A 56,336-nucleotide genomic window follows, 5' to 3' on the forward strand; every position below is an offset into this window, starting at 1 on the left:
TGGTATGCCCGGATATCACAGAATGGAAAAAATATGTAAAAGCACCGGATATCAATTACACAGCAGAAGACTGGAAAGCATGCCAGGAGACCATTGCCGGAATTGATAGGAATGAAACAATGGTTGCCACACTGATCGCACCGGGAGTTTTTGAGATGTGCCATTATCTCTGTGAAATTCAGAATACTATGATGAATTTTTACGAAGAACCGGAAGCCATGCATGAACTGATCGAATATATTACAGAGTGGGAACTGAAATGGGCAGAGCAGATCTGTACCTATATGAAACCGGATGTTGTATTCCATCATGATGACTGGGGAACACAGAAATCTACATTTATCAGTGTGGACATGTTCCGTGAATTCTTTATGGATTCCTACAAACGTATTTATGGCTATTACCATGATCACGGGGTAGAACTGATCATTCATCATAATGACAGTTACAGTGCAACACTGGTTCCAACAATGATCGAGATGGGAATTGATGTATGGCAGGGATGTATGTCAGTCAATGATCTTCCAAAACTGATAAAAGAATATGGAAAAGATATCACATTTATGGGCGGTATCGATAATGGTAAAGTAGATCGTTTTGACTGGAATCAGGAAATGATTGAAGAAGCAACCGATCAGCTTTGCAGAGACTGTGGTAAACTTCATTTTATTCCATGTACCACTCATGGCCTGAATTTTTCCTGCATCCCAGGTGTTTATGAGGCAGTAGATCAGGAAATCGATAAAATGACGAAAGAAATGTTTTGATCGAATTCAGATTGGCCTATATAACTATATAATAGGAAGAAAATAAAATAAATAAAGGTCGGAAAAGCCTGCAAAACTCAGCAGAAAAGCGCTTTCCCGGCCTTTTTTCTGTGAAATTTTGGAAAAAATAAATTTGTAAAGCAAAAACCCTTGACAGGCATGCCGGAATCGTGTATGATAGCCAAGGTGATTACAGATGGAGAAATTTGTAGAGCAGACTTTTTTATTTGATTTTTATGGAGAGCTTCTGACAGAGAGGCAGCGGCAGGTGTACACCAGTGTGGTATTTGAGGATTATTCCTTAAGTGAAGTTGCTGAGGAACTTGGCATCAGCAGACAGGGTGTACATGATATGATCAGACGGTGCAATCGGACGTTGGAGGAATACGAAGAGAAACTCCATCTGGTCGAGAAATTCCTGAACATCCGCAGTCAGGTTATGAAGATCCATGAACTGGCTGACAAGTACCACGCCGAAGATATTGCGGCGATTTCCAATGTGATATTAGAGGAGTTATGATCAATGGCATTTGAGAGTTTAACAGATAAACTGCAGAATGTATTTAAAAAGCTGAAAGGCAAAGGCCGTCTTACAGAGGCTGATGTCAAGGTTGCGCTGAAAGAAGTTAAGATGGCACTTCTGGAAGCGGATGTTAACTTTAAGGTCGTTAAGCAGTTTACGAAATCTGTTCAGGAAAAGGCTATCGGACAGGATGTTATGAATGGTCTGAATCCGGGACAGATGGTGATCAAGATCGTAAATGACGAGCTGGTCAATCTGATGGGAAGTGAGACAACAGAACTTCCGATCAAACCGGGAATGGATCTTACCGTTCTTATGATGGTCGGCCTCCAGGGTGCAGGTAAGACAACAACGGTTGCCAAGCTGGCAGGCAAACTGAAATCCAAGGGAAAGAGACCACTGCTTGTGGCCTGTGATGTTTACCGTCCCGCAGCGATCACACAGCTGCAGGTAAATGGTGAGAAGCAGGGCGTTGAGGTCTTTTCCATGGGAGATAAGCAGAATCCCGTGGATATTGCAAAAGCAGCTATCGAGCATGCGAAATCCAATCAGCAGAATGTTGTGCTGATCGATACCGCAGGACGTCTTCACATTGATGAGGATATGATGCAGGAGCTTGAGAATATCAAAGCGAATGTGAATGTGGATGCCACAGTGCTTGTAGTTGATGCCATGACAGGACAGGATGCGGTAAATGTAGCGCAGAACTTTTCTGATAAAGTCGGCATTGACGGCGTGATCCTGACCAAGATGGACGGTGATACACGAGGTGGAGCTGCACTTTCCATTAAAGCCGTAACCGGCAAACCGATCTTCTATGTTGGTATGGGAGAGAAGCTTTCGGACCTGGAACAGTTTTATCCGGAACGTATGGCTTCCAGAATCCTTGGTATGGGCGATGTGATGAGCCTGATCGAGAAGGTGGAAGCATCTGTGGATCAGGAACAGGCCCAGGAGATGCAGAAGAAGCTGAAGAAAATGGACTTCGACTTTAATGACTATCTTACCAGCATGGAGCAAATGAACAAAATGGGTGGTATTTCCAGTATCCTGAACATGCTTCCTGGAATGGGCGGCAAGATGAAAGATATCGAGGGCATGATCGATGAGAAAGCTATGGATCGTACCAAGTCCATCATCCTTTCCATGACACCTCAGGAGAGAAGCAATCCGAACATTCTGAACATATCCCGTAAGAACCGCATCGCCAGAGGTGCAGGCGTGGATGTCACAGAAGTAAACCGTCTTGTGAAGCAGTTTGAGCAGAGCAAGAAGATGATGAAACAGATGCCGGGCTTAACAGGCGGCAAGATGAATATGGGAAAAAGAGGCGGCTTTAAGCTTCCCTTTTAATAAACAACAATAAATTTTTAGAAAGATAATTGGAGGAAAACAAAAATGGCAGTTAAGATCAGATTAAGAAGAATGGGACAGAAGAAAGCACCTTTCTATAGAATCGTAGTAGCAGATTCCCGCTGCAAACGTGACGGAAGATGTATCGCAGAGATCGGAACATATGATCCGAACCTTGACCCAAGCGTATACAAAATCGACGAAGAGGCAGCTAAGAAATGGCTTGCAGCTGGTGCTCAGCCTACAGAAGTAGTTGCTAAGCTTCTTAAACTTGCCGGAATCGAGAAATAATACCTGACAGATTTAAGATCTGTGGGCCCCGTAAGGGCAGAGCAAGGAGGTATGTAATGAAACAACTTGTAGAAGTAATTGCAAAATCTCTTGTTGAAAATCCGGATGAGGTAGTCGTTACTGAGACTGAGAAAGACGACGCGATTGTTGTTGAACTGAAAGTCGGACCGGCCGATATGGGTAAGGTCATTGGAAGACAGGGAAGAATTGCCAAGGCAATCCGTACTGTTGTGAAAGCGGCTTCTTCAAAAAGCAGCAAAAAAGTGATTGTAGATATTCTGCAATGAAAAATGAGACAGGAGCTGTGGATTCCATGGCTCCTGTTTTTACTCTGAAAGGGAGCAAAAATGGAAGATTTATTAAAAGTAGGAGTTATCACAACAACGCATGGTGTCCGTGGTGAAGTAAAGGTTTTTCCAACAACGGATGATGCAGAGCGTTTTCTTGATATTGAATATGTGCTTCTGGATACAGGAAAAGAACTTCGCAGACTGAATATTCAGAATGTAAAATTCTTTAAGAATCTTGCGATCCTGAAGTTTGAAGGCGTTGATAATATCAATGATATTGAAATGTATAAAGGCCGTGATCTCTGGATTCCGCGTGAGGAAGCACAGGAGCTTGGCGAGGATGAATATTATGTGGCAGATCTGATCGGAATGGATGTACTTCTGGAGAATGGGGAGAAATTCGGAGTACTCCGCGATGTTATGGAGACCGGTGCCAATGATGTTTATATCGTAGATCGTGTGGATGGAGAGGAAGTTCTGCTTCCGGCGATCCATGACTGTGTTCTTGATGTAGACGTGGAAAAAAATACCATGACTGTGCATTTGATGAAAGGGCTTGTTTAAATGAATTATCATGTACTTACACTGTTTCCGGAAATGATCGAGAACGGAATGAACACAAGTATTACAGGTCGTGCGATTACAAAGGGACTGTTATCACTGGAAGCGATCAATATCCGGGATTTTGCCTTCAACAAGCACCAGAAGGTAGATGATTATCCATATGGCGGCGGTGCCGGAATGCTGATGCAGGCAGAACCGGTATATCTGTCCTATGAATCCATTGTAGAGCGCATCGGAAGAAAACCACGTGTGATCTTTCTTACTCCTCAGGGAAAAACTTTCAACCAGAATATGTCGAAAGAGTTCGCACTGGAAGAAGACCTGGTTTTTCTCTGCGGTCATTATGAGGGAATTGATGAGCGTGTTCTGGAAGAAATTGTGACGGATTATGTTTCTATCGGTGATTATGTACTTACTGGTGGGGAACTTCCGGCTATGGTTATGATGGATTCCATTTCCAGAATGGTACCAGGAGTTCTGAATAATCAGGAATCCGGAGAGACGGAATCTTTTTCCGGAAATCTTCTGGAATATCCCCAGTACAGCCGACCGGAAGAATGGCATGGAAAAAAAGTGCCGGAGGTGCTGCTTTCCGGACATCATGCAAATGTGGATAAATGGAGAAGAGAGCAGTCTATTATCCGTACTGCCAAATGGAGACCGGATCTGCTGCCAAAGGCCGATCTTACAAACAAAGAGTGGAATGAGGTCCGCAGGCTTCGCAAACAATGGAAAGAGGAAGTGGAAAAATAATTATGAAAACATCAGATTTTTATTATGACCTGCCGCAGGAACTGATTGCTCAGGACCCGCTGGAGGACAGAAGTTCTTCCAGACTGATGCATCTGTCCCTGAAAGACGGAAGTATCGAGCATCGTCATTTTACCGATATACTGGATTACCTGCATAAGGGAGACTGCCTTGTGATCAATGACACCAAAGTTATTCCGGCACGTCTTTACGGACATAAGGAGGAGACAGGAGCACTGATCGAGATCCTGCTTCTGAAACGCCGTGAGAATGATATCTGGGAGTGTCTTGTAAAGCCCGGCAAAAAGGCACGTCCGGGTGCCAAAATTACTTTTGGCGATGGCATTTTAAAAGGTGAGATCATCGATATTGTAGATGAGGGAAACCGCCTGATCCAGTTCCATTATGAGGGAATTTTTGAGGAAATTCTGGATCAGCTGGGAGAAATGCCGCTGCCGCCATATATTACCCACAAGCTGAAAGACAAAAACCGTTATCAGACCGTGTATGCCAAAAATGAAGGATCTGCTGCCGCACCGACTGCAGGACTGCATTTCACACCGGAACTTCTTGAGAAGGTAAAAGAAATGGGTGTGAATATTGCCCATGTAACTTTACATGTAGGCCTTGGAACGTTCCGACCGGTAAAAGTGGATGATGTGGAGAAACATCATATGCATTCGGAATTTTACATTGTGGAAGAAGATCAGGCAAAACTGATCAATGATACAAAGAAAAACGGTGGAAGAGTGATTTCCGTGGGAACTACCAGCTGCCGTACCCTGGAGTCTGCAACAGGAGAAGACGGAATCGTAAAAGCCGGAAGCGGATGGACAGAGATCTTTATCTATCCAGGCTATAAATTCAAAGCAATCGATGGACTGATCACCAATTTCCATCTTCCGGAGTCCACGCTGCTGATGCTGGTTTCTGCCCTTGCAGGAAAAGAGCATATTATGGCTGCCTATGAGGAGGCGGTGAAGGAGAGATACCGTTTCTTCAGTTTTGGTGATGCCATGATGATCGAGTAACAAGATTACAATTATCTTTCATATAAAAATCCTGACAGATTTTTGCATGGATCATGCAATATCTGTCAGGATTTTATTTTATCTATTCATCGCTGTTATCTGAAAAATCTGCCTCTTCATCGGAACTGTAATCTTCTTCGTCCGAGGTATCATAATCTTCTGAAGTATCGTAATCCGAACCATCCGATTCATCTGAAAAATCAGAGTCTGTATCCGATTCAGATTCATCGGAAGTATCAGTGATTCCGGATGCGTCATCTGCAGAAACAGTATCAGAACTGCCTGTATCGCCAGAGGATTTGGCTGTAGAATCTGCTGTTGGAATCGCTGCGCTGCGTTCATCAATCTTGGATTTGATTCTGGTGGCTTCATCGCCGGTAGCAGGGGTTGGCTGATAGTTGTTATAACCGTCTGCAGAAGAAATGGAGCAGGGAATGATATTTGTTACATTATCTGCCTGTACACCGTCGGAGGTGATGGTAAAGGTCTGCTGAAAAATCATGGTATCCATATCGCTTGGCGAGCTGTTTCCGCCAAAGCAGAAATTTCCAAGACTGTAAACGATATTTTTGCCCTTGTAAGTTTCAATTCCCTGAAGTACATGTGGATGATGCCCGCATACCAGGTCCGCACCTTCATCAATGGCCAGACGTCCGAGAGTCATCTGATTGGTATCCGGAACGGTTTCGCTCTCATTGCCCCAGTGGAAGATTACAATAACAAGCTCTGCTCCGTCTGCTTTGACTTTGGCAATATTATCTTTCAGCTGTTGTTCACGGCCAAGATGGTCTTTCAGTTCATAAATTCCCACAAGTCCGACTTTAACGCCCTTGATGTCCATAACTGCAGTATCATCATAGCCAAAATGGATGATCCCTGCGTTATCCAGAGCAGTCAGTGTGTCCGTGTAACTCTGCTCTCCGTAATCATGACTGTGATTGTTGGCAGTATTTACGGCTTCTATGGAACCACTGGTTAGGATCTGTGCATATTCGGCAGGTGCTTTAAATGCAAATGTTTTATCTTCACGGGTATCCGAATCCGTAAGTGTTCCCTCAAAATTGGCGATGGTCAGATCATCAGCTGAAAAAATACTTTTTACATTCTGGAAAAAGTAATCTTTTCCGTTGCTGTCATAATAGGCGTTCAGACTTGTGTCATAATCAAAGGTTTCGTCTGTACCAAGGGTGCAGTCGCCTACAACACTGATGGTCAGTGAAACAGGATCTTTCTGAGCTGCTTTTGCGGTTTCTTCGGATTTTTTCGCCTGGGCGGCTTCCTGTGCTTTTTGGATGGCAGCAGCTTCGGCGGCTTTTCTGGAAGAAATACAGGAGCGGGCAGAGAAGATAATTACAAGAAGCAAGATCAGAAATCCTCCTCCCGCAAGCATCATTTTCTGACGTCGTACCTGCTGATATCTGGAATTTTTTTTGATGTTTTTTCTGCGGGATGTGGCAGAACTGTGTGTGGACGGACGTTTGTTTACCCGCGAAGTGGTTTGGCGATGGCCGCTTTCTTTCTGACCGGAACGATGTGTATGTGTCTGTCTGGCCTGGAGTGCTTCTTTTCGTGCCAGTTCCGGATCATGTCTGTGCGGCGGCTTTCGATTATCATTTGCCATACTTTTTCTCCTTCATATGTAAAGATACATTTATTATAGGAAGAATTGGAAGTAATGTAAAGAATGAATACCGGACTTTGCAGAAAAAAGAGTTTTTGCTATAATGGACAAGGCAACACAATTGTGGCTTTAAGCTGCTGTAAATAAAAAATACAGGGAGATCAGAAAAAAATGGTATTATATATCGGAAATCATACAAGTTCATCCAAAGGCTATGCAGCCATGGGACGTCAGATGGTAAAAAACGGAGGAAATACGTTCGCATTTTTTACCAGAAATCCAAGAGGCGGTAAGGCGAAAGAGATTGATCCGGCAGATGTGGAAAAGTTTCTGGAACTTGCCAGAGAGCATCATTTCGGTAAGATCGTAGCTCATGCGCCATATACAATGAATGCCTGTGCGGCAAAAGAAAATCTGAGGGATTTTGCCAGAGAGATTATGGCAGATGATCTGAAACGCATGGGGTATACACCGGGGAATTATTATAATTTTCATCCCGGAAGCCATGTAGGGCAGGGAATAGAAGCTGGAATTGCAAAAATTGCAGAAATTCTCAATGATGTTCTTACAGAAGAACAAAGTACCACAGTTCTTCTGGAAACTATGTCCGGCAAGGGATCAGAAGTGGGATCAACGTTTCAGGAACTGAAAGAGATCATTGACCGCGTGGAGAGAAAAGACAAACTGGGGGTCTGCCTGGATACCTGTCACATCTGGGATGGAGGCTATGACATTGTACATGATCTGGATGGAGTACTGACAGAATTTGACCAGGTGATCGGACTTACCAGACTGAAAGCGGTTCATCTTAATGACAGCATGAATGGACTGGGAAGTCATAAAGACCGTCACGCAAAGATCGGCGAAGGAGAAATCGGTCTGGATGCGCTTGTAGAGGTGGTGTGTCATCCGGCACTTAAGGGAGTTCCTTTTATACTGGAGACGCCAAATGATGATGAGGGATGGAAAAGAGAAATTACACTTTTGAGAGAACGATATGCCATGAAAGGAGATTGATTCATGAGAAAGTTTAAATTATTTCTTTTGGCACTGACTGGTGCTGCGATTCTGATGCTGGGTGGCTGTAAGGAGAAGCAGACGTATGATGAAGCTGCTTTTGAGAATGATATGGAGCCGTTGACAGACGATGAATTAAAAGCCATGGATGAGGACAGTGATGATGAAATGACTGCGATGGATGAAGAGGAGATGGAGCAGGCGCAGGATTCTTCAGAGAAAGACAGCACAGAAAGTACAGATCACGCTGCAGAAAACAAAATGGATGAAAAAGGAACGTATACGGACAAAAATGATGTTGCCCAGTATATTTATGAGTATGGCCATGCGCCGTCGAATTTAACTCCCGAGAATTATGAGAATGCAGATAGTATGCTTCCGGTAGAAGAAGGTGTTACTTACCAGCAGTGCAGTCTGGATCCTGAGGGAAAACAGAAATTAATCTATACACAGGATGGAAAGCGTGTATATTATACAGAAGATGATGGAAAATCTTTTGAGGAAATTTATTAGGAAATACAGGTGTACATTTAAGAGTTGACAAAAATGTCCCGGATCATCGTTAAGTGCAATGGTCCGGGACATTTTTTCTATAAAGGTTCTGGAAATCAGTGAACCAGATTTTTCATTTCATCCCCATCCATAAACGCTTTTGCATTTTCCAGGGTTGTTTCAGCAATATTTGTCAGTGCTTCTACTGTGAAAAATCCCTGATGGGAAGTCATTGTAACATTCGGGAAGGACAGAAGACGCTGGATCGTGGAAGTAGGAAGAATGCTGCTTGACATATCTTCATATACATAGGCGGATTCTTCTTCATAAACATCCAGACCAACGGCAAAGAATTTATGATCACGGATACCTGCGATCAGGTCGTCCGTTTTGATCAGTCCACCTCTGGAAGTATTTACAAGGATCACGCCATCTTTCATTTTGGCGATGGTTTCGGAGTTGATCAGATGCTCTGTTTCCGGAGTCATCGGGCAGTGCAGACTGATCAGATCGCTGGTGGTAAGAAGTTCGTCCAGTGAAACATATTCCAGAAAGTCAAGATTTTTATTTGGGAAAAGATCATAAGCGATTACTTTCATACCGAAGCCACGGCAGATTTTTGCCATTGCCTGGCCGATTTTTCCGGTACCGATGATGCCGGCAGTTTTCTGATAAAAGTTTACGCCCATGAGACCGTTCAGTGCAAAGTTGTTTTCACGGCATTTGATATATGCTTTATGGGTGTGGCGGTTGGCGGTAAGGGCAAGTGCCATGGCGTGTTCGGCAACTGCTTCCGGAGAATAACCTGGAACACGTGCCACCTGGATTTCGCATCTGGCAGCAGTTTCCAGATCAACGTTGTTGTATCCTGCACAGCGCATTAGGATCAGTTTTACACCCTGGCGGTGAAGTTCTTCGATGACCGGTGCGCCAAGATCTGCATTTACAAATGCACAGATAGCGTCGTAGCCGTGGGCAAGAGCTGCAGTTTCCTCATGGATATTTGCTTCAATGAATTTAATCTCAATACCTGGATAGGACGGAAGCAGCTTCTCAAAAAATTCTCTATCGTAGCTCTTAGTGTCATAAAACAAAATTTTCATAATCGTTGCTCCTCTCTGGAAATCTTTTATTTTCCGGACAAATAATACCATAACTGTAGAAATTTGAAAAGTGGGGAAATAGATAAAGTTTATCAAAAAAATGATTTTATTTTGGAATTATAATATCCATAACAGATAAAAAATATACGAAATATAAAAAAATACAAAAAACAGAGAGCATTTTCAGGTACTTCCATCTGATAGAACAGATGCAATAGTACACAAAAATGCTCTCTGTCTGTATATCTGATAATTATTCTGCCAGACTGTAAAGATCGGAATAGAATTCCGGATAGGAGATGTTGACACATTCACCATTTTTGATGGAAAGTGTTCCTTCTGAGAGAAGGCCTGCTACTGCGAAGGACATGGCTACACGGTGATCCAGATGAGAATCGATCTCTGCACCGTGGAGAGGTTTTCCACCGTGGATGATCATGCCGTCTTCCGTTGCTTGGATATCTGCCCCCATTTTCTGGAGGTTTTCTGTCATAACCTGGATACGGTCGGATTCTTTGACACGAAGCTCCTGGGCATCACGGATAACAGTGGTTCCTTCTGCAAAGGCTGCCATAACCGCGATCATCGGAAGTTCATCGATTAGGGTAGGAATGATGGCACCTTCTACTGTTGTTCCGTGAAGAGAGGAGGAGCGGATCAGAAGATCTGCAGTAGGTTCGCCTTCTGTGGTTTCATTGAGAAGGGTGATATCTGCGCCCATAGCTTTGCATACACGGAGGATACCGTCACGGGTCGGGTTGATTCCCACATTTTTCAGAAGGATCTCGCTGTTGGGAACAAGAAGGCCGGCTGCGATAAAATAAGCAGCGGAAGAGATATCGCCCGGAACCAGGATCTCACGTCCGTAAAGAGAAGGATCTGGCTTGATGAATGCAGTTGTTCCTTCTGATGTTACATCAGCGCCAAAGTAATTCAGCATGATCTCCGTGTGATTTCTGGAGAGAACCGGCTCTGTTACACAGGTAATGCCGTCCGAATACATTCCGGCAAGGAGTACACAGGATTTTACCTGGGCAGACGCTACCGGAGAATTGTAGTGGATGGCATGGAGTTTTTTTCCGGAGATCTTAAGCGGTGCACATCCGTTTCCGCCAAGGCTGATGATATCTGCCCCCATCTGGGAAAGCGGAGTCATGATCCGTTTCATGGGGCGTTTCTGGATGGAAGCATCGCCGGTAAGTTCTGATACAAAATCCTGTCCTGCCAGGATTCCGGAGATGAGGCGGGTGGTAGTACCGCTGTTGCCTACATCAAGAGTCTCTGCTGGAGCGCTGAGACCGTGGAGGCCTTTTCCGTGAACCAGGATCTCGCCTTTGGTATTTTCTATGTTAATGCCCATTTTCCGGAAACAGGAAATGGTGGAGAGGCAGTCGGCACCTTCCAGAAAGTTTGAGATCCTGGTAGTGCCTTCTGCGAGAGAGCCGAACATAACAGCTCTGTGAGAAATGGATTTATCTCCGGGAATAGAAAGAGAACCGGATAATTTTTTTGCTTTTTTGATTTCCATAATAAATACCTCATTTATATATATCAGCGTTCACAGATTTTGTAATTACGTTTGGTAAGAAGCACTTTGGCCTGCTCCAGGGCTGCATCTGTATAAAATTCGATCTTCAGAACGCCATCTTCAAATTCACGGTTGTGGATGATGCCGATATTTTTGATGCTGACCTTTTCTGTTGCAAGAATGGTTGCGATAGTTGCAATGGCACCGGCCTCATCTGCCACATCAATGTAAAGAACATAGGAGCGGGGGATCAGGCTGTTATCTACAATGTCAATGGAATCACGGTAATCCTTGGAACTTGCGAACATGTCAAAAATATTGTCGGCTTCTCTGTTATCAATGGAACAGCGGATCTGGATCAGCATACGGATAAATTCGTCCAGAACTGTGGAAATGTTTTTTTGGTTTTCCAGGCAGATCTGCTCCCACATAACTGGTGAAGAAGAAGCGATACGTGTGATATCACGGAAACCACCGGCTGCGATCATTTTCATATACTGGGCATCGTTGTCCAGAAGGTTTACAAGATTGACAAGAGCGGAAGCCACGATATGAGGGAGGTGGCTGACTCCTGCCGTGATGAAATCATGTTCTTCCGCAGTGAGAACAAGAGGGATCGCACCAAGAGAGGAAACCAGTTCCGTAAAATCGGAAATCCGATCCAGAGCAACTTCTCCTCCGGGAGTAATGATATAGTAAGCATTTTCCAGGAGATGATCACTGGAATTGGAAAAACCGCTGCGCTCGGAGCCTGCCATTGGATGGCCGCCGATAAATTTTCCCTCGAGTCCAAGTTCGGTTACCTTTTCGTGGATGATACTTTTTACACTTCCCACATCGGTGAGAATGCAGTTTTCTCCAAGAGAATCCTTGATCTTTTCCATGTACTCCACATTGAATTCTACAGGGGCACAGAGAAAAAGATAATCGCAGTTGTATAATCGCTCATCTTCAATATCGCAGATCCCGTCGATCACATTTAAACTGACTGCCTCTGCCAGAGCGTCTCTGTCTTTGTCAAAGGCAAGCAGGCGATAATCCGGGTGAAATTTTCGTATGGTTCTGGCAATGGAGCCGCCGATCAGCCCAAGGCCGATAAAACCTATGGTTTTCATAGTACTTCAGAGTCCTTTCCGGTCACATTTTACTTTTATTCTTTAATAGTGTAAATCACGACTATATTGTAAAAGAAAGTACGAAAAATGTCAACAAATGTTAGAACATGTTTGAAAAAGCATTCCCACAATCTGCACGTTCCATTTTGCGGTATATTTTGCCCGAATTCGGTTGTCGTAGCCCGAAACGGGAATATTACCAATGAACAGTAAAAATAATTGGACAGTAATATAAAAAGACTTGAGAAATCAGGGATTTCGGACGTATAATAAGAAAAAATAATGTAGGGTACAGAGGAGAATTTATTATGAAATATCAGTCAGTAATGGATCTGCACACACATACTGTAGCCAGCGGACATGCATACTGTACGCTTCGCGAGATGGCGAAAGCAGCTTCCGATAAGGGGCTTGAGCTTCTGGGAATCACAGAACATGCACCGAAGATGCCCGGAACCTGCCACAAGTTCTATTTTCAGAATATAAAAGTAGTGCCCCGTGAAATGTACGGAATCCAGCTGCTTCTGGGATCAGAGGTAAATATCCTGGATGCTGCAGGAACGGTGGATCTGGCTCAGAAAACCCTGGAAAAGCTGGACGTGGTCATTGCAAGCCTTCATGTGCCATGTATCAAACCGGGCAGCAGACAGGAGAATACAGAAGCCTATCTTAATGTTATGAAAAATCCGTATGTCAATATCATCGGACATCCGGATGACGGAAGATACGATATCGACTATGAGGCGCTTGTACAGGGGGCAAAAGAATATGGTAAAGTTCTGGAGCTTAATAATCACTCCATGGACCCGGACTGTACCCGTGAGAATGCGGTAGAGAACGATACCATTATGCTGAATTACTGCAAAAAATATCAGGTACCTGTGGTTATGGACAGCGATGCCCATTTTGATCTTCTGATCGGAGAATTTGACCTTGCCAGAGCCCTTCTGACAAAACTGGATTTTCCGGAAGATCTGGTACTGAACCGTTCCGTGGATGCCGTGAAAAAATATGTAAACCGTACATTCTGACAGGGGGCACAGAATGTACAGGCTTTTCTCTTAAAAGATATAGAAGATACAGAAAAATAGAAAAAATCCTGAAAGAATACCTGATTTTGCAAAATGCTGAGAAAACATATCCGGATTCTTTCGGGATTTTTTTACGTAAAAATCAGATACTTTCGCCATGTACTACAACGAATTGACGGTATAACTAAAAACTTTCTGAAAAAAAGTTGTCAAAATTGAATAAAATACTTGAAATTTGCATGGAAATTTAGTAAAATGTGAACATATTAAGTAAGACAAACAGGGAGGTATTACATATGGACGTTTTCAGAACAGACCGAATCAGAAATGTAGTCCTATTAGGTCATGGTGGCGCAGGTAAAACAACACTGGCTGAGGCAATGGCTTATCTGGCAGGTATGACAAACAGACTCGGACGTGTTGAGGATGGCAATACTGTCAGCGATTATGACAAGGAAGAAATAAAGAGACATTTTTCCATCACAACTTCTTTGATTCCGGTACCATGGGATAAGATGAAGGTAAATGTACTGGATACTCCCGGATATTTCGATTTTGTGGGAGAAGTTGAGGAAGCCGTCAGTGCAGCAGATGCAGCGATCATCGTTGTTTCCGGTAAGGCCGGTGTTCAGGTTGGAACACAGAAGGCATGGAATCTCTGCGAGAAATATAAACTTCCGCGAATGATCTTTGTTACCGATATGGACGTGGATGATGTCAGCTATCGTGAGGTCGTGGAAGAGCTGACAGAGCTGTATGGCAAGAGGATCGCTCCTCTTCATTTCCCGATCCGTGAAGACGGTAAGTTTGTAGGTTATGTCAATGTTGTGAAACAGGCCGGAAGAAGATACATTGACAAGGCCGGTAAAGAAGAATGCCCGGTTCCGGACTATCTGACCGAATATCTTGAGAAATATCATGAAACTCTGATGGAGTCTGTTGCAGAAACAAGCGAAGAGTTTATGGACCGTTATTTTGAGGGAGATACCTTCTCCGTAGCAGAGGTTTCTGCGGCCATTGCAACTAACGTACAGGATGGAAGCATTGTTCCGGTATGCATGGGTTCACCGGTAAATCTTCGTGGTGTATCCAATCTTCTGGATGATATCTGCGGTTACTTCCCGAGTCCGAGCGGACGTTCCTGCAACGGTATCGCACAGAAGACCAACGAGATCTTTGAGGCGAATTATGACTTTGCCAAGGCAAAATCCGCTTATGTATTTAAGACCATCGCAGATCCGTTCCTTGGTAAATATTCTCTGATCAAGGTATGCTCCGGTGTGCTGAAATCCGATGATACACTTCTCAATGTAGAGAAGGGAACAGAGGAGCGTGTAAATAAACTCTATGTTCTGGAAGGTTCCAAACCGATCGAAGTTCCGGAGCTTTTTGCAGGTGATATCGGTGCCATTGCCAAACTTGGCAGCGTACAGACCGGTGACAGCCTTGCAACTAAGGCGAACCCGATCCTTTATCCGAAGGCTGTACTTTCCACACCATATACATATAAGAGATTTAAGGCAGTGAAGAAGGGCGATGAGGATAAGATCGCACAGTCCCTTGCCAAGATGATGACAGAGGACAGAACGCTTAAGGTTGTCAATGACAGTGCCAACCGTCAGAGCCTGATCTACGGTATGGGCGATCAGCATCTGGATATCGTTGTCAGCAAGCTGAAAGAACGTTATAAAGTGGATGTGGAACTTTCAAAACCGAAGGTTCCGTTCCGTGAAACACTCCGTAAGAATTCAGATGTAGAAGGCAAACATAAGAAACAGTCCGGCGGACACGGACAGTATGGCCACGTTAAGATGCGCTTTGAGCCATCTGGCGATCTGGAGACACCTTATGTATTTGAGCAGGTAGTTGTAGGTGGTGCAGTTCCGAAGAACTACTTCCCGGCTGTTGAGAAGGGACTTCAGGAATGTGTTCTCAAGGGACCTCTGGCTGCATATCCGGTTGTTGGTGTGAAGGCAACCCTTTACGATGGATCTTATCATCCGGTAGATTCTTCTGAGATGGCATTTAAGATGGCAACTATCCTTGCCTTCAAGAAGGGCTTTATGGAAGCGTCTCCTGTACTTCTTGAGCCGATCATCTCCATGAAGATTACAGTTCCGGATAAATATACCGGTGATGTTATGGGAGATCTGAACAAGAGACGTGGTCGTGTTCTCGGAATGAATCCGGACCACGAAGGAAATACCATCATTGAGGCAGATGTTCCGCTTCTTGAAATCTATGGTTATTCCACTGTCCTTCGTTCCATGACCGGTGGAAGCGGAGATTTCTCCTATGAATTTGCACGCTATGAGCAGGCTCCTAATGATATCCAGGAGAAAGAGATCGCGGCACGCGCAAGCAAGGTTGACAGTGCTGACGAATAAACAGAGATATTTTTTGAGGGCAGAATAAAGAGTTGACAGGCTGCAGCATTTGCTGTAGCCTGTTTTTAGATGCGTTCGTGAATAAGCAGTCAGAAAAACGAATTGCGCTCATACAGGTTATTGAAGTATGAGCAAAAAAGAAAAGAGAGAGGACAAAAAATGTTAGTATGTGATTATATCGTGGAACAGATTGACGGAGATTATGCACATTTGAAGCGTGTGGATCAGCCGGAGGAGGAACTGAAAGTAGTTGCCAGAGCATTACTTCCGGCAGAAATCTATGAGGGCTGTGAGCTTCATTATGAGCTGATGCAGTATTCAATGAAATGATAAGGCTGCAGGATATCGCGGATATGGCAGGTGTCAGTCGTACAACCGTATCCAATGTGATCAATGGAAATACAAAACGGGTTTCACAGAGCACCATTGACCGGATCACGGCGATTCTGAAGGAGCAGAATTATGTTCCCCACATGGGATCTGTGATGCTATCCGGACACGGCTCAAGGATCATTGGAGTGGTTCTTGGTTTTTCCTTCATTCATGGTATGCAGTCTCTGCAGGATTCTTTTGTGGGAGAGATCACCGGAACGCTGCAGGTCGAAGCAGAAAACAGAGGCTATTATATTATGCTCATTGGCGGTGAACGGATCGATAATGTGGTAGATATGGCATCCCGTTGGAATGTAGAGGGTCTTATCATTATAGGGTATAATGAAGAACAGTATCATCAGCTTTCCAGAAAGCTGAATAAAAAAATGGTATTGATCGATGCCTATCCGAAGGGTGGATATAGCTTTCAGAATGTAGGAGTGGATGATTATTCCGGCGGATATCAGATTGGGGAATATCTGCATTCCTGTGGATACCACCGGGCACTTTTTGTTGCGGAAACAGAGCAGGACAGTGATTATGCCAGATGGCTTGGATTCAAACAGGCTATGGAAAAAAATGGCGGCTTCTGCAGCCGCTCCCGCTATGTGGTGGTTCCCCAGGAACCCCGGCGCAGACTGAAAAAATATGAAGAGCTGCTGCCTCATTTTCTGGAGACAAAGGCACTGGCATTTTCTTCTGATTACACAGCTGTGGAAGCTATCAATTATTTTACAGACAGAGGAATCAGGATTCCGGATCAGATTTCCATTACCGGCTTTGATGATAATTTTTATGCGCAGATCGTCAGGCCAAAGCTGACCACCATTCATCAGGATGTTCATCAGAAAGCAGTTCTTGCCTTACGGAAGCTGCTTCTTATGGCAGAGGGAAAGGAACCTGCCAAAAAAAATGTAAAAAGCCCTGTCTGGCTTGTAAAGAGAGATTCTGTAAAAGAGTAGCAGGATCTCTTTTTTTATTTTGTGACGACTTTTCCTGGGACATCATCGGGATACGGTGGAAATTCTTTCACCGGACAGTAGTGACTTATTGTTAAAACTGCATAAAAAAAACAGAAAAGTTTGGCAGATATTTAAGTTTCACGAGAAACCTGTTGATTTTAAAGGGCAGATAGGATATGCTGATTTCAGGATCAAACAGAAAAAAGGAGGCCGTTTACCATGAAAAAAAACTGGTGGAAAGAAAGCGTGGTATATCAGATTTATCCGAGAAGTTTTAAGGACAGCAACGGAGACGGAATTGGCGATATTCCCGGAATTATAGAAAAACTGGACTATCTGAAGGAGCTGGGAGTAAATGTTCTCTGGATCTCACCCATGCTGGAATCCCCGCAGGATGACAATGGCTATGATATTTCCGATTACCGCAGGATCTATAATGAATATGGAACCATGGAGGATTATGAAAAGCTTCTTGAGGAAGCACATAAACGTGGCATTAAGATCCTCATGGATCTGGTCGTAAACCATACTTCCGATGAACACAACTGGTTTATTGAAAGTAGGAAATCCAAAGATAATCCTTACAGGGATTACTATATCTGGAGAGAGCCGGTGAATGGAAAAGAACCGAATAACTGGGGAAGTGCGTTCGGAGGCCCTGCATGGGAATATGATCCTCAGACAGAGATGTATTATCTTCACCTGTTTTCCAGAAAGCAGCCGGATCTGAACTGGGAAAATGAAAAGGTTCGTCAGGAAGTTTACGATATGATGAATTTCTGGTGTGAAAAAGGAATCGACGGTTTCCGAATGGACGTGATCAGCATGATCTCCAAGGATCAGTCATATCCGGATGGAGAAATGAATGGAGGATTATACGGTGATTTTGGTCCTTACTGCGTCCATGGTCCGAGGATCCATGAGTTTCTTCAGGAAATGAACAGAGAGGTTTTATCCCGATACGATGTGATGACAGTTGGAGAAACCTCCGGTGTGACTATCGAAGAGGCACAGAAATATGCAGGTGAGGACAGAAATGAGCTGAACATGGTGTTTCAGTTTGAGCATGTAGAGGATCAGGGATCAGACCATGGTAAATGGACTACCGAGAAATACGATTTCCAGGAATTTAAAAAGGTTATGATCAAATGGCAGGAAGAGCTTGCCGGGAAAGCATGGAACAGTCTGTTTCTGGGAAATCATGACCAGCCAAGAAGTGTTTCCAGATTTGGAAATGATAATCCTGCATACAGGGAAACTTCAGCCAAGATGCTGGCAACCTGCCTTCATATGATGCAGGGAACTCCTTATGTTTATCAGGGAGAAGAGCTTGGAATGACCAATGCTTATTTTACAGACCTTAAGGATTACCGTGATATCGAGAGCATTCAGTATTTCCATGAATACACAGAAGCAGGTATTTATACACCGGAATATATGATGAAGTGCCTGATGCTGAGAGGACGTGACAATGCCAGAACACCGATGCAGTGGGAGGATTCCCATCAGGCTGGCTTTACGGAGGGAACGCCATGGATCAGTGTAAACTCCAATTATAAGGAGATCAATGCGAAGCAGCAGCTTTCGGATCCGGATTCCATTTTCCATTATTATCAGAAGCTGATCCGTTTAAGAAAAGAAAAACCGGTGATCGTTTACGGTGCATTTGAGGCACTTTACAGAGATCATGATCAGATTTTTGCATATACCAGAACCCTTGAGGGAGAGAAGCTTCTTACAGTCTGCAATTTCAGTGAGCATGTGGCAGAAATGGAAATCCCGGAAGAATTTCAGAAAAATGCAGAATGCCTGATCACCAATCTTGGAAGAAAGGATTTTGGGAAGAAAGTGATCCTGAAACCTTATGAGGCATTTGTTCTTTACAGAAATCTGTAACAGGAGAGTGAAAAATGATAAAAAAATATGTATATGGAGAGCCCTTTGAAACTGAGGCACTGACAGAAACCCTTGAAACAGCAGAAGGAAAGCCAGGATATGGAGAAATCTGCACAGAAGATGGATTTTCTTTTACTTATATCATGGATGAAGAGGATATCGTTTACGGACTGGGAGAATCCAACCGCGGTATCAACAAGAGAGGATTCATTTATACCAGTAACTGTACCGATGATCCGGAGCATACAGAGGATAAACATTCCCTGTACGGTGCACATAATCTTATCATTGTGTCCGGAAAAGAAACCTTTGGAATGTTTTTTGATTATCCGGCAGCGATTACCTTTGACATTGGCTATACCAGAATGGATACCATGAAGGTAACCTGCGAAAATGCAGACCTGAAGCTTTATGTGATCGAGGGGGAGAGTCCCTATGATATTGTAAAGCAGTTCCGCCATGTGATCGGAAGAAGCTATATCCCGCCGAAATTTGCCTTTGGATTCGGCCAGAGCAGATGGGGCTATACCACAAAAGAAGATTTCCGGAACGTTGCAGCAGGCTATCGAGAAAACCATATCCCCATTGATATGATCTACATGGATATCGATTACATGCAGTCCTATAAAGATTTTACATTAAACGAAGAGAATTTCCAGGATTTTCCGGAGTTTGTAAAGGAACTGAAAGATCAGGATATCCGTCTGATCCCCATTATTGATGCCGGCGTCAAAGTGGAGCCGGGATACGATGTTTATGAGGAAGGGGTTAAAAATCGTTATTTCTGCCAGAGAGAGGATGGCAGTGACTTTGTGGCAGCTGTATGGCCTGGAGATACCCATTTCCCGGATGTGTTGAATAAAGATGCCAGAAAATGGTTCGGTGACAAATACCGTTTCCTGATTGAGAAGGGAATCGACGGTTTCTGGAACGATATGAACGAGCCGGCAATTTTTTATTCCACAGAGGGAATGAAAGAGGTCAAAGAGCTTGCCGGGGAATTTGCAAAAGATACAGAGGGAAAGATCCATATCTGGAAGATGCAGAGTGCCCTTCGTGATGCTGCCAACAATCCGGAAGATTACCGGAGATTTTATCATAATGTAGATGGTAAAAAGATCCGCCATGACAAAGTGCACAACCTGTTTGGCTACAATATGACCAGGGCAGCGGGGGAAGCTTTTGAACGGATCGATCCGGAGAAACGTTTCCTGATGTTCTCCAGATCTTCTTACATTGGTATGCACCGCTATGGTGGAATCTGGACCGGTGACAATAAATCCTGGTGGGCGCATATTCTCCTGAACCTGAAGATGATGCCTTCTCTGAATATGTGTGGTTTCCTGTATGCAGGAGCAGATCTGGGGGGATTTGGCGCTGATACCACAAGAGAGCTGCTGCTCCGTTTCCTGGCACTTGGAGTATTCACACCGCTGATGCGTGATCATACAGCGATCGGTACCAGAGAGCAGGAATGCTACCAGTTTGAAAATGTGGAGGATTTCCGTCATGTGATCGGTGTAAGATATCGTCTTATTCCATATCTTTACAGTGAATATATGAAGGCGGCTCTGAACGATGATATGTATTTCCGGCCGTTGGGCTTTGTTTATCCGGAGGATAAGATTGCCGTACATGTGGAAGACCAGCTGCTTCTTGGAAATGAGATCATGATCGCTCCGGTTTATGAACAGAACGCAAGAGGCCGTTATGTATATCTTCCAGAGGAGATGAAGTTTGTGAAATTCCTTCCGGATGGAACCATTGCAGAGGAGATCCTTGAAAAGGGTGTTCATTATGTAGAGGTGGCACTGAATGAGATTCCGTTGTTTATCCGGAAGGGAAAATGTATTCCGGTTGCAGAAGCAGCGGAATGTGTGGCAGCTCTGGATACAAAAAATATGCAGCTTCTCGGATATGAAGGTGCGGAGTATACCTTATATGAGGACGATGGGGTCCATAAGGATTACGACAGAGAAGAAAATTACCGTGTTCTGAAAAAATAAAGTCAGCAAAATGAAATATAAATTTCTGTGTTACATCATTTACGTTAAACAGTATAAAGAATACAGGATGTGAACAGTTGATAAACAGAAAAGCCGTAAGTATATGTAAAAGTTTCTTAAACATATATCTTACGGCTTTTGCTACTGCTACTTTACATAAAATATTTTATGTAAAGTAATTTGCATTCTGTTTAAATAACACTTCAGAAAGATTTGTTTATGCTTCTTCCTCAATCTTGATAACATTTTTCAGTGCAGAGCAACATGCCATGTCACCGATAACATTGACACAGGTGGCGCCCATATCACAGAGGGTATTGATGCTGATATAAACACCAAGAACTCCGGCAGGAAGTCCGGCCATAGTTGCCAGTGCTGCGAAAGATGCGATAGCACCACCGGGAACACCTGGAGTACCAACGGAAAGCAGTACGTTTGCAAGAAGGATAATGATCATAAGAGGAATACTTACATGGATTCCGCAGGCGTTTGCAAAGAACATGATCATAAAGGACATCAGGATAGATACAGCATCCATATTAACGGTAGCACCAAGAGGAATGGCGATGCTGGTGATCTGGTTGGATACGCCCATTTCTTCTTCCATACACTGCTTGCTTAATGGAATGGTTGCGGAGCTTGAGCAGGTTCCGAAGGCGTTCAGTGCTGCTGGCAGGATCGCTTTCAGGAATTTCAGCGGGCTTTGTTTGCCGATCAGCTTTACAGAGAGACCGTACACTACAATAGCGAAGCCAAAGAATGCCACATACAGAATGACAAGCTGTGTTGCAAGGGAAATGATCGTTTCAGTTCCGTTGGCTTCCACAACCGGTACGATGGTACAGAAAACACCGATGGGTGTAAAGTACATGATGGTTGTGATGATCTTCAGGCATACTTCATTGATGGAATCAATCAGATTCAGGAATGGAGTTCCTTTTTCACCGACTGCGATCAGTGTGAAACCGATGATCAGGGCAAACACCAGAACCTGGAGCATATTTCCGTCAGCAAATGCGGCGATTGGGTTGGAAGGGATCAGGTTTTTTAGGGTGTCAAGGATACTGCTCATTTCTGTAGCCTGGATATCTGCTGTTGCCATCTCAAATTTGACTCCCTCTCCGAGATGGATCAGTCTCGGGATGATCAGTCCGCACAGGCTGGCAAGTGCCGTTGTGCAGAGAAAATAGATCATGGATGCTGCAGTGATCTTGCCGGTAGTACGTGCGTTTCCGATGGAACAGATTCCAATGACAATGGAACAGAAGACCATGGGAAAGATCATCATGTTCAGGGCGTTCATGTAGATACTTCCGATCAGACTGGTCACAGTGAGGACAGGTTCAAACCGTCCGGCCAGGAAAAGTCCTGTGAGGATACCCAGGATCAGTCCTGTAAAGATCGCACCGGTAATATGCTTCCGGTACCAGGAATAAAAAGATTTCATTTATGCGTTCCCTCCTAAGATAAATATGTATGGTATGTATAATATAGGAAAATACATGCAGGAAATTATATCATGTGGAAAAAGAAGCGTCAACAAAACAGGGCCAAATCTGCCGGATTATGCGTATTTTGATGGAAAAGAGCTGTTTTTGGATTTCTGTTTGACAAATACATCATAAGTAGTTAAAATTAAAAGCAGTGTGTGAAAGCATTAAAGTATTAATACTGAGTAATTTGGCAGGAGGAATAAAAAAATGGCTGCACCTTATAACCATAGAGCCATCGAAGCGAAATGGCGCACAAACTGGGAAAAGAAGCCGGTAAATGTCAATGACGGCAAGAAACCGAAATATTACTGTCTGGATATGTTCCCGTATCCGTCCGGAAACGGTCTTCACGTAGGACACTGGAGAGGCTATGTGATCTCTGATGTATGGAGCCGTTATAAAATGCTTCAGGGTTATTACCTGATCCATCCGATGGGATGGGACGCTTTTGGACTTCCGGCTGAGAACTATGCCATCAAGATGGGGGTTCATCCGGCAGTATCCACAGCAGCAAACATCAAGAACATCAAACGTCAGATCAACGATATCGCGGCAATCTATGACTGGGATATGGAAGTAAACACAACAGATCCTGATTTCTATAAATGGACACAGTGGATCTTTGTAAAAATGTTCAAAGAAGGCCTTGCATATGAGAAGGAGTTCCCGATTAACTGGTGTCCTTCCTGTAAGACAGGTCTTGCAAACGAAGAAGTCGTAAACGGATGCTGCGAGCGTTGCGGTACCCCGGTTACCAAGAAGAACCTTCGTCAGTGGATGCTCCGTATCACAAAATATGCAGACAGACTTTTAAATGACCTGGACAAACTGGACTGGCCGGAGAAGGTTAAGAAGATGCAGACAGACTGGATCGGTAAATCCTACGGTGCAGAGGTAGATTTCCCGGTTGAAGGAAGAGATGAGAAGATCACTGTTTATACAACAAGACCGGATACTCTTCACGGAGCAACCTTTATGGTACTTGCACCGGAGCATGCTCTTGCAAAATCTCTTGCAACAGACGAGACAAGAGAGGCTGTAGAGAAATATATCTTTGATGCTTCCATGAAATCCAATGTAGACCGTCTTCAGGATAAAGAGAAGACCGGTGTGTTCACAGGTACTTATGCGATCAATCCGCTGAACGGCGAGAAGCTTCCAATCTGGCTTTCTGACTATGTACTTGCTGATTATGGTACAGGTGCTATCATGTGTGTACCTGCTCATGATGACCGTGACTTTGAGTTCGCAAAGAAATTCGATATTCCGATCATCCAGGTTATCGCAAAAGATGGTAAAGAAATTCAGAATATGACAGAAGCTTACACAGAGGCTTCCGGAACCATGATCAACTCCGGTGAGTGGAACGGAATGGAATCTTCCGTACTGAAGAAGGAAGCACCGCATATCATCGAGAAGCTGGGTATCGGACGTAAGACTGTCAACTACAAACTGAGAGACTGGGTATTTTCCCGTCAGCGTTACTGGGGTGAGCCGATCCCGATCGTACACTGCCCGAAATGCGGTGCGGTACCGGTACCGGAGGATCAGCTTCCGTTAAGACTTCCGGAGGTAGAAAGCTACCAGCCGACAGGAACCGGAGAGTCACCGCTTGCTGCCATCGACGAGTGGGTAAATACCACATGCCCATGCTGTGGTGCACCTGCAAAACGTGAGACAAATACCATGCCTCAGTGGGCCGGATCTTCCTGGTATTTCCTCCGTTATGTAGATAATAAGAATAATAAAGAACTGGTTTCCAAAGAGAAAGCTGATAAATATCTGCCGGTAGATATGTATATCGGTGGTGTAGAGCATGCTGTTCTTCATCTTCTGTACTCCAGATTCTATACCAAGTTCCTGTATGATATCGGAGCTATTGATTTCGATGAGCCGTTTGTCAAGCTGTTCAACCAGGGTATGATCACAGGTAAAAACGGAATCAAGATGAGTAAATCCAAAGGAAATGTTATTTCACCGGATGATCTTGTAAATGATTACGGATGTGATTCCTTACGTATGTATGAGCTGTTCGTAGGACCGCCGGAACTGGATGCAGAATGGGATGACAGAGGAATCGATGGTGTATCCAGATTCCTGAAACGTTTCTGGAATCTGGCTCTTGACAGCATTGAGAAAGATATCCCGGCTACCAAAGAGATGGAGAAGACCCGTCATAAGATGGTATACGATATCACCAGCAGACTTGAGGCCTTCAGCCTGAATACGGTAGTATCCGGATTCATGGAATACACAAACAAACTGATCGCTATCGCAAAACAGAACGGCGGCGCTGTTGATAAAGAGACCATTGAGACAGCTACCATCCTTCTTGCACCGTTTGTTCCTCATATTGCAGAGGAGATCTGGGAGAAGCTTGGTCATGAGGATTCTATTTTCCATGCACAGTGGCCGGCTCACGATGAGGAGCTTATGAAAGATGATGAGATCGAAGTTCCGGTTCAGATCAACGGCAAGACCAAGGCTGTTATCAGTATTCCGGCAGAGATCTCCAAAGAAGATGCGATCGCCGAAGGAAAGAAGGCAGTTGCAGATAAGATCTCCGGAAATATCATCAAAGAGATCTATGTACCGAAGAAGATCATCAATATCGTAGTAAAGTAATAAGATAAATTAAAAACACCCGAAGCAGGGCGGAAGATATTTCTGCCATTGCCAGGGTGTTTTTTATATAGACAAATATCGTGAAATCAGTAAGCATGCACAAAAATAACAAATGTTATTTAGAAGAAATGCCAAAAATATTTAGGCATTTTAATAGATTTGCCTAGTTTTTGGTCATACCAATTATATTGTCTATTGTTATTCAAATGGAAAAAACGTACAGTAACACCATGAGTCAGGCAAAGACAGTAAGAAAGCTTTGTTACTCGAAATGCAGTGTGACGGAATGAGGATGTCCGTTTAGCTAGATTGCATATTTACATTGAGAGAAATAAGGAGAGATAGTATGAGCGCAATGAACACACTTAAGAAATTCGGACTGGAACAGGCATTCAACTATGTTTATAAAGATCCGGATAAGAATTTTATCAAGATCATGGACTGGGCAGATAAATTTTCCGGTGGTGGATTTCCTACACAGAGAGCAATGATCCGCGAAGCCATTTCTGATCCGGAACATCCGTATTATCCGTTTATTCATAGATTGGTAACTGATATTGATCCGCATGTTATGAAAACTCTGGTTGCAAACTTTTTTATCAATGCAAATCTTGCAGGCTGGAAGAAACAGGATGAATGCCGTGAGAAATATGGCTGTAATATCCCGTGGGCGATCCTTCTTGACCCAACAAGTGCCTGTAATCTGCACTGTACAGGATGCTGGGCAGCAGAGTATGGAAACAAGCTGAACCTCACCTACGATGAGATCGATGACATCATCCGCCAGGGTAAGGAGCTTGGCGTTTATATGTATATTTACACAGGCGGAGAGCCACTTGTAAGAAAAAAGGATCTGATCCGTCTTTGCGAGAAACATAATGACTGTATCTTCCTTTCCTTCACAAATGCAACACTGATCGATGAGGATTTTGCAAATGATATGCTTCGGGTAGGAAACTTTGTTCCTGCGATCTCACTGGAAGGATTTGAGACTGCAACAGATGGCAGAAGAGGAAATGGTGTATACCAGAAGGTTATCAAGGCCATCAATCTTCTCAGAGAGAAGAAGCTTGTATTTGGTATCTCTGCATGTTATACGAGTGCAAATTTCGAGTCTATCACATCAGAGGCATTTTACGACAGCCTGATCGATCTTGGAGCGTACTTTATCTGGTATTTCCATTATATGCCGGTTGGAAATGATGCAGCACCGGAGTTGCTTCCTACTCCTGCACAGAGAAGAGAAACCTATGAGCGTATCCGTAAATACCGTGCAACAAAGCCGTTGTTTGCCATGGATTTCCAGAATGATGCAGAGTTTGTGGGAGGATGTATTGCAGGCGGCCGTCGTTATCTGCATATCAATGCAAATGGTGATATCGATCCATGTGTATTTATCCATTATTCTGATTCCAATATCCGCGAGAAAACACTTCTGGAAGCACTGCAGTCTCCGATGATGATGGCATATCATGACGGACAGCCGTTTAATGACAATATGTACCGCCCATGCCCGATGCTTGAAAATCCACAGAAGCTGAGAGAAATGGTAGAAAAATCCGGAGCACATTCCACAGATCTTCAGTCACCGGAGAGTGCAGAGCATCTCTGTGCAAAATGTGACCGGTATGCTGAAAACTGGAAACCGGTAGCAGAGGAAATGTGGAAGGAAGATCAGGAGAGAAAGGCAGCGAAGAAAGTCTGCTGATCCTGAAACTTAAAAAAACAGAATTTATGAAAGAGCACGGTACTGGAAACAGGTGCCAGTGCTCTTTTTTTGAAAACGGAGTGATCAGACCATGAAAAAAATGATTGATAACATCAGAAAATATCTGCCCGTGGTGTTTCTTTTTGTGCTGCTTTTTTTCTGCATCCGTTACAGAAAGGATCTGTCTGTGGAAAAGATCCTGCGCTATACACCGAAGGAACCTGTTAAGGCAGCATTACTTATGCTTGTGTTTTACGCCGTGAAAAGTGTCTCCTTTGTATTCCCCATTGCAGTTCTGCAGCTGGCTGTAGGACATCTGTTTTCTACAGGAACTGCACTTCTGGTGAACTTTCTGGGAAGAGCAGTTACACTGGCAATTCCTTACTGGATGGGACGTTTTTCCGGCTCTTCCATGGTGGAGAATCTTACTTCCAAATATCCGAAGCTGAAAACAGTGGTGGATTACCAGAACGGAAATCCTTTGTATATTTCTTTTTTTATGAGAACGCTGAATTTTTTGCCCGGGGATGCAGTGAGTCTGTTTCTGGGTGCGGTGAAGATCCCATTTGGAATATATATGCTGGGCGGGATGCTGGGAACACTTCCGGGAGTTATCCTTGCCACGATATTTGGAGCAAATATCAAGAATCCCGGATCACCGGCATTCTGGCTCTCCGCGGTACTTCTTGTGATGATCAGTGTATTCTCGATCCTGATACATAGATATATTTCCGGAAAGAAAAAATAAAAGGGCTTTCTCCTTACTGCTTTTACTGTGAAGAAAAATGTAGTATAATGCAGACAGTAAAGAAAAGAGGGGAAGGAACATGGGGATAGATCATAACAAAAGATTAAAGGAACATTTATATTATTACAGTGCAAGAATCAGCCGGGATATATCAAATCTGATCAAGTGGCTGGTTCTTGCTGTCGTTACAGGATGTATCGTAGGAGCTGCCAGCACACTGTTTTCTTTTACGTTGAAGGCAGTAACCGGTTACCGAAAGGCTCATGAATGGATTTTTCTTTTGCTGCCATTGTCCGGACTTGTCATTGTATTTCTGTATGAGAAGCTTGGAAAAGAGGATGGAGGGACCAATCAGGTTCTTTCTACCGTGCGTTCCAGAGATGATGTGCCGATCCTTTCTGCACCACTGATCTTTATCACAACGGCACTGACTCATCTTACCGGTGGTTCTGCAGGACGTGAGGGGGCAGCGATCCAGCTTGGAGGAAGTATTGCCAACCAGCTTGGAAGATGGATCCATCTGGACGAGGAGGACCGTCATGTAATTGTCATGTGCGGTATGAGCGCGGCGTTTTCAGCACTGTTTGGAACACCGATGGCAGCGGCAGTTTTTGCGCTGGAAGTGGTCAGTGTGGGCGTGATGTATTATGCGGCACTGATGCCATGTATGATCGCATCGCTGGTTGCCTCCGGATTTGCGGCAGGAATGGGAGTCACGCCGGAGAGCTTTCATGTGACGGATATTCCTGCGCTTACCATAGAAAGCGGACTGAAAATGGGCGTTGTGGCACTTGGATGCGCAGTTGTCAGTATTGTATTTTGTATTGCACTGAATGGCGCTGCAGGCTTGTATGGCAAATGGTTTAAAAATAAATATCTTCGTGTGGTGGTTGGAGCATGCCTGGTCATTGCAGTCACCTTTATACTGAGAACAAATGAATATATGGGAGCCGGTGCAGAGCTTATTGAAAAAGCGGTGGAAGACGGACAGGCGGATACGTTTGCTTTTTTCTGGAAAATGGTGCTTACTGCACTGACTATGCGTGCAGGATTCCGTGGGGGAGAGATCGTACCTTCTTTCTGCATTGGAGCCACCTTTGGCTGTGTGATGGGAAATCTTATGGGAATTTCTCCGTCAATCTGTGCTGCCTGTGGAATGGCAGCAGTTTTCTGCGGTGTGACCAACTGTCCGATCACTTCGATTCTGATCGCTTTTGAAATGTTTGGATTTAAAGGAGTCTCCTTCTATCTGATCGCAGTATCTATCAGCTATGCAGCATCTGGATATTATGGCCTTTATAAGGATCAGACCATTGTGTATTCCAAATATAAGGCAAAATATGTGAACCGGCATACCAGATTCTGATATAGAGTGAAATGTGAAGGGCGTGTGTATACCGGCATAATATCTTATGGAATACCGCATGGACATGACAGGAAAATATCTGGACATCTGCGGAAATCTGATGTAATATATTAAACGTTATTATTTACAGAAAGGCGGCAGAATTTAAGGTATGGAAGAGAAGATTCTTGATTTTATCATGGAGTATGCACAGGAGAATGAGGGAGTCCCGTTTCAGGTGATCGAGGAGAATTTTAATATCGTTATGGATGATAAGCTGAAAGATATCATCAGCGATGCGATCTGGGACAGGGATAATGTTTCCGATGTGATCATAGAAAGCGACCGCTATGTGATCACCTGTTTTGAAGATTGATACAGGGCTATCTGTGACCGTTATGGTAATGAGATTAAGAAGTCTGGATATGAGGAGAATGCGTATGCGGCATTCTCTTTTTTCATTAGTCTGCCAAAATAATCTAAAGGAATTGAAGTTCCCCAAAAAGAATGATATCCTAAAGAAAAACAGATGGGGTGGTTGAAATGAACAGTAAATATGAGATCAACACTAAAGAAAACCGGGAATTCCTGAAAGCATCCTGTGAGGATCTTCTGAACTTCGGACATCGGTTTCCTTCTCCAAATGGAGGTTCCTATTATCTGGGGGATGACGGAACACCATGGAAGGACAGAAACCGGGAAACCTGGATCACCTGCCGCATGGCACATGTATACAGCCTGGGACTGATGCTTGGCCATGAAGGAAGCGGAGAGCTTGTGGATGCGGCGTTGAAAGGTTTTAGGGGAGAGCTTCACGATGACAAAAATGGTGGCTGGTATGCAGGTGTGACACAGGAGGGTGGCATTGTTCCCAATAAACAGTGTTATGCACATGCTTTTGTGATCCTGGCTGCATCTTCCGCACTGACAGCCGGAAGGCCTGGGGCAAAAGAACTCCTTGAGGAGGCGCTGGATGTTTATGATCAGCATTTCTGGAATGAAGAGGAAGGACTGGCCTGCGATACCTGGAATACAGAATTTACCGTGCTGGACGATTACCGGGGATTAAATGCAAACATGCATACTGTGGAAGCTTTTTTGGCAGCAGGAGATGTCACCGGGGACAAAAAATATCACATCCGCGCAGGCAGGATCATTGACCATGTGATCCGTTGGGCAGAGGATAACTCCTGGAGGATTCCGGAACATTTCACAAAGGAATGGGTGGCAGATCTTGACTGCAACCGCGACCGCCCGGATGATCCGTTCAAGCCATACGGCGCAACACCGGGACATGGAATCGAGTGGGCAAGGCTGATCACACAGTGGGCGCTTGCAAACTGTAGGGAAGAGAAAGAAAAACTGGAAAAATATCTCCAGGCAGCAGAGAAACTTTACACAACAGCAATAAAAGACGGCTGGAACGCAGATGGGGCACCGGGAATTGTATACACGACAGACTGGAATGGCAAACCGGTGGTACATGACCGTATGCACTGGACTCTTGCGGAAGCGATCAATACCTCCGCAGTTCTTTATCATGTGACCGGCAGGGAAAAATATGCGAAAGACTATGCAGAATTCATGAAGTATCTGGATGAAGTGGTCATGGATCACGAGAATGGCTCCTGGTTCCATCAGCTGGACGAGCATAATCATCTGAAAGGAACCGTATGGCCGGGAAAATCCGACCTGTATCATGCGCTGCAGTCCACATTGATCCCGTATCATAAGGCAGATACATCCATTGCGCCTGCCGTAAAGAAAAAACTGGAAATCTGAACAAAAATCATAAAGTGATTTCCACTTATGGGCATGTAACGAAGTGGAATGCGAATGTTTGTTGCAAAAATAAAAACCTTCCTGTGTTTACAGAAAGATTTCTCAGGACAGATACTTACATAGATGCAGGTATCCTGGCCAGAAGAAATACTAAAACACAGGAAGGTTTTTTATTGATTAATTATTATTCTGTAACCTCTTTCAGATCCGAGATATCCGGAGAAGCCATCAGAGAATAGTTGGTATAATATACAACGAAACCAGGTTTTGCACCTGCAGGCTTCTTTACATGTTTTTTCTGGATGTAGTCGATTTCTACTTTAGGAGCAGAATGACCTTTGGAATACCAGGCTGCCAGGCGCCCTGCTTCTTCAAAGGTACGGTCCGGAAGTTCACCGTCTTTGGTGCGGACGATCACGTGGGAACCTGCCATCTTCTTTGCATGGAACCACCAATCATTTCCGGTTGCGAACTTGAAGGTCAGCTCATCATTCTGGAAATTGTTTTTTCCAACATAGATATCAAAACCGTCACTGGATATATAGTGGAGCGGTTTTGATTTCGGCTGGGCTTTCTGGCCTTTTTTGTTTGTGTAGTGACGTTTGATATAGCCGTACTCAGTGAGCTCTTCCTTGATCTGGGAAAGGTCACTTTCAGATCTGGCGATATCCAGAGCATTGGAGATAGATTCCAGATGAGAGATCTCACTTTCCGTATCTGCGATCTGTTCGGTGACGGCTTCCTCTGTACGCTTCAGCTTTCCGTATTTATCAAAATATTTCTTGGAATTCTGTGCCGGTGTCAGTGTCGGGTCAAGAGGGATGGAGATCTCCTCGTTGGTATAATAATTCAGTGCCTTAAAGGATCTGCAGCCTTCCTCAAGCCCGTATCCGTAGGTGTTGATCAGTTCACCGTAGACTTTGAACTTATCTTTTTTTGAAGTATCATTCAGCTGCTTTTTCTGGATGTTGTATTTTTTGCGGTTACGTTCCAGAGCAGTCTGTACTACACGGCGAAGATCGGAGGATTTCTGGTGGATGCGTGTCAGCAGACTTTTGGTAGCATAATAGGTCTCCAGCATAACAGAGACACTGTCAAAGGTTTCGCTGCGGTATTCACTGCCAAACTGCTGATAAGGAAAGACACCGTATTCCACAGGCTCCTCTCCGCGGTAGACAATATTCGGGGTGAACTCTCTGTTCCGGATCTGTTCCATAAGGCGGAGAAAGGTATGATAAAGATGGGTGCAGGCTGCCTCATCCAGGGACTGCGCTGCATCGCTTCCGTCAATGGATGCACGGTAGCAGATCTCCTCAGCCATTACCGGGCTCATACCTGTGAGTGAAGTGTAAAGCGCCCTGGAAATATTCACAGGCTTTTTGCAGATGTGCTGTGTGAACTCCTCCTCGGAAACAGTCAGCGGATTTTCTTTATCCCTGGTATTGGGAATGAAATATTCTCTTCCGGGAAGAACCTCACGGACAGAGCTCATATGGGAAGAGACGTGTTTGATGCTGTCCAGAATCATTCCCTTTTCGTCACAGAAGATGATGTTGCTGTGCTTGCCCATCAGCTCCATGATCAGACGCTTTCTGCAGGGATCCCCCAGCTCATTAAGATGCTCCAGCTCAAATTCCACCACACGCTCCATTCCAGGCTGCTTTACATCAAGGATGCGGGCGCTTCCGATGTGCTTTCTGAGAAGCATGCAGAAATTCGGTGCGGTTAAAGGGCTGATACGGTTCTTATCTGTAAAATAGATCAGAGGAAGGGATGCGCTTGCACTTAAGAGAAGACGTTTCTGTCCGTTGGCGCCCTTTCCTGTGATCAAAAGTTCATCGTTTTCCGGCTGGGCGATCTTGTTGATACGTCCGCCTTTTAAATTATCATCGATCTCTGCCACAAGGGCGGAGACTGTAATTCCGTCAAATGCCATGATTTTACCTCCATTTCAACATCAATCATTATAACAGTAAAAAAAGAGTTTGACTAGGGTTTTGGAATGAACTATAATAAATCCGTATGCAATCATTAGCTGCATTTATCAGCAGCCGATAAACTTAAGAGGCAGTATTGGAGGATAACATGATAAAAAGTATGACCGGCTTTGGCAGGGCAGAAGCAGTTTCCAGAGAGCGTAAGGTTTCTGTTGAACTGAAATCCGTCAATCACAGATATCTGGATCTGAACATCAAAATGCCGAAAAGACTCAGCTATTTTGAGGGAGAGATCCGAAATGTGATGAAGACTTATATCCGCCGTGGCAAAGTCGATGTGTTCATCACCTATGAAGACTATACGATGGGCGGAATGGCTCTGAAATACAATGCAGAGCTGGCAAAGGAATATCTGGGCTATCTGAACCAGATGAGTGAGGAGCTGGGGATCGAGAACGATATCCGTGTTTCCACACTTTCCAGATATCCGGATGTATTTACAATGGAAGAGCAGGCTCCGGATGAGGAAGAGCTCTGGAATTTTCTGGAGGGTCCGCTTCATGAGGCCTGCCGGAAATTTGTGGAGACCCGCCAGCGTGAGGGTGCCAATCTGAAACAGGATCTTCTTGGGAAGCTGGACGGACTGGAAGCAAAGGTCGATGTAGTGGAAAAACGTTCTCCGGAAGTAGTAAAGGCTTATCGGGAGAAACTGGAAGCCAAGATGCACGAGCTTCTTGAAGATAACCAGATCGATGATTCCAGGATTGCCGCGGAGGTGATACTTTTTTCAGATAAGATCTGCAATGACGAGGAGACGGTACGTCTTCGAAGCCACATCCACGGAATGAGAAAGATCCTGGATGAGGACGAGGGCGTGGGACGTAAGATGGATTTCATGGCACAGGAGATGAACCGTGAGGCGAACACCATCCTGTCTAAATCCAATGATCTTACCGTATCCAACGCGGCTATCGATCTGAAGACAGAGATCGAGAAGATCCGTGAGCAGATCCAGAATATCGAGTAACCGGACAGGAAACAGGCTGTACACAGACAGAAAGGGAGAGCGTAAATGGCGAAACTTATTAATGTAGGCTTTGGAAATGTTGTCAATTCACGCAAGATCGTGGCTGTGGTAAGTCCGGATGCCGCTCCTGTGAAGCGCATGATACAGAGTGTCAAGGGAACCCGCACCCTGATTGATGCCACACAGGGAAGAAAAACAAAAGCAGTGATCGTTACTTCCGATGATTATCTTGTGCTTTCCGCTTTGCAGCCGGAAACCATTGCCAGGAGATTTTCGGAAGCCTACGGAGAGGAAGAGAGGGAGGAAGGAAATGAGTAAGGGAATTTTAGTTGTTGTTTCTGGTTTTTCCGGTTCCGGAAAGGGCACCGTCATGAAACGGCTGATGGAGAAATATGACAATTATGCATTATCCGTTTCTGTTACCACCAGAAATCCAAGACCAGGCGAAAAAGACGGAGAAGCTTATTTCTTCCGCACAAAAGAAGAATTTGAACAGCTGATCCGGGAAGACGGACTGATCGAATACGCACAGTATGTGGAGAATTATTACGGTACTCCTCGTAAATATGTGGAGGAACAGCTTGCAGCAGGAAAAGATGTGATCCTTGAGATCGAGATCCAGGGAGCCATGAAGATCCGTGAGAAATTCCCGGATACTCTGCTTGTATTTGTCTGCCCGCCATCTATGGGAGAGCTTAAGAACCGTCTGGTAGGCCGCGGAACAGAAACTCTGGATGTGATCAACGGACGTCTCAGAAGAGCCGTTGAAGAATCCAAGGGAATGGATAAATACGACTATCTCCTGATCAACGATGATCTGGAGGAATGTGTTGATACACTTCATGAAACCATCCGATGTGAGCGTATGCGCGCATCCAGAAACCATGATTTTGTATCCAGAATTCAGAAAGAAGCGGAAGCTTTTTTATAAATACCAATTAACAAGTTAAATACGGCCCTGCCGTTACAGAAGGGAGAAAAGATATGATACATCCATCTTATTCAGAATTAATTGAGGCTATCAACACAAACAACGAGGACGACGATGAGGCTCTCGTGCTGAACAGCCGTTATTCTCTTGTACTTGCAGCAAGCAAACGTGCACGTCAGCTGATCGCAGGAGCAGAGCCGCTTGTACCTGGTGCAGCAGGAAAGAAACCGCTTTCCGTTGCCATTGATGAGCTCTACAAGGGCAAGGTAAAGATCCTTCCCGGACAGGAAGAAGAGGAAGAACTGGAAGCTCTTGAAGCAGAGAAAGAGGCCCTTGAGGCAGCAGAAGGTGAGAACGCAGAGAGCACTGAGACTGCAGATGCAGCTCAGACAGAAGCGGAGTAACTGTATGAAGATATTATTCATCTCTCTTGGCTGTGATAAGAACCTGGCGGATTCCGAGGAAATGCTGGGACTTCTTACAGCCGGAGGTCATGAGATCACAGACGATGAGACACAGGCAGATGCAATCGTGATCAATACCTGCTGTTTTATCAAGGATGCCAAGGAAGAGAGTGTGGAAACCATTCTTGAAATGGCAGAGTACAAAAAAACAGGAAGCTGCCATGCACTGATCGTTACCGGCTGTATGGCACAGCGATACCAGAAAGAGATCATTGAGGAGGTTCCGGAGGTCGATGCTGTTCTTGGAACTACATCCTACGGCGACATCGTAAAGGCTCTGGAGGAAGCAGTAGCCGGAAATCATTTCGAAGAATTCCGTGATATTGATTATCTGCCGGATACAGGAAGCAAACGTGTCCTTACAACAGGTGGACATTTCGGCTACCTGAAGATCGCGGAAGGCTGCGACAAGCACTGTACCTACTGCATCATCCCGAAGCTCAGAGGTAAATTTCGAAGCGTCCCAATGGAGCGCCTCATTGCCCAGGCAGAGGATATGGCTGAACAGGGAGTGAAAGAGCTGATCCTGGTAGCACAGGAGACCACCGTTTACGGAAAGGATCTTTACGGCAAAAAATCTCTTCACATTCTTTTAAAGAAGCTCTGTGAGATCAGAGGTATCCGTTGGATCCGCATCCTTTACTGCTATCCGGAGGAGATTTACGATGAACTGATCGAAACCATTCGTGATGAGAAAAAGATCTGTCATTATCTGGATATTCCGATCCAGCACGCATCGGACCGCATTCTTAAGAGAATGGGCCGCCGCACTTCCAAACAGGAACTGATCGATATTATCGGAAAGCTCCGTAAGGAGATTCCGGATATCGTACTGCGTACAACTCTGATCACCGGATTTCCGGGGGAGACGGAGGAAGATCATGAAGAACTGAAGGAGTTCGTAGATGAGATGGAATTTGACCGTCTCGGTGTCTTCACTTACTCTCCGGAGGAGAATACCCCGGCAGCAGAGATGGCAGACCAGGTTCCGGAAGAAGTGAAGGAAGAACGCAGAGACGAGCTGATGGAGCTTCAGCAGGAAATCTCTTACGACAGAGGCCAGGACCGTATCGGACAGGAACTTCTTGTTATGATCGAAGGAAAAGTTGCAGATGAAAGTGCCTATATCGGACGTACCTATGGGGATGCACCGAAGGTTGACGGATACATTTTCGTTCAGACAGGCGAACTGCTTATGACAGGTGATTTTGCAAAGGTACGTGTGACAGGTGCGCTTGAGTATGATTTGATAGGAGTGCTGAGCGATGAATACACCGAATAAACTTACAGTTGCAAGAATGATACTTGTACCATTTCTTGTAGTTTTCTTACTGACAGGATGGGGAGGAGAAGCAAACCGCTGGATCTGTCTTGCGATTTTTGTCGCAGCAAGTGTGACAGACTGGTTTGACGGTCATCTTGCCAGAAAATATAATCTGATAACCAATTTTGGAAAATTTATGGATCCGCTGGCTGACAAGCTTCTGGTATGCTCTGCCATGATCTGTATGATCGAGGTTGACAAGCTTCCGGCATGGGTTGTGATCATTATCATTGGACGCGAATTTATCATCAGCGGTTTCCGTCTGATCGCAGCTGAGAACGGAATTGTCATTGCCGCAAACTACTGGGGAAAATTCAAAACCGTTTCCCAGATGATCATGATCATACTTCTGATGCTGGACTTTGGAGGCGTTTTTGCAGTGCTGACACAGATATTTATCTGGCTGTCCGTTGCACTGACCATTATCTCCCTGCTGACTTATATCATGCAGAACAGAAAGGTCCTTTCCATGCAGGAGTAGGGATCAGAGTATACGAAAGGAGTTTCTTTCCATGATCACAGAACTGATATCTGTAGGAACCGAGATCCTTCTTGGAAATATCGTAAATACCAACAGTGCCTATCTTTCTGAAAAATGCGCCCTGCTTGGGTTAAGTGTTTACTATCAGGATGTAGTAGGGGATAATGAAGGCCGTATGCGTGACGTGATCCGTACCGCACTGGACCGTTCCGATGTTGTGATCCTGACCGGAGGCCTTGGACCAACAGAGGATGATATCACCAAGGAAGTAACTGCTGATCTGATGGGAATGCCGCTTAAGGAAGATTCCCACTCAAGGAAACTGATCGATAAATATCTGAAGGAATATGAGAAAAACAATCCCCAGAGACGTATCACGAAGAACAACTACAAACAGGCCATGGTCCCTGAGGGAGCCATTGTTCTTGATAATCATAACGGAACTGCTCCGGGACTGATCCTTGAAAAAAAAGGAAAAACCGCGATCCTTCTTCCGGGACCTCCCAATGAGCTGAAGCCCATGTTCGAGGAGTACGTTGTCCCGTATCTGCAGAAAAACCAGCCGGAGATCATTGTATCCCAGATGGTTAAGATCAGCGGGATCGGTGAGAGCCAGGTAGCAGAGGAGATCCAGGATCTGATCGAAAGTCAGACCAATCCTACCATTGCACCTTATGCCAAAACCGGTGAAGTGCATCTTCGTGTGACAGCAAGCGCAGAGAATGAAAAGGCCTGCAGAAAGCTGATCAAACCGGTTGTCAAGGAGCTAAAGAAGCGTTTTGGAGAGAATGTTTTTGCCACAGATGAGAGCAAGACACTGGAGGAAGCGGTGATCGATCTTCTGAAAGAGAAAGATCTGAAGCTTTCCCTGGCGGAATCGCTTACCGGCGGTATGATCGCCCAGCGCATTGTCAATGTATCCGGTGCGTCTGAGGTGTTTGTCTATGGCTTTGTGACTTACAGTAACAAGGCCAAGCATAAATGTCTGGGAGTGAAGAAGCGTACTCTGAAGGAGCAGGGGGCAGTTTCCGCCAAATGTGCCAGAGAAATGGCAAAGGGCGCCTGCAAAGCATCCGGAGCAGACATCAGTATTTCCGTGACGGGTCTGGCAGGACCGGGAGGCGGAACAAAGGAAACTCCGGTTGGTACTGTATTTATGGGCTGCTGCTATAAGGGCAAGGCTATTGCCAAAGAGTTCCACTTCACAGGAAACCGCATGCGAATCCGCGAGCAGACTACAGCGCATGCACTGGCGATGTTACGTGACTGTATCATTATGAGCAGATAGCGAATGCCTTGATCTGCCTGCTATTACGGATCAATCATGATATTTTTTATATAACAGGACTGATTTTTAAACAGATGAAACTTTTGATTTCAAGTATCTGTATCAAAAATCAGTCCTGTTTTATTTTTGTTTCCTGACAATAAGCCCCGTTATGGGCGATGAAAGAATATAAACGATCATATTTACAAGGATACTATCATAAGTGCTAGTGTTTTTATAAGAGATTTCCTCTAAAATATGATTAAAGCAATATATGACGTAAATATACGTTTTACCGGAAAGGGGGAAATCAGAATGAAAAAGAAAAAAAATCTGTTGTGTTTTGTGCTGCTGATCAGCCTTATTTTTACGATGGCATTTGGAAGTGTGACGGTCAGCGCCGCACCAAAACTGAACAGAACAAAAGTAACTCTTTTAAAAGGTGAGAAGACAACACTCAAGGTTACCGGGACCAAGCAGAAGGTTGCCTGGAGATCTTCCAAAAAGAGCGTTGCGACCGTAAACAGCAAAGGCCAGGTGGTTGCAAAAAATAAAGGCTCCGCAACGATCTATGCAAAGGTAAGCAAAAAAACATATAAATGTGTTGTAAAGGTAGAAACACCGAAGCTCAGCAGGACATCGCTGACATTAACAGAAAAGGAATCCAGTGCCATTAAATTGACAGGAACAACTGTGAAGGTGAAATATTCTTCTTCCAATCCGAAGATCGCACGTGTGGATTCCAAAGGAAAGATCACCGCAGTGAAAAAAGGAACAGCAGTGATCACAGCGAAGGTAAATACGAAGAAATTCAACTGTAAGGTTACAGTAAAAGCAACGCAGAAATCGAAGCCGACACCTACACCGGTGCCGAAACCATCTTTAAGTGCCACCACCTTAAATATGAATAAAGGTGATGTGAGACAGCTTCAGGTAAAGAATTATAAAGAGATTCTTGTATGGACCAGTGATGATACATCTGTTGCAACTGTAGACAGTAAAGGCAAAGTAACGGCAGTGAATGTGGGAACAACAAAGATCCAGGTCCGGGATAAGAGTACCTGGCGAGGCAGCTGTATTGTCCACGTGACACAGACAGTAAAGAAACAGGTGGAGCCGGTTCTTACAAAAGGAACTAAATCTGCAAAAAAAGAGATCACCAACGATAAAGGACAGAAGGAAGTCATTGATGTAACGATAAATACCTATACTTACACCTTTACCACGATCCCGACCAATGCAGAGGAGCTGAAACAGTATGATATCACAACGGCAGACAGCCGCTATAAGACCATGGCTCTTCTGATCCTTGCATATCGTACCTGGACACCGACCAATCCGACGGACTGCGAGGAGATGATTTCTTATCTCAACAATAAAGAGATGACTCAGTATTACAAAAACTTTTTGAGAGATCGTATGAAAGCGGATAACGGATATAAATATCTTGGCAATTCTTACCTGAACGGAGCAACTCCGGCCAACAATTATACTCCGTCTAAACCGATTTCCATTACGTTAAGACAGGACACACTTCCGGGTAAGGGAAATTCCATCAGTGAAGATATCCCGTATTTTGAACCGACCCAGACCACTCCTGCGATCTACAGATCATTTACTGATTTTGCAGGCAGCGACAGCTCCAGATGGATCTGTACATATAAGCACTCCAAAACCGGAAAATGGTATATCTGGGATCAGTCCTGGCATGATCTTCTTACCAGGATCAAACAGCCGGCAGGAAACTATGAATATTGATCGAATGTGAATGTACCGCTATTCAATCCCATTCTAAAAAAGGAACCGACAGCGTAAAAACTGTCGGTTCCTTTTTGGCATACATAATAGAATATCTCATCGGTGCAGCGCAAACTTTTCAATGGCGCGTGCTACACCATCTTCATCATTAGAAGAGGTAATATAATCCGCCACATCTTTTACCTGCGACTGTGCATTGGCCATGGCTACGCCGAAGCCAACTTCCCGGAGAAGATGCACATCATTGTCTCCGTCTCCGCATGCCATAATGGATTCTCTTGGGATTCCCAGCATTTTACCTAACGCAACAAGGGCAGTTCCTTTATTGACACCTGCTGCATTGATCTCAATATTATAGCTTAAGGAACCGACAAGCTCCAGTTCCTTAAGTTCGCTTAATTCCTTCCAGGCAGCTGCACGCTCATCCAGGTTGGCAAAAAGTGCCTGCACCTTATCCATGTTTCTGTTTTCTTTTGCAATGACATCCCAGATATCAGGAACTGCAATACGGGTGGATCTAACGTAATTCCACATATTGGGATCATGATGATATTTTCCTACATTGTCAAGCTTGGCAGCGTCTGCATATCCCTGGCCGTCAAAATAGATCTCACTTAAAGTATCGTATTTTTCGAAGATGCGAAGAGCTTTTTTTGCACTTTCCATAGGAAGAAGCTGCTCGATAAGAAGTTTATTATGGTCTGTATCAAGGACTCTGGCTCCGTTGGAGGTGAGAGCGTAGTGGATTCCCGGAAAATTTCTCAGTTCCTCGGGAATGCCAGTATATGGCCGGCCGGTAGCCATCAGAACAAGGATCCCTGCATCAATAGCTTCCCTGAGAACACGCCTGGTATTTTCTGTGAGCTCTTTTTTGGTGTTCAGAAGAGTACCGTCCAGATCAAGACCGATCATTTTTATCTGCTGCATATTTAAGAATTCCTTTCACGGTTAAGGTCACATATACAAAAAAACCGTCCCGAAAAAAATATTTCCCGGGACGGTTTTTATCTGCTTATCAGATATTCAGAAGATCACTGTAAACCTTCAGTGCTCCGTCTGTATCATGAGCAAGAACACGTTTTGCAAGAACCTTACCAAGCTGTACACCCTCCTGGTCAAAGCTGTTCAGGTTCCATACAAAGCCCTGGAACATGATCTTGTTCTCAAAGTGTGCAAGAAGCGCACCCAGAGACTTCGGTGTAAGTTCCTCACCGACAATGATACTGGAAGGACGTCCGCCCTTGAAGTTTTTGTTCAGGTTCTCATCTTCTTTTCCGCATGCAAAAGCAACGATCTGTGCTGCAACGTTTGCACAGAGTTTCTGCTGGCTTGTGCTGTTCTCGATATCAACATCAACACCAAGCTGGCTCTTTTTAAAGCCGATGAACTGAAGCGGAACAATATTGGTTCCCTGATGCAGAAGCTGGTAGAAGGAATGCTGTCCGTTGGTTCCTGGCTCACCGAAGATCACCGGTCCGGTCACATAATCCACCGGCTCACCAAAGCGGTTTACGGATTTACCGTTAGACTCCATATCACACTGCTGAAGATGAGCTGGGAAGCGGCTTAATGCCTGGGAGTATGGTAAAACTGCAGTAGAAGGATATCCCTGTACGTTTCTTTCATAAACGCCGATCAGGGCATCCAGCATATCCGGGTTCTCAAGAATGTTCTTATTTGTTGCAAGCTTATCTTCTTCAGCAGCTCCGTCAAGGATGTCTGCGAATACCTCCGGTCCGAATGCAAGGGAAAGGATTGCTCCGCCTACGCCGGAAACAGAAGAGTAACGTCCGCCGATATAGTCGTCCATGAAAATAGCGGTAAGGTACTCATCACTCTTTGCAAGAGGAGAGGTCTCACTGGTTACAGCAAGCATATGTCTGGACGGGTTCAGGCCCGCTTTTGTAAGGGCGTCTTTTACGAATGCCTCGTTTGTCAGAGTTTCAAGTGTTGTACCGGATTTGGATACAACGATGAAAAGAGAGTGAGCAAGATCTACAGATGCAAGAACAGCAGCTGCATCATCCGGGTCAACGTTGCTGATGAATTTTGCTTCCATCTTGAAGGTGTTGTTTGCCTTTGCCCAGTTCTCAAGTGCGATATATAATGCACGCGGTCCCAGGTCACTTCCGCCGATACCGATCTGTACAACAGTAGTAAATTTCTCACCGGCTTCGTTTGTAATCTCGCCTGCATGTACTCTGTTTGCAAAATCTGCGGCCTTCTTCTGCTGTGCCACATAGAATTCACGCTTGTCCACACCGTCAACAACAACAGGCTCGCCAAGCTGTGTACGTGCAAGATGATGAAGTACCATACGTTTCTCGCCTGTGTTGATCACTGCACCGTTGTATAATTCCTGGAATTTCTCAATCAGTTCTGCCTCATCAGCCAGTTTGGAAAGTGCGTCAAGAACGGTCTCGTCCACTTCCTTAGCTGCGTAATTGTAAGCCAGACCTGCTGCCATCGGTACGCTGTACTTCTTTACACGTTCTGCACCCTGCTCGCCGGACATTGCCTCTGCAATGTTCACGTGATCTTTCAGACCGTTAAGTGTGCTGTAAGAAGCAAGAGTGTCAAGATTTTTCCATGTTGCCATAATCATATTCCTCCTTTAATGACTGTGATCCGAGATATCACTATAAATCCGTTGGATATCTTTTTCACAATTGTCTACAGCCAATTATACTGAAAAAAGCTCCGGATTTCAACGGAAGGAACGATTTAATTAGTGAAAATCTTGTTAAATAAGGTAAAAAATATCAGAGATAACAGGATCGTGCCGGAAATGTGAAGAAGTTTCCGCCGGCAGCAGGACAGGAATGGGGAAATATGATATGATAGAAAACAGATCACCCGGAGAAAAAGCCGGGAATATAATAAGTGATGAAGGGAATTGTTTTATGGAGGAAATGAGGAAAAAAGGAAATGTGATCGCACTGCTGCCTATCGGTGTTTTCCTGGTCCTGTATCTGGGGCTGGGGATTTTGTTTGAGTATGTGATGAAGATCCCCATGGGATTTTATAATGTACCGATCGTTGTGGCTTTTCTGGCTGCGATCCTGGTGGCATGTGTTCAGAACAGAACGATCAGCTTTGACAGAAAGCTGGAGCTTATGGCAAAAGGAGTAGGAGATAAAAATATCATCACCATGCTTCTGATCTTTCTGACTGCAGGCTCTTTTGTGGGCGTTGTGGGGCGCAGCAGTGCAGAAAGTGTGGCCTACTGCATGCTTTCTCTGATACCTGCACGTTTTTCCGTTGCGGTACTGTTTGTAGTTGCCTGCTTTGTATCTGTGGCGATGGGAACCTCTGTTGGGACTATCACGCTTCTTACCCCTATTGCGGTAGCAGTTTCCAAAGCCTCCGGTTTTGATATGGCATTTTGTGTGGCGTCGGTGATGGGAGGAGCCATGTTCGGTGACAACCTTTCTTTTATTTCTGATACCACGATCGCGGCCTGCAACGGTCAGGGCTGTCAGATGAAGGATAAATTCCGGGAAAATTTCTGGATCGCATTTCCGGCAGCTGTTGTTACACTGATCCTGATCCTTATCCTGTCTTTTCAGACAGAGATCCAGGGAAGAGTGGTACAGGATTATCATCTTATACAGATCTTTCCGTATGTTCTGGTTCTGATCGGCGGGATCATCGGCATCAATGTATTTGTGGTACTTCTGATCGGAATTGTCTCCGGAGCATTTATCATGCTTCTTGGAGGACATATCGCACCTGTGGAGCTCCTGACTAATATCGGCTCCGGCGTTTCCGGAATGTTCGAGACCTGCATGGTGGCTATCCTTGTAGCAGCCATGTGTGCGCTGATCCGTGAGCATGGAGGCTTTGAAGCACTGCTCTCCGGAATACAGAGAGTTTTTAAAGGGAAAAAGGGCGGACTTCTCGGTATGGGACTTCTGGTTGGAGCCATGGATATCGCAACAGCCAATAATACGGTAGCCATTGTTATGGCCAACCCCATTGCAAAGGAAATGGCGCTGGAATATAAGATCACTTCCAGAAAGACAGCTTCTATCCTGGATACATTTTCCTGTATTTTCCAGGGAGTGATCCCGTATGGAGCCCAGATGCTGGTTGCCATTTCTGCGGCAAAGGAACTGGGATTTGAGCTTTCTGCTTTTCAGATCATGCCGAAACTGTTTTATCCCATGCTTCTGCTTGTAAGTTCTCTGATTGCGATCTTTGGTGTAAAAGGCGGGGATGATAAATGAATCAGGAAGAGATGATCCGGGATGTTCGGAAAAGACTGTTCGAAATGCAGGATACAGGATATCGGGATTTTCATGCAAGGCTGATTCCGACTGTGGAGAAAGAAAAGATCATCGGTATCCGGACACCGATACTCCGGAAATTTGCAAAAGAGTTTGGAAAAACAGAAGAATCTGAATTGTTCCTGAAGGTTTTACCTCATCAGTATTATGAGGAAAATAATCTCCATGGCCTGCTGATCGAGCAGGTCAGAGATTATGATAAATGTCTGGAAGAACTGGAGCGTTTTCTCCCGTTTATTGATAACTGGGCAACCTGTGATCTGCTGGCACTCCATATGATGAAAAAACACCGGGATATATTTATCCGGGAAGTTTTTCGCTGGATAGAATCGGATCAGCCGTATACCATCCGGTTTGGGATCAGTATGCTGATGCGCCATTATCTGGATGAAGAATTTAAAACAGAATATCCTGAAAAAGTAGCAACGATCCGGTCGGAAGAATATTATGTAAATATGATGCGTGCCTGGTATTTTGCCACAGCTCTGGCAAAACAGTATGAGAACGTTCTTCCTTTCCTGGAAAAGCGTCAGATGGATGTCTGGACTCATAACAAGACGATACAGAAGGCCATTGAAAGTTACCGGATTACATCGGAGCAGAAGGAATATTTAAGGACACTGCGGATAAAGAAATGAACGGTAAAGTAAGGGGCAAAATATGAAAGCAATATCGATCTATGCACTTACAAGAAATCAGAATATGGAATGTATCCAGAAACTGGAGCGTCAGCTTTCTGGCAGAGATTTTTTCCTCCGGATTAAAGAGTGGGAACTGGAAAGTATGAAAGCGCTGGTGAAACAGCTGGAACTACATATGGAAGAAGTATATAAACTCCGTTTTTTTTATTCGTTTCAGATTCCGAAGCTTGGAAAGGAGTTTGACCTTCTTCAGATCAAAGATGACCAGATTGTGAATATTGAACTGAAAAGCGGCAGCGTATCGGACGAGGCCATCCGGAGACAGCTGATCCAGAACCGGTATTATCTGTCCGTTTTCGGGAAACCGATCCTGTCGTATACTTATATCAGCAGTGAAGACCGTCTGGTGAGACTGACCAATCACGATCATATTGTGGAGGGAGACTGGAAACAGCTTTGTAATGCATTGGAGAAAGAAACCCCGGACTATGAGGGAGATATTGAAAAGCTGTTTCAGGCAGAACTGTATCTGATCTCTCCACTGACAGAACCGGAACGTTTTCTCAAAAAAGAGTATTTCCTTACCTCTCAGCAGAGAGATATTGAACGACAGATCCTGAAGCGGATTCGTGGAGAAAGAGAAGGATATTTCTGGTTCAGCGGACTTCCCGGAACAGGAAAAACATTGCTGCTTTATGATATTGCGATGAAGCTTTCCGTACGACAGAGGGTTTGTATCATTCACTGCGGAGAGGCTGGAAAAGAATGGAAGCTCCTTCATGAACGTCTGCGGCGGACAGACTTTTTGGCGGATAATCAGTTGAGAAAGACGACAGATCTTGGCTGTTACAGCAGTATTCTGGTGGATGAAGCACATCTTCTGTCCCTGGAAAAATTATCTGTTCTGCTTGCATGGAGTGAGCACAGGCCAGTGATCTTTTCCAGTGACTCCGAAGATGTGATTTCACCGGAAGAGCTGGACCGGAGCATTGTGGAAAGACTGGAGAATCTGCCGGGGCTCCAGAAATTTCATCTGACAAACCGGATCCGTACCAATGCGGAGCTTTCCACTTTTATCCAGAACATGATGCACCTGCCGGAAAAAAGAAGTCCCAGATGGTATCCGAATATTGCAGTGGTGTATGCTGGTAATGGCCGAGAATCGGAAAATCTTATGAATGATTTTGTGAGACAGGGATATCAGCGGCGGACGACAGAGGGATCCGGACAGCTTGATGCCCAGGCAGTGAGAGACGAGGAGAAGATTGTTGTATTACTGGACGAACAATATTATTACGATGAAAAAGGATATCTCAGATTCATGTGTTCTTCGGAAAAAGATTTCAGTGTGCGGAGACTTTTTCATCTTCTGAACCAGGCGAAAGAGAGTCTGGCTCTTGTGGTAAAGGAAAATATGGAAGTATATGAAGTGCTGCTGGAAATTTTGCAGATGCACAGAAACAGATAGAAATAAAAAATTAAGGACAACGGAGAGGATGACAGAGAAAATGGATGTTTTAGAGATTGTTTTACCGGTACTGGTTATGATCATTCTTGGAATGCTGTGTAGAAAGTGGAAACTTTTAGATCAGAATGGTGTCAATAACATGAAAACACTGGTAACAAACATTATGCTTCCTGTGGCAATTTTTCATGCGCTTGCGACTGCAAAATACAGTGGAAAGATTGGAACATTGGTGCTGATCATGTTCATAATGCTTCTGATTTCATTTGGCGTGGGATTCCTGCTGAAGAGATTTATGGAAGAACCCTATAAAAAATATCTTCCTTTTCTGGTCTGTATCTATGAAGGCGGAATGATGGCATATCCTTTATATACAAGCCTTTGTGGCAGCGAAAATCTTTCACAGATTGCGGTGCTGGATATTGCAGGATTGCTTTTTGGCTTTAGTGTGTATATGGGAATGCTGGGACAAACGGAAAACGGAGAAAAGATCAATGCAAAAAGTTTATTTTACAGTGCATTAAAAACTCCTGCTTTTATAGGGACGGTTCTTGGAATCATCGCCGGATTGACGGGGCTGATCAACCGGTTGATGGATAGTTCTTTTGGTCCTGGCTATCTCAGTGCAGAAAGCATTCTGACAACTGCAATTACGCCTATTATCCTTATTGTTGTTGGGTACAGTATGGAACTGGTACCGGAACTTATAGGACCCTGTATCAAAACTATTTTTCTGAGGATTATTTTGCAGGCAGCGATGATAATGGGAGTTCTTATAGCTGTGAAATATCTGGTCGGAAGTTCCAGACTTTTGAATCTGGCAATTATTATATATATGTCGTCTCCAGCAACATTCAGTATGCAGACATTTCTGAAAAAGAAAGAAAGCAGTGCATATGCTTCTACAACAAATTCATTGTATTGTATTGTTTCGATTCTGGTTTATATTGTGTTGGCAGTGGTAGGGTGATTAAACGGAAAGAAGGTATTTAAATGACGACAACCACTTTATGTTATATAGAAAATGATGACAAATATCTGATGCTTCATAGAATTAAAAAACAGAATGACATGAATGGTGGAAAATGGATCGGTGTTGGCGGACATGTAGAAAGTCAGGAAACTCCGGAGGAATGTCTTATGCGCGAGGTGAAGGAGGAAACCGGATTAACACTTACATCTTATAAATTTCGTGGGCTGGTGACATTTGTTAATAATGAATATGAATCTGAGCTTATGTGTGTTTTCACAGCGGACAGATATACAGGAGAACTGATTGAATGTAATGAAGGACAACTTTGCTGGGTTGACAAAACCAAAGTGCCTGAACTGCCTGCATGGGAGGGGGATAAAGTATTTCTTGATCTGCTTCTTTCTGGAGAAGAACGCTTTTTTTCCGTAAAATTACAGTATGAAGGGGACAGACTTGTAGAAAAGAAGATTTATTTGTATTAGATGATAGTTTGCGCATCTGCGTTTTTATGGTAAAATAATAAAAAATTATAGGAAGGATGGTTTGGAATGGATTTTTCAGAAGTAATAAAAAACAGATATTCCTGCAAAAAATTCAGTGACGTGGAAGTGAAAAAAGAAAAGCTGGATAAGATCCTGGAGGCCGGACGTGTCGCTCCAACAGCAAAAAATCTTCAGGAACAGCATATTTATGTAGTACAGTCTGAAAAGGGACTGGAAGCAATTGATAAAGCAACACCATGCCGTTATCAGGCACCTGTTGTTTTGGTGGTAGCATATAATAAGAATAATGTTTTCACATATCCTGGAGGAAAAAGAGATTCCGGGATTGAAGATGCCAGTATTGTAGCAACTCACATGATGCTGGCAGCTTACAATGAGGGGATTGACAGCTGTTGGATCAATTTTTTCAATCCGGATGAACTGGCAAAGGCTCTTGGACTTCCGGAGGAAGAAGAAATTTTGATGTTGCTGGATCTTGGAATTGCGGCAGACGGAACAGGCGCACTTCCAAACCATAACAGCAGAAAAGAATTAACAGAAACAATAAGCTATATGTAGTTAAATATGAAGGGGAAGCTGAAGACAGTCAGCTTCCCCTTTTTAACCAAATAAACTGCGGAGCAGTTATTTGGTTATGAGCAAGTAGCGAAGCGGATTGCGAATATCCGCTTGACCCAAATCAAGTAAGTCCCCTGCTTCAATTGCGAATATCCGCTTGACGTATTCCTGTGTCTTTCTGATAAAAACAAAGGTTTTTATATGGAAAACACTTGTGAAAAATGTCAGATTATAGTAAATTAAAGAATAGAGTTTTAAATATATAAGGACGAGAGGAAAGAGTATGGAAGTATTTGTAACAGTAATGAACGCGATCAATGACATCATCTGGCATCCGGTGATGTGTGTGTTCCTGATGTGCGCGGCGGTCTGGTTTACCGTTCGTTTACGTGGTATTCAGGTCCGCAGATTCAAAGACATGGTAAAATGTCTGACAGAAAAGGGAGATAATAAGAAAGATACCGGTCTTTCAGCGTTTCAGGCATTTGCGACAACCGTAGGAGGACGTGTCGGTACCGGTAATATTGCAGGAACTGCAACCGCTATATTTATGGGTGGACCGGGAGCTCTGTTCTGGATGTGGATAACAGCAATCCTGGGAGCTTCCACCGGTATTGTGGAATGTATTCTTGGTCAGGCGTATAAGACCAGAAATTTAGGAGAGTTAACAGGCGGCCCGGCATTTTATATGTCAAACGGGTTCAAAAATAAGAAGGTTGGAAGAATCCTGGCAGTATTATTCTGTATTGCGGTTTTCATTGGACCTGGTTTTCTGCTTCCTGCAATGCAGACACAGACTGCAGCAACTGCGATCAAAGGAGCATTTGGAATTCCGTTTATCGTAGTTGGAATTGGTATGGTCCTTATTGTTGGAGTAGTAACAATGGGCGGTATTAAACGTATCGGTCAGGTTGCAGAAGTCCTTGCACCGATCATGTGCGGAATTTATTTCTTGATTACCATTGCAATTTTTGTTATGAATTATAAAGAAATTCCGGGGATGTTTGGTTCTATTTTTGCCAGTGCATTTGGAAAGGATGCAATATTTGGAGGAATTGTAGGATCTGCTGTGGCATGGGGAATCAAGAGAGGCTTCTTCTCAAATGATGCAGGAAACGGAATGAGCCCGCTGATCTCAGCGACAACCGATACTTCCCACCCGGTAAAACAGGGGCTTGTACAGGGACTTTCTGTATATATTGATACACTTCTGGTGTGCAGCTGTACCGGATTTTGTATTTTACTTGCAGGTACATATAATGTAGCGGCTGACGGAACAGGAGCAGTACTTCTTGTAGAACAGGTACCGGGAATCCAGTATGGTATTTCTTTCATGCAGGAAGCACTCAGGGTATCAATTGGAAAAACAGGGGCCATGTTTCTGGCAGTAATGCTGTTTATCTTTATTTTTACTACAATGTTATCCTACTCCTATCAGCTGGAGTCTACCTGCAAATATCTGTGGGGAGAAAACAAAGTAGTAGTTACCATCGTACGTATTTTGTTCCTGATCTTCTGTCTGTTCGGAATCCTTATTGACGGAGATACGATCTGGTCAATGGGTGATATCGGAGTTGGCTGTATGCTCTGGGTAAATACATTCAGTATCCTTCTTCTGACGCCGCAGGTTATTAAAATTGTCAGAGATTATGAAAAACAGAAAAATGCAGGGCTTGATCCGTTATTTGATCCGGAGACAGTTGGTATCAAAGATGAGGCAAACGTGTGGGGGCCATACGTGGAAAAGAAAAAAGCCAGAGGGGATTATAAGAACCCGGATCTGGGATATATAAAAAAATAAAACAGGCGGCGGAACAACGAATGCTTGAGCTGAAACAGAAAAAGAAAAGAGAAAAGCACAAGGGACGTTAAAATCCCTTGTGCTTTTGCTCAAATAATCATTTATGACTTGATAAATAAACGACCGTTTACTAAAATAGGACTGTAAACGGTCGTTTATTTGTAGTAAGGGAGATGATTATGTATGGGAAGTACAAAGGAAGAGATTATGACTGTGGCCCTTCACTTGTTTGCGAAAAATGGATATGAAGCTGTATCTGTGAGTCAGATTGCAGGGGTTCTTGGAATGACTAAAGGAGCGTTATACAGACATTATGAAAATAAGAGAGACATATTTTTGCACATTGTGAAACGAATGGAACAGCAGGACAGTGAACAAGCCAGGCAGAATGAAGTACCAGAAGAAAGTATTGAGAAAATGCCGGAAGAATATCAGAACGTATCAGTAGAAGATTTTGTAGGATACAGCAAATCAATGTTTGAGTATTGGACAGAGGATGATTTTGCATCATCATTTCGGAAAATGCTTACGCTTGAACAATTTAGAAATGAAGAAATGCAGAAGTTGTATCAGCAATATCTGATATCTGGACCGGCAGAATACGTGAAGGATCTGTTCAAAAATATGAAAATAGAAAATCCAGAGGAGACTGCAGTTAAATTTTATGCAAATATGTTTTTCTATTATAGTGTGTATGATGGAGCATCAGATAAGGTGAAAGTAAAATGTCAGTTTGAGCATATGCTGACCGAAATCACAGAAGAAATTAGAAATAGCAATAATTAAAAAACATAAGAGCCAGACGCTTAGACGCAGAGCCATTAATTTTGATAAATGCAAAGTAATCAAAATTAGTGGCTTTTTATCTAGAATAATTTGAAAGGATATAAAAGAAATGGAAAAAAGTAATATTACGATTCGTTTAGAGAAAAAGGAAGAACATCAGAAAGTAGAAAATCTGGTAAGAGAAAGTTTTTGGAATGTGTATCGTCCAGGATGCCTTGAGCATTATGTATTGCATCAGCTCCGAAATGATCCGGCATTTGTTCCAGAACTGGATTTTGTGATGCTTCTTAATGAAAATGATGAAGATGGTAAGTTGATCGGTCAGAATATGTTTATGAGAACAAGTATTAAAGTGGATGATGGAAGAAATATTCCAATTATGACTATGGGACCGATTTGTATTACTCCAGAACTGAAAAGACAAGGATATGGAAAAGTCTTACTGGATTATTCATTAGACAAGGCTGCGAAATTTGGTTGTGGTGCAGTCTGCTTTGAGGGAAATATTGATTTTTATGGGAAAAGTGGATTCAGACCGGCAAGAGAATTTAACATTCGTTATCATGGACTGTAAGAAGGGCAGGATGCGACTTTCTTTTTATGCAGAGAGCTGATTCCTGGCTATCTGGATGGTATTACGGGAGAGTATGCGACACCAGCGGGATATTTTGTAGACGAAAAGGAAACCGAAGAATTTGATAAGTTGTTTCCTTATAAAGAGAAGAAAAAACTACCGGGGCAGTTATTTTAGTGAAGTGGATTGTGAATATCCACTTCACATGTAAAGGGCAGGAGATTTTACTGGTAAACCATCATCGGATAATGATATTCAATTAATGGTTTATTCGGGACGGAATTAAAGTAAAACATGTACTTGAATTATGCAGATCAATGTGATATAGCAAAACTACCAAATGGTAGTTAAAACAAAACCATTAGGTAATATATAGGGGATGGTTAAAACGAATAATGAGTGATACGAGAAAAAAAGAGATTATCATGGCTACATTGGAACTGGCGGCAAATAAAGGACTTGGTAACGTATCTATGAATATGATTGCAGATAAAGTTGGGATAAAAAAACCATCATTATACAATCATTTTGCATCGAAAGAGGAACTTGTGGAAGTAATGTATCAATTTCTCCGGGAAGAAGCAAAGAAGAATGCCAATGTAGGTGCGATTGATTATACGGTTATTTTTGCCGGAAAGAGTGCATTGGAAATATTAAGGATGATGGTTGGAGGATACTTTCATATGAATCAGCAGGAACATATGCTGAATTTCTATAAGGTTATTTATTCTGAGCGAAGTATCCAGCCGATGGCTGCTAAAATTCTGGCAGAGGAAATAGAAAAAATGATCATTGCAACGAAACAGTTATTCTATGCAATGGAAGTACACAAATTACTTCATTTTCAAAATGCAGATATGAGTGCAGTAAGTTTTGCAATGACAGTTCATGGACTTATGGATTATGAACTGGATCGAAGAAGTGGAGGATGTAAAACAGAGAATCAGGAAAGAAACGATCTTGACGAATATCTGCAATGGTTTTGTAAGGAGAATGCAGTAAAATGAAGAAAAAGAATTTTATAAATTATTGCGGACTGCTTGGAGTTGTTGCATTTATTTCTTATACTGCGGCAGTTGTATTTTCTCCACTTGCTTATCCTGGATATAACTGGATGGCACAGGCAGTAAGCGATCTTTCAGGATCAGATGCACATTTTGTCAACGGTAATCGTTGTATTGTTATCTATCATATCACTAATCTTAATCATTATTTCCGGGATAAAAAACAGAAGCTGTTGTTCCTATGGGGTATTTGCAGGAATAGCACTTGGAATGATGATGGTTGGTGCATTAGGTATGAACATTGTTCCGAAAGAGTATTTTGGAATAGTCGAGAGGTTCAGTGTTTTTGCAGCAACAGGTTTTCAGGCGGTTTTGGGAATGCACCTTTATAGGATGGAATTAAATAATTAAAGGAGACGAGGAAGAGTGAAATCAATCATAACGGATAAATGGATTTTATGTCCAGAGTGTAAAGCGAAAACAAGGACGCAGGTTTTGGAAAACACAGAACTAAAAAATTTTCCTTTGTTTTGTCCGAAATGTAAAAAAAATTTTATTATCAATGTAAAAGATCATATAGTGGAATATAAGAAAGACGCCAGACGCTAAGACGCAGAGCAGAAATAAAAAATTTTTGCCTGTGTCTTTTTTTGTACAATAAGCAGGAAAACCGCTGATAAAAGATTTGTTTATATGAAAATTAGAGACAAAATAAAATAAGCTATCTGTGGAGAAAGCAGGAATATAATTGTGAGTAAATACAAGAAAAACAGAAAACATAAGAAAAGGAAATATTCAGTCTTGAAATACGGGCTATTGACAGTAGTGGCTTCTGTAGCTTTGCTCGGGAGTATTTATTCTTATTTTGGCGGACTGGGAACGGGAAAATGTGCCGATATAAATGAATTTGAAAAATATGCGGTAACAGTTGAAGATATTTCAATTCCAGAACAGGCAAAGATTGTTGCATTAGGTGAAGCAACTCATGGAAATCAGGAATTTCAGCAATTATTTGTGTTGGGTGCGGGAACATCCAGTAAAGTCGATCTGTAAAGAAACAAATATTTTATATGGAACTCAGGATGAAATGATCCCGTATAAGATTGTAAAGAGATTTTCGGAAGAAAATAATTGCCGACTGAATTTTGTGGAAAATGGGCAGCATTGGCTTCATACAGACAGGGAAGTAGCGGCTATGCGGAAGTGGGAACAGACCGTATTGGAAGAAAGCAGGAGTATAATTCCAAATAAATAAAGAATTGCATCAAAATATGATATATCCACTAAAAAATAGAGAGAAATAAAATAATGAACAAAAAAATCAATCATCCGGTATTTCAAATCAACGACAGTACCTGGGGACATCTCATAAAAACGGTAAATCCCGATACTTATACCATCGAGTATGGGCACATTGCAGGTTTTTCATCAAAGGAAGAAGCTGAAAAAAGTTACAGGGAGTATGTGAATTCTTATCAGACGCAGATTTTCAGATTAAAAGGATCCAGAAACATGCCTTCCGTTTGCAGATTCCTTCCAAAAAGAAAAATTATCGTAACCAGATAAAGGCATCTTCGAAAGTTCCAGTCGGTAAAATTTATGAAAATCCGTTTGACGACGATTATCTGCTTGAACTTATGGAATAATCTAGGTATAATAGGAACATTATGGGGTGTTCAGAAACTCCAGGTCAAAAACTCTTATGGCAGCTTGAAAAAAGTTTGTGACCAAATAGATTTTTTGATGAATGATAAGCTCCAAAAGTGCTCACAGTTTTGTACACTTTTGAAGCCTGTTCAAAGACAATAACTGCATACTCATCCTTAAATTATATACCTGTTTTTGTTGAGTATGTACAAAAAATTGAAAGGATAAAGATGAGAAAGTTAGCATTAAGTGATAAAATTTTACTTAAAGTTGATAAGGCCGCCCGCTATATCGGCGGTGAAGTCAACTCTGTCATGAAAGATAAAAATGAGATAGATATCCGTTTTGCAATGTGCTTCCCGGATGTCTGAGAAATGTATTTTATAATATGTATCAAATAACAATATATTGTACTGTTTCATGATATATAGTACAATATTTTGATACTTTTAAGTGATATTTGGTACCAAACAACAGGAAATACTACAATGACAAAACGCTGTTTTTGACCATTTTCGCAGGCAATTTTTAAGACGATTTTGAGTTACTTTTTATTATGAGTTGCCCCCTTCATTGTGATATTGTAATGCTCATCATCGAAAAAATAAGTCGATTTCATAATTTTTAATCTTTTCCGAGAAATATCAAAAATCGGTATGTTTTAATTTTTTTCTGTCCAGAAGCAAAATGCTGTTTAAGGAGAGCCCGCAGGCTCTTTTTTTTGATGAAAAACTGGATGAAGGAAGATAAGATTATGCAAAGTAAAATGTTTGATAATGCAAATGTAGAAAATGTTCTCAAGCCTAGCTGTAATATGTACATAAAAAGAATGATATACAGATCTATTGCATGCCAAATTAAATGAACAGTAACAAAGTGACAATTTATTACGAAACTATATGATACTGTTTATTGTAAGCTCGGCCTGCATATGGTAATATAACTTTATACAGGTACTCGAAATTTCTTTTGCAAATATAATGATGACAGATGTCTGTAATTTGCATTGCCCGTATTGTTTTGCAAATTTCTTTTTCAACAGATAAGTTGCCTAGAAATAGTTTAAGAAAAATTATATGAAAAACGAGGTAATAAATTATGTTTGAATTTATGAAAGTGATTAATGAGGCCCGCTATATGAACAAGGCATTCGAAAAATTATGGGAACAGTTTCCGGATCTTAAAGGAGTTGATCCGAGTCCTTTTAATGGTCCATGGGAAATCAGATGTTTCCAGGAAGCTACAAAACCATACGTTATGGTTAAACATGTGATAGCGAACAATACTATGGTTCGAGCAGAATGGTATGAATACTATAAAAATGAATGGCATTATGCAGGATACTGGACAAGAGAGGATTGTCTGCAGAATTACCGGCGGGCGGAATGGGAACGAAATAAAAACTCTTTTAGAAATAAGCAGGAATTTGAGAGATGGTTGTCAGAACCTGAACACAGACATTTTAAGGTTTCAGATGAGGACGCTGCCAGGGTAATCAGAGATGAATTTTTTGACAATTATCAATCCCTGCATCTGAAAAAATAGGAGTCATTGACAACAATGAATTTACAAAATATCAGCCGGTATATGAGCTTGATCTTGCGCCACAAACCAGAAGTTATTGGTATCTCATTAGATAAGCATGGCTGGGCAGTGGTAGACGACTTAATTAACGGTATAGCTAAAAATAATGAAGGATTTAATATGGCAATATTGAAAGAAATTGTGGAAACGGATAATAAACAGCGCTATTCTTTCAACGATGATAAAACTCTGATCAGGGCCAATCAGGGACATTCTATTCCTGTAGATGTAGAATTAGAAGAGAAAGAACCTCCAAAGTTTCTTTATCATGGAACTGGAGAAAAATATGTTTCATCCATTCTTGAACAGGGACTTATTCCAAAATCGAGATTGTATGTCCATCTTTCCAAAGATATCGAAACTGCCCAAAATGTAGGTAGACGGCATGGAAAAGAGGTTGTCTATAAAATTGAAGCACATGAAATGTATCAGGATGGGTATAAATGAGACTGTGAGAAAAAGTCTGTAAATAAGATTCTTCTATGATATGCAAGGGTGGCAAGCCTGAAAATCAGGCTTCTC

General features: G+C 43.3%; 55 protein-coding genes and 1 pseudogene (1 of these 56 cut by a window edge). 48 read left to right on the forward strand and 8 right to left on the reverse strand.

Features of this window, described 5'->3' with window-relative positions; genetic code table 11:
- From GPK81_RS09050 to queA, 8 genes are all read left to right on the forward strand, one after another.
- On the forward strand, positions 1 to 767 hold the 3' portion of the coding sequence (locus tag GPK81_RS09050; RefSeq protein ID WP_021978098.1) for a uroporphyrinogen decarboxylase family protein. Its footprint begins 229 nt before the window's first position; only the last 767 of its 996 coding nucleotides appear in the window; the start codon falls outside the window, past its left edge; it ends in the stop codon at positions 765 to 767.
- 196 nt (positions 768 to 963) lie between these two features.
- Positions 964 to 1,287 carry a YlxM family DNA-binding protein gene (gene ylxM, locus GPK81_RS09055; RefSeq protein WP_021978097.1) on the forward strand — a complete coding sequence of 108 codons (324 nt, stop codon included), beginning with the start codon at positions 964 to 966 and terminating at the stop codon, positions 1,285 to 1,287.
- A 3-nt stretch (positions 1,288 to 1,290) separates the two neighbouring features.
- The gene (gene ffh, locus GPK81_RS09060; RefSeq protein ID WP_021978096.1) at positions 1,291 to 2,643 is read left to right on the forward strand and encodes a signal recognition particle protein; all 1,353 of its coding nucleotides are present in this window, start codon (positions 1,291 to 1,293) and stop codon (positions 2,641 to 2,643) included.
- 45 nt (positions 2,644 to 2,688) lie between these two features.
- Complete coding sequence (rpsP, locus tag GPK81_RS09065) at positions 2,689 to 2,934, forward strand: 30S ribosomal protein S16 (protein ID WP_015525220.1); 246 nt, start codon at positions 2,689 to 2,691, stop codon at positions 2,932 to 2,934.
- Between the two features lie 56 nt (positions 2,935 to 2,990).
- Positions 2,991 to 3,221 carry a KH domain-containing protein gene (locus GPK81_RS09070; protein WP_015525219.1) on the forward strand — a complete coding sequence of 77 codons (231 nt, stop codon included), beginning with the start codon at positions 2,991 to 2,993 and terminating at the stop codon, positions 3,219 to 3,221.
- A gap of 60 nt (positions 3,222 to 3,281) precedes the next feature.
- Complete coding sequence (gene rimM, locus GPK81_RS09075; RefSeq protein WP_021978095.1) at positions 3,282 to 3,788, forward strand: ribosome maturation factor RimM; 507 nt, start codon at positions 3,282 to 3,284, stop codon at positions 3,786 to 3,788.
- Positions 3,789 to 4,541, forward strand: a complete 753-nt coding sequence (gene trmD, locus GPK81_RS09080) for a tRNA (guanosine(37)-N1)-methyltransferase TrmD (RefSeq protein WP_215706915.1) — start codon at positions 3,789 to 3,791, stop codon at positions 4,539 to 4,541.
- A gap of 2 nt (positions 4,542 to 4,543) precedes the next feature.
- Positions 4,544 to 5,569 (forward strand): tRNA preQ1(34) S-adenosylmethionine ribosyltransferase-isomerase QueA, encoded by a 1,026-nt coding sequence (gene queA, locus GPK81_RS09085; RefSeq protein ID WP_021978093.1) that lies wholly within the window; start codon positions 4,544 to 4,546, stop codon positions 5,567 to 5,569.
- A gap of 82 nt (positions 5,570 to 5,651) precedes the next feature.
- Here the strand turns inward: queA and GPK81_RS09090 are convergent, their stop codons facing one another.
- Entirely contained in the window at positions 5,652 to 7,190 is a 1,539-nt protein-coding gene (locus GPK81_RS09090; RefSeq protein ID WP_215706916.1) for a CapA family protein, read from the reverse strand.
- A 171-nt stretch (positions 7,191 to 7,361) separates the two neighbouring features.
- Here GPK81_RS09090 and GPK81_RS09095 point away from each other — a divergent pair, with 171 nt between their 5' ends.
- Entirely contained in the window at positions 7,362 to 8,207 is an 846-nt protein-coding gene (locus GPK81_RS09095; protein ID WP_215706917.1) for a deoxyribonuclease IV, read from the forward strand.
- Positions 8,208 to 8,210: 3 nt separating this feature from the next.
- On the forward strand, positions 8,211 to 8,720 hold the full coding sequence (locus GPK81_RS09100; protein WP_021978090.1) for a ribonuclease domain-containing protein: 510 nt from the start codon (positions 8,211 to 8,213) through the stop codon (positions 8,718 to 8,720).
- Positions 8,721 to 8,815: 95 nt separating this feature from the next.
- Here the strand turns inward: GPK81_RS09100 and GPK81_RS09105 are convergent, their stop codons facing one another.
- From GPK81_RS09105 to GPK81_RS09115, 3 genes are all read right to left on the reverse strand, one after another.
- Positions 8,816 to 9,802, reverse strand: coding sequence for a 2-hydroxyacid dehydrogenase (locus GPK81_RS09105; protein ID WP_215706918.1), 987 nt, complete (start codon positions 9,800 to 9,802; stop codon positions 8,816 to 8,818).
- Between the two features lie 253 nt (positions 9,803 to 10,055).
- Entirely contained in the window at positions 10,056 to 11,330 is a 1,275-nt protein-coding gene (aroA, locus tag GPK81_RS09110) for a 3-phosphoshikimate 1-carboxyvinyltransferase (protein WP_215706919.1), read from the reverse strand.
- 23 nt (positions 11,331 to 11,353) lie between these two features.
- Positions 11,354 to 12,445, reverse strand: coding sequence for a prephenate dehydrogenase (locus tag GPK81_RS09115; RefSeq protein ID WP_118064487.1), 1,092 nt, complete (start codon positions 12,443 to 12,445; stop codon positions 11,354 to 11,356).
- An 87-nt stretch (positions 12,446 to 12,532) separates the two neighbouring features.
- Here GPK81_RS09115 and GPK81_RS18695 point away from each other — a divergent pair, with 87 nt between their 5' ends.
- The 7 genes from GPK81_RS18695 (at position 12,533) to GPK81_RS09145 (ending at position 21,099) form a co-directional block, all read left to right on the forward strand.
- On the forward strand, positions 12,533 to 12,658 hold the full coding sequence (locus tag GPK81_RS18695; protein ID WP_417029149.1) for a DUF6783 domain-containing protein: 126 nt from the start codon (positions 12,533 to 12,535) through the stop codon (positions 12,656 to 12,658).
- Between the two features lie 95 nt (positions 12,659 to 12,753).
- Entirely contained in the window at positions 12,754 to 13,476 is a 723-nt protein-coding gene (locus GPK81_RS09120) for a phosphatase (RefSeq protein ID WP_021978086.1), read from the forward strand.
- Positions 13,477 to 13,772: 296 nt separating this feature from the next.
- Positions 13,773 to 15,863 carry an elongation factor G gene (locus tag GPK81_RS09125; RefSeq protein WP_215706920.1) on the forward strand — a complete coding sequence of 697 codons (2,091 nt, stop codon included), beginning with the start codon at positions 13,773 to 13,775 and terminating at the stop codon, positions 15,861 to 15,863.
- Positions 15,864 to 16,022: 159 nt separating this feature from the next.
- Complete coding sequence (locus tag GPK81_RS09130; RefSeq protein WP_015525206.1) at positions 16,023 to 16,193, forward strand: hypothetical protein; 171 nt, start codon at positions 16,023 to 16,025, stop codon at positions 16,191 to 16,193.
- Positions 16,190 to 17,197, forward strand: coding sequence for a LacI family DNA-binding transcriptional regulator (locus GPK81_RS09135; protein ID WP_215706921.1), 1,008 nt, complete (start codon positions 16,190 to 16,192; stop codon positions 17,195 to 17,197). Before GPK81_RS09130 ends, GPK81_RS09135 begins: the two co-directional genes overlap by 4 nt.
- Positions 17,198 to 17,416: 219 nt before the next feature.
- The gene (locus tag GPK81_RS09140) at positions 17,417 to 19,093 is read left to right on the forward strand and encodes a glycoside hydrolase family 13 protein (protein ID WP_215706922.1); all 1,677 of its coding nucleotides are present in this window, start codon (positions 17,417 to 17,419) and stop codon (positions 19,091 to 19,093) included.
- Positions 19,094 to 19,107: 14 nt separating this feature from the next.
- Positions 19,108 to 21,099 (forward strand): glycoside hydrolase family 31 protein, encoded by a 1,992-nt coding sequence (locus GPK81_RS09145; RefSeq protein WP_215706923.1) that lies wholly within the window; start codon positions 19,108 to 19,110, stop codon positions 21,097 to 21,099.
- Between the two features lie 217 nt (positions 21,100 to 21,316).
- On the opposite strand, the gene GPK81_RS09150 is transcribed toward GPK81_RS09145, so the two are convergent.
- A complete protein-coding gene (locus GPK81_RS09150) occupies positions 21,317 to 22,546 on the reverse strand; it encodes a dicarboxylate/amino acid:cation symporter (RefSeq protein ID WP_215706924.1) in 1,230 nt (409 codons plus the stop codon).
- Between the two features lie 253 nt (positions 22,547 to 22,799).
- Here GPK81_RS09150 and leuS point away from each other — a divergent pair, with 253 nt between their 5' ends.
- The 6 genes from leuS (at position 22,800) to GPK81_RS09180 (ending at position 30,800) form a co-directional block, all read left to right on the forward strand.
- Complete coding sequence (gene leuS / locus GPK81_RS09155; protein WP_215706925.1) at positions 22,800 to 25,217, forward strand: leucine--tRNA ligase; 2,418 nt, start codon at positions 22,800 to 22,802, stop codon at positions 25,215 to 25,217.
- A gap of 346 nt (positions 25,218 to 25,563) precedes the next feature.
- Positions 25,564 to 26,925, forward strand: coding sequence for a radical SAM protein (locus tag GPK81_RS09160; RefSeq protein WP_118070075.1), 1,362 nt, complete (start codon positions 25,564 to 25,566; stop codon positions 26,923 to 26,925).
- A 91-nt stretch (positions 26,926 to 27,016) separates the two neighbouring features.
- Positions 27,017 to 27,673 (forward strand): TVP38/TMEM64 family protein, encoded by a 657-nt coding sequence (locus GPK81_RS09165; RefSeq protein ID WP_118063906.1) that lies wholly within the window; start codon positions 27,017 to 27,019, stop codon positions 27,671 to 27,673.
- 79 nt (positions 27,674 to 27,752) lie between these two features.
- Positions 27,753 to 29,039 carry a chloride channel protein gene (locus GPK81_RS09170; RefSeq protein WP_215706926.1) on the forward strand — a complete coding sequence of 429 codons (1,287 nt, stop codon included), beginning with the start codon at positions 27,753 to 27,755 and terminating at the stop codon, positions 29,037 to 29,039.
- 151 nt (positions 29,040 to 29,190) lie between these two features.
- Complete coding sequence (locus GPK81_RS09175; RefSeq protein ID WP_021978076.1) at positions 29,191 to 29,394, forward strand: hypothetical protein; 204 nt, start codon at positions 29,191 to 29,193, stop codon at positions 29,392 to 29,394.
- Between the two features lie 167 nt (positions 29,395 to 29,561).
- Entirely contained in the window at positions 29,562 to 30,800 is a 1,239-nt protein-coding gene (locus GPK81_RS09180; RefSeq protein ID WP_215706927.1) for an AGE family epimerase/isomerase, read from the forward strand.
- A gap of 184 nt (positions 30,801 to 30,984) precedes the next feature.
- Here GPK81_RS09180 and GPK81_RS09185 read toward each other — a convergent pair whose 3' ends face one another.
- The gene (locus GPK81_RS09185) at positions 30,985 to 32,736 is read right to left on the reverse strand and encodes an Rqc2 family fibronectin-binding protein (RefSeq protein ID WP_215706928.1); all 1,752 of its coding nucleotides are present in this window, start codon (positions 32,734 to 32,736) and stop codon (positions 30,985 to 30,987) included.
- Between the two features lie 149 nt (positions 32,737 to 32,885).
- Here GPK81_RS09185 and GPK81_RS09190 point away from each other — a divergent pair, with 149 nt between their 5' ends.
- The 8 genes and pseudogenes from GPK81_RS09190 to GPK81_RS09225 all read left to right on the forward strand — a co-directional run bounded on the left by GPK81_RS09190 (position 32,886) and on the right by GPK81_RS09225 (position 39,989).
- Positions 32,886 to 33,764 carry a YicC/YloC family endoribonuclease gene (locus GPK81_RS09190; protein ID WP_021978073.1) on the forward strand — a complete coding sequence of 293 codons (879 nt, stop codon included), beginning with the start codon at positions 32,886 to 32,888 and terminating at the stop codon, positions 33,762 to 33,764.
- 45 nt (positions 33,765 to 33,809) lie between these two features.
- Complete coding sequence (locus GPK81_RS09195; protein WP_118070069.1) at positions 33,810 to 34,082, forward strand: extracellular matrix/biofilm biosynthesis regulator RemA family protein; 273 nt, start codon at positions 33,810 to 33,812, stop codon at positions 34,080 to 34,082.
- Complete coding sequence (gene gmk / locus GPK81_RS09200) at positions 34,075 to 34,695, forward strand: guanylate kinase (protein ID WP_118070067.1); 621 nt, start codon at positions 34,075 to 34,077, stop codon at positions 34,693 to 34,695. Before GPK81_RS09195 ends, gmk begins: the two co-directional genes overlap by 8 nt.
- A 53-nt stretch (positions 34,696 to 34,748) precedes the next feature.
- A pseudogene (gene rpoZ / locus GPK81_RS09205) lies at positions 34,749 to 35,003 on the forward strand (DNA-directed RNA polymerase subunit omega); the annotation flags it as partial.
- Positions 35,004 to 35,103: 100 nt separating this feature from the next.
- Entirely contained in the window at positions 35,104 to 36,441 is a 1,338-nt protein-coding gene (rimO, locus tag GPK81_RS09210) for a 30S ribosomal protein S12 methylthiotransferase RimO (protein ID WP_118063896.1), read from the forward strand.
- Positions 36,425 to 36,964 carry a CDP-diacylglycerol--glycerol-3-phosphate 3-phosphatidyltransferase gene (gene pgsA, locus GPK81_RS09215; protein WP_015525184.1) on the forward strand — a complete coding sequence of 180 codons (540 nt, stop codon included), beginning with the start codon at positions 36,425 to 36,427 and terminating at the stop codon, positions 36,962 to 36,964. The genes rimO and pgsA overlap by 17 nt, the downstream gene beginning before the upstream one ends.
- A gap of 31 nt (positions 36,965 to 36,995) precedes the next feature.
- Positions 36,996 to 38,252: a competence/damage-inducible protein A gene (locus GPK81_RS09220; protein WP_215706929.1), complete on the forward strand. Its 1,257-nt coding sequence runs from the start codon at positions 36,996 to 36,998 to the stop codon at positions 38,250 to 38,252.
- A 294-nt stretch (positions 38,253 to 38,546) separates the two neighbouring features.
- Positions 38,547 to 39,989: a DUF6935 domain-containing protein gene (locus GPK81_RS09225; RefSeq protein ID WP_215706930.1), complete on the forward strand. Its 1,443-nt coding sequence runs from the start codon at positions 38,547 to 38,549 to the stop codon at positions 39,987 to 39,989.
- A 96-nt stretch (positions 39,990 to 40,085) separates the two neighbouring features.
- Here the strand turns inward: GPK81_RS09225 and GPK81_RS09230 are convergent, their stop codons facing one another.
- The gene (locus tag GPK81_RS09230; RefSeq protein WP_215706931.1) at positions 40,086 to 40,916 is read right to left on the reverse strand and encodes a Cof-type HAD-IIB family hydrolase; all 831 of its coding nucleotides are present in this window, start codon (positions 40,914 to 40,916) and stop codon (positions 40,086 to 40,088) included.
- 88 nt (positions 40,917 to 41,004) lie between these two features.
- Positions 41,005 to 42,588: a glucose-6-phosphate isomerase gene (locus GPK81_RS09235; protein WP_118063889.1), complete on the reverse strand. Its 1,584-nt coding sequence runs from the start codon at positions 42,586 to 42,588 to the stop codon at positions 41,005 to 41,007.
- Positions 42,589 to 42,901: 313 nt separating this feature from the next.
- Here GPK81_RS09235 and GPK81_RS09240 point away from each other — a divergent pair, with 313 nt between their 5' ends.
- From GPK81_RS09240 to GPK81_RS09320, 17 genes are all read left to right on the forward strand, one after another.
- Positions 42,902 to 44,218: a Na+/H+ antiporter NhaC family protein gene (locus tag GPK81_RS09240; protein WP_243006116.1), complete on the forward strand. Its 1,317-nt coding sequence runs from the start codon at positions 42,902 to 42,904 to the stop codon at positions 44,216 to 44,218.
- Positions 44,215 to 44,916: a DNA alkylation repair protein gene (locus tag GPK81_RS09245; protein WP_215706932.1), complete on the forward strand. Its 702-nt coding sequence runs from the start codon at positions 44,215 to 44,217 to the stop codon at positions 44,914 to 44,916. Before GPK81_RS09240 ends, GPK81_RS09245 begins: the two co-directional genes overlap by 4 nt.
- A 22-nt stretch (positions 44,917 to 44,938) precedes the next feature.
- The gene (locus GPK81_RS09250) at positions 44,939 to 46,387 is read left to right on the forward strand and encodes an ATP-binding protein (RefSeq protein ID WP_118063885.1); all 1,449 of its coding nucleotides are present in this window, start codon (positions 44,939 to 44,941) and stop codon (positions 46,385 to 46,387) included.
- 40 nt (positions 46,388 to 46,427) lie between these two features.
- On the forward strand, positions 46,428 to 47,354 hold the full coding sequence (locus tag GPK81_RS09255; RefSeq protein ID WP_118070532.1) for an AEC family transporter: 927 nt from the start codon (positions 46,428 to 46,430) through the stop codon (positions 47,352 to 47,354).
- Positions 47,355 to 47,377: 23 nt separating this feature from the next.
- Positions 47,378 to 47,839 carry an NUDIX hydrolase gene (locus GPK81_RS09260; RefSeq protein WP_021978061.1) on the forward strand — a complete coding sequence of 154 codons (462 nt, stop codon included), beginning with the start codon at positions 47,378 to 47,380 and terminating at the stop codon, positions 47,837 to 47,839.
- Between the two features lie 66 nt (positions 47,840 to 47,905).
- Positions 47,906 to 48,418: a nitroreductase family protein gene (locus GPK81_RS09265; RefSeq protein WP_021978060.1), complete on the forward strand. Its 513-nt coding sequence runs from the start codon at positions 47,906 to 47,908 to the stop codon at positions 48,416 to 48,418.
- Positions 48,419 to 48,701: 283 nt separating this feature from the next.
- Complete coding sequence (locus GPK81_RS09270; RefSeq protein ID WP_021978059.1) at positions 48,702 to 50,219, forward strand: alanine/glycine:cation symporter family protein; 1,518 nt, start codon at positions 48,702 to 48,704, stop codon at positions 50,217 to 50,219.
- Between the two features lie 183 nt (positions 50,220 to 50,402).
- Positions 50,403 to 51,005: a TetR/AcrR family transcriptional regulator gene (locus tag GPK81_RS09275; protein WP_215706933.1), complete on the forward strand. Its 603-nt coding sequence runs from the start codon at positions 50,403 to 50,405 to the stop codon at positions 51,003 to 51,005.
- Positions 51,006 to 51,114: 109 nt separating this feature from the next.
- On the forward strand, positions 51,115 to 51,579 hold the full coding sequence (locus GPK81_RS09280) for a GNAT family N-acetyltransferase (protein ID WP_330627623.1): 465 nt from the start codon (positions 51,115 to 51,117) through the stop codon (positions 51,577 to 51,579).
- Between the two features lie 395 nt (positions 51,580 to 51,974).
- A complete protein-coding gene (locus GPK81_RS09285; protein WP_215706934.1) occupies positions 51,975 to 52,586 on the forward strand; it encodes a TetR/AcrR family transcriptional regulator in 612 nt (203 codons plus the stop codon).
- Complete coding sequence (locus tag GPK81_RS09290; protein ID WP_252196633.1) at positions 52,583 to 52,975, forward strand: DUF998 domain-containing protein; 393 nt, start codon at positions 52,583 to 52,585, stop codon at positions 52,973 to 52,975. The genes GPK81_RS09285 and GPK81_RS09290 overlap by 4 nt, the downstream gene beginning before the upstream one ends.
- A gap of 34 nt (positions 52,976 to 53,009) precedes the next feature.
- The gene (locus GPK81_RS09295; RefSeq protein ID WP_243003902.1) at positions 53,010 to 53,192 is read left to right on the forward strand and encodes a cysteine-rich KTR domain-containing protein; all 183 of its coding nucleotides are present in this window, start codon (positions 53,010 to 53,012) and stop codon (positions 53,190 to 53,192) included.
- A 141-nt stretch (positions 53,193 to 53,333) separates the two neighbouring features.
- Positions 53,334 to 53,636: a hypothetical protein gene (locus GPK81_RS09300; RefSeq protein WP_174087858.1), complete on the forward strand. Its 303-nt coding sequence runs from the start codon at positions 53,334 to 53,336 to the stop codon at positions 53,634 to 53,636.
- A gap of 255 nt (positions 53,637 to 53,891) precedes the next feature.
- Positions 53,892 to 54,149, forward strand: coding sequence for a hypothetical protein (locus GPK81_RS09305; RefSeq protein ID WP_021978052.1), 258 nt, complete (start codon positions 53,892 to 53,894; stop codon positions 54,147 to 54,149).
- A gap of 311 nt (positions 54,150 to 54,460) precedes the next feature.
- Entirely contained in the window at positions 54,461 to 54,601 is a 141-nt protein-coding gene (locus GPK81_RS09310; protein ID WP_215706940.1) for a hypothetical protein, read from the forward strand.
- 727 nt (positions 54,602 to 55,328) lie between these two features.
- Entirely contained in the window at positions 55,329 to 55,775 is a 447-nt protein-coding gene (locus GPK81_RS09315; RefSeq protein ID WP_215706935.1) for a hypothetical protein, read from the forward strand.
- Positions 55,776 to 55,790: 15 nt separating this feature from the next.
- Positions 55,791 to 56,261, forward strand: coding sequence for an RNA 2'-phosphotransferase (locus GPK81_RS09320; RefSeq protein WP_215706936.1), 471 nt, complete (start codon positions 55,791 to 55,793; stop codon positions 56,259 to 56,261).
- Positions 56,262 to 56,336 lie beyond the last annotated feature (75 nt).

The organism is Blautia sp. MCC283, assembly GCF_018785565.1.
Classification (GTDB): Bacteria; Bacillota; Clostridia; order Lachnospirales; family Lachnospiraceae; genus Blautia_A.

Excerpts from the sequence above, each read along its gene's own strand:
- ylxM (WP_021978097.1), top strand. The coding sequence starts at position 964 with ATGGAGAAATTTGTAGAGCAGACTTTTTTATTTGATTTTTATGGAGAG.
- ffh (WP_021978096.1), top strand. The coding sequence starts at position 1,291 with ATGGCATTTGAGAGTTTAACAGATAAACTGCAGAATGTATTTAAAAAG.
- rpsP (WP_015525220.1), top strand. The coding sequence starts at position 2,689 with ATGGCAGTTAAGATCAGATTAAGAAGAATGGGACAGAAGAAAGCACCT.
- GPK81_RS09070 (WP_015525219.1), top strand. The coding sequence starts at position 2,991 with ATGAAACAACTTGTAGAAGTAATTGCAAAATCTCTTGTTGAAAATCCG.
- rimM (WP_021978095.1), top strand. The coding sequence starts at position 3,282 with ATGGAAGATTTATTAAAAGTAGGAGTTATCACAACAACGCATGGTGTC.
- trmD (WP_215706915.1), top strand. The coding sequence starts at position 3,789 with ATGAATTATCATGTACTTACACTGTTTCCGGAAATGATCGAGAACGGA.
- queA (WP_021978093.1), top strand. The coding sequence starts at position 4,544 with ATGAAAACATCAGATTTTTATTATGACCTGCCGCAGGAACTGATTGCT.
- GPK81_RS09090 (WP_215706916.1), bottom strand. The coding sequence starts at position 7,190 with ATGGCAAATGATAATCGAAAGCCGCCGCACAGACATGATCCGGAACTG.
- GPK81_RS09095 (WP_215706917.1), top strand. The coding sequence starts at position 7,362 with ATGGTATTATATATCGGAAATCATACAAGTTCATCCAAAGGCTATGCA.
- GPK81_RS09100 (WP_021978090.1), top strand. The coding sequence starts at position 8,211 with ATGAGAAAGTTTAAATTATTTCTTTTGGCACTGACTGGTGCTGCGATT.
- GPK81_RS09105 (WP_215706918.1), bottom strand. The coding sequence starts at position 9,802 with ATGAAAATTTTGTTTTATGACACTAAGAGCTACGATAGAGAATTTTTT.
- aroA (WP_215706919.1), bottom strand. The coding sequence starts at position 11,330 with ATGGAAATCAAAAAAGCAAAAAAATTATCCGGTTCTCTTTCTATTCCC.
- GPK81_RS09115 (WP_118064487.1), bottom strand. The coding sequence starts at position 12,445 with ATGAAAACCATAGGTTTTATCGGCCTTGGGCTGATCGGCGGCTCCATT.
- GPK81_RS18695 (WP_417029149.1), top strand. The coding sequence starts at position 12,533 with ATGTCAACAAATGTTAGAACATGTTTGAAAAAGCATTCCCACAATCTG.
- GPK81_RS09120 (WP_021978086.1), top strand. The coding sequence starts at position 12,754 with ATGAAATATCAGTCAGTAATGGATCTGCACACACATACTGTAGCCAGC.
- GPK81_RS09125 (WP_215706920.1), top strand. The coding sequence starts at position 13,773 with ATGGACGTTTTCAGAACAGACCGAATCAGAAATGTAGTCCTATTAGGT.
- GPK81_RS09130 (WP_015525206.1), top strand. The coding sequence starts at position 16,023 with ATGTTAGTATGTGATTATATCGTGGAACAGATTGACGGAGATTATGCA.
- GPK81_RS09135 (WP_215706921.1), top strand. The coding sequence starts at position 16,190 with ATGATAAGGCTGCAGGATATCGCGGATATGGCAGGTGTCAGTCGTACA.
- GPK81_RS09140 (WP_215706922.1), top strand. The coding sequence starts at position 17,417 with ATGAAAAAAAACTGGTGGAAAGAAAGCGTGGTATATCAGATTTATCCG.
- GPK81_RS09145 (WP_215706923.1), top strand. The coding sequence starts at position 19,108 with ATGATAAAAAAATATGTATATGGAGAGCCCTTTGAAACTGAGGCACTG.
- GPK81_RS09150 (WP_215706924.1), bottom strand. The coding sequence starts at position 22,546 with ATGAAATCTTTTTATTCCTGGTACCGGAAGCATATTACCGGTGCGATC.
- leuS (WP_215706925.1), top strand. The coding sequence starts at position 22,800 with ATGGCTGCACCTTATAACCATAGAGCCATCGAAGCGAAATGGCGCACA.
- GPK81_RS09160 (WP_118070075.1), top strand. The coding sequence starts at position 25,564 with ATGAGCGCAATGAACACACTTAAGAAATTCGGACTGGAACAGGCATTC.
- GPK81_RS09165 (WP_118063906.1), top strand. The coding sequence starts at position 27,017 with ATGAAAAAAATGATTGATAACATCAGAAAATATCTGCCCGTGGTGTTT.
- GPK81_RS09170 (WP_215706926.1), top strand. The coding sequence starts at position 27,753 with ATGGGGATAGATCATAACAAAAGATTAAAGGAACATTTATATTATTAC.
- GPK81_RS09175 (WP_021978076.1), top strand. The coding sequence starts at position 29,191 with ATGGAAGAGAAGATTCTTGATTTTATCATGGAGTATGCACAGGAGAAT.
- GPK81_RS09180 (WP_215706927.1), top strand. The coding sequence starts at position 29,562 with ATGAACAGTAAATATGAGATCAACACTAAAGAAAACCGGGAATTCCTG.
- GPK81_RS09185 (WP_215706928.1), bottom strand. The coding sequence starts at position 32,736 with ATGGCATTTGACGGAATTACAGTCTCCGCCCTTGTGGCAGAGATCGAT.
- GPK81_RS09190 (WP_021978073.1), top strand. The coding sequence starts at position 32,886 with ATGATAAAAAGTATGACCGGCTTTGGCAGGGCAGAAGCAGTTTCCAGA.
- GPK81_RS09195 (WP_118070069.1), top strand. The coding sequence starts at position 33,810 with ATGGCGAAACTTATTAATGTAGGCTTTGGAAATGTTGTCAATTCACGC.
- gmk (WP_118070067.1), top strand. The coding sequence starts at position 34,075 with ATGAGTAAGGGAATTTTAGTTGTTGTTTCTGGTTTTTCCGGTTCCGGA.
- rimO (WP_118063896.1), top strand. The coding sequence starts at position 35,104 with ATGAAGATATTATTCATCTCTCTTGGCTGTGATAAGAACCTGGCGGAT.
- pgsA (WP_015525184.1), top strand. The coding sequence starts at position 36,425 with ATGAATACACCGAATAAACTTACAGTTGCAAGAATGATACTTGTACCA.
- GPK81_RS09220 (WP_215706929.1), top strand. The coding sequence starts at position 36,996 with ATGATCACAGAACTGATATCTGTAGGAACCGAGATCCTTCTTGGAAAT.
- GPK81_RS09225 (WP_215706930.1), top strand. The coding sequence starts at position 38,547 with ATGAAAAAGAAAAAAAATCTGTTGTGTTTTGTGCTGCTGATCAGCCTT.
- GPK81_RS09230 (WP_215706931.1), bottom strand. The coding sequence starts at position 40,916 with ATGCAGCAGATAAAAATGATCGGTCTTGATCTGGACGGTACTCTTCTG.
- GPK81_RS09235 (WP_118063889.1), bottom strand. The coding sequence starts at position 42,588 with ATGGCAACATGGAAAAATCTTGACACTCTTGCTTCTTACAGCACACTT.
- GPK81_RS09240 (WP_243006116.1), top strand. The coding sequence starts at position 42,902 with ATGAGGAAAAAAGGAAATGTGATCGCACTGCTGCCTATCGGTGTTTTC.
- GPK81_RS09245 (WP_215706932.1), top strand. The coding sequence starts at position 44,215 with ATGAATCAGGAAGAGATGATCCGGGATGTTCGGAAAAGACTGTTCGAA.
- GPK81_RS09250 (WP_118063885.1), top strand. The coding sequence starts at position 44,939 with ATGAAAGCAATATCGATCTATGCACTTACAAGAAATCAGAATATGGAA.
- GPK81_RS09255 (WP_118070532.1), top strand. The coding sequence starts at position 46,428 with ATGGATGTTTTAGAGATTGTTTTACCGGTACTGGTTATGATCATTCTT.
- GPK81_RS09260 (WP_021978061.1), top strand. The coding sequence starts at position 47,378 with ATGACGACAACCACTTTATGTTATATAGAAAATGATGACAAATATCTG.
- GPK81_RS09265 (WP_021978060.1), top strand. The coding sequence starts at position 47,906 with ATGGATTTTTCAGAAGTAATAAAAAACAGATATTCCTGCAAAAAATTC.
- GPK81_RS09270 (WP_021978059.1), top strand. The coding sequence starts at position 48,702 with ATGGAAGTATTTGTAACAGTAATGAACGCGATCAATGACATCATCTGG.
- GPK81_RS09275 (WP_215706933.1), top strand. The coding sequence starts at position 50,403 with ATGGGAAGTACAAAGGAAGAGATTATGACTGTGGCCCTTCACTTGTTT.
- GPK81_RS09280 (WP_330627623.1), top strand. The coding sequence starts at position 51,115 with ATGGAAAAAAGTAATATTACGATTCGTTTAGAGAAAAAGGAAGAACAT.
- GPK81_RS09285 (WP_215706934.1), top strand. The coding sequence starts at position 51,975 with ATGAGTGATACGAGAAAAAAAGAGATTATCATGGCTACATTGGAACTG.
- GPK81_RS09290 (WP_252196633.1), top strand. The coding sequence starts at position 52,583 with ATGAAGAAAAAGAATTTTATAAATTATTGCGGACTGCTTGGAGTTGTT.
- GPK81_RS09305 (WP_021978052.1), top strand. The coding sequence starts at position 53,892 with ATGAACAAAAAAATCAATCATCCGGTATTTCAAATCAACGACAGTACC.
- GPK81_RS09310 (WP_215706940.1), top strand. The coding sequence starts at position 54,461 with ATGAGAAAGTTAGCATTAAGTGATAAAATTTTACTTAAAGTTGATAAG.
- GPK81_RS09315 (WP_215706935.1), top strand. The coding sequence starts at position 55,329 with ATGTTTGAATTTATGAAAGTGATTAATGAGGCCCGCTATATGAACAAG.
- GPK81_RS09320 (WP_215706936.1), top strand. The coding sequence starts at position 55,791 with ATGAATTTACAAAATATCAGCCGGTATATGAGCTTGATCTTGCGCCAC.